This is a genomic window from Enterovibrio qingdaonensis, from assembly GCF_028683135.1.
Classification (GTDB): Bacteria; Pseudomonadota; Gammaproteobacteria; order Enterobacterales; family Vibrionaceae; genus Enterovibrio; species Enterovibrio qingdaonensis.
Genome location: NZ_JAJUBB010000002.1, coordinates 1 through 57,671, shown reverse-complemented (window position 1 = coordinate 57,671; position 57,671 = coordinate 1). Strand labels below are relative to the sequence as shown.

Here is a 57,671-nt window from a genome sequence, read left to right as displayed (position 1 = left end):
TTAATTTTTTAAGTACCTAGCCTAAAAATCGCCATCTTTGATATAGGGGTGGGTCCAAAGCACCACGGACAAGATCACGGCCTTTCGCCATGCTTCGTACATAGCATCCGCCTCTTTTTGTGACACGTCGCCTTTCGCGAGAAACGGCTTTATCGTCGTTGTGATGGGGTAGATAAACGCAACCATGTACCGATAGTCGATATGATCGACAGAGTTAACATCATCAGCACGGTTTTTCCCTACTCGGTGGTGACGTTTTGCTATTTCATGCTGATAGTTCAACCATTGCTGGTCATAGTTTGCGCTTGTTAAATCAAGAATCCACTGTTCAAAACGCGCTCTTACACGTGCCAAATATTCGCCATTTGCTTCATGGGTATCTTTATTCGAAAAGTAATAAAGCAAATGAGGATTCGCACCAACATACCCATACCAAGTATCCAATATTTCGCTGATCTGAGGTTTAAGAATTTTTTGAGCCTGACGAAGTGCTTTCACATCGCCTGGACCAAAAAAAATCGTTTTTTGCAAAAGCGCAAACTCTTCCTGAGATACGGGAGACGTTTCCAACGACGTAGAATCGGCATCATAACCCGGCACTCCTTTTCCACCGCTCCCTGCACTGACTGTGGTTGTGCATCCTAACAGTATGGAAATACTAAAAATTGCATATAACGCTCTTTTCATATTCGCCTCTCATTGCTTCCATTTTAAGTTAACTGACTGTTGTTTTTATCAACACATCTCCGCCCACCCTTGTTACGAATGGAATATATTTTGGTATCGAAACGACACCTTTATTGTATCGATACGAAACTATAGATTCTATTATCCGCCAATGTCAAGGTGGGTTAGGTTGATTGAAATGTGCTCAGAAGTGATAAAAACAAAGAGAGAGCCACACGAGGCTTTCGCTCTTCAAACGTAACTTATTGAAGGGGATAGAGCACCGTCTATAGCCGTGCCCTTTGTAGAAACAAAACCTACTTTACGCTGGGTTGTCACTCACCGATTGCCTGAACTTGAGCCAATTCAAGCAATTTGGCGGCAACAAACAGATCTTGAACAGCAATACCTGAGCTATCAAAAACCGTAATATCATCGGATGACTTTCGGCCAGAAGATTGGCTCGTGATCACTTCACCTATGTCTGTAATCACTGCATGTTGAATATGCTGAAACTCTCCAATAACGAGGGATTGCGGCTTATAGTCACAAAAGAGTTTCGCATCTTGATATAGCTCGACAGGCAATTCGTGCTTGCCCACTTTGTCTGCTCCCATCGCAGAAATATGTGTCCCCGCCTTTACCCAATCAGCCCGGAATAGGGGCTCTTTCGCTGTTGTTGCCGTCACGATAATATCAGCATGCTCACAAGCAAACTGCGCAGATCCCGCTTCGGCATTCATGCCTTGATCGTTGAGTCGAACAACAAAGCTGTCGGTGTTATGTGTGCTTCTCCCGACGACAATCACTCGAGAAATGCTGCGAACCTTTGAAACTGCGAGCACGTCATATTCCGCTTGATGCCCAGTACCAAATACGGCTAGCACTGATGCCTCTTTTCTGGCCAGATAATCCACTGCTACCGCGTCCGCCGCTGCGGTGCGATAGGCATTTACCTTACTTGCCGAAACCGCAGCAACCAACTCGCCTGTGTCTGGGCTTAACAGAAAAATCGTTGTGCCGTGACAAGGCTTATTTTGGCTTTGGTTTTCTGGCCAATAGGTGCCCGTTTTCCAACCCACTAACCTTGATGTACAGGCAGACTTCAAAGAAAACATAGAGTCAGCTTGGGGGCCTGATGCATTCACAACAGGAAATAGGGTTGTTTCACTGCTTGTGGCGGCAACAAAAGCATCCTTAACAGCAAGATACGCGATTTCGTGAGAGATAAGTTTCGCAGTTTGGTTTTCGTCTAAATAGATCATCTTACCACCCCTGAATTCGCGTCCAGATTTCGTATGAATTGTTCTGTTTATCAAAGACATGATAGTGACTGTGCATTGATGCTGTTGCGCAAGCATGATTCGGCAGAACCTGTAGTCGGCTACCAATAGGAAGTGCATCAAAATCTATCGAACCACCATTAACGGCATTCACAATACCATGCTCTTGATTTACCGCCGTGACTTGTAGGTTATCGAGCAAACTGCCAGTGCTGTCAGTTAATAACCCATATCCGCAATCTTTGGGCTGTTCTGCCGTGCCTCTATCAGAGGAAAGAGCCATCCATCCTGCATCAATAAATACCCATCCTTTTTCCTTGTTGTGGCCGATCACTGTTGTGACTACTCGCGCTGCAATATCATGGAATGTGCAAACGCCAATACCCGCCATGACTAAGTCGAAAAAGCCATAGACCCCGGCTCTTACTTCCGTAATGCCATGTAAGCTTTGGTAGCTGTGCGCCGTAGGCGTGGATCCAATGCTGACAATATCGACTGGGATATTTGCGGCACGAAGACGGTTGGCTGAGTTAACCGCCGCCTTCACTTCATTCTCAGCGGCTGCGCGTAATGAGGTTTCATCAAAACAACGGTAAGATTCTCCTGCGTGGGTAAGCACCCCCTTAAATTGGACACTTCCGCCATGCAGCAACTCAGCAAGCTCAAGTAATTCAGCACTATTTGGATCAATCCCCCCTCGGTGCCCATCACAATCGATTTCTATCAGTGCAGGAATCGCGCAGCGGTTATCTTCACTGTATTGGTTAAGAACCAGGGCTTGCTCCTTGCTGTCCAGCAACACCTTCAGGTCTACCCCCATTGACAGAAGTTGATACACCCTTGGTAACTTATCGCCCGAAATACCCACCGCATAAATGATGTTGGTATATCCCTCACATGCCAGTGCTTCCGCTTCCTTCAGAGTAGAAACAGTCACAGGAGATGTTTTTTCAGGGAGAAGATACGGTGCCGCATCAAGAGATTTGAGCGTTTTAAAGTGAGGTCTTAGCTCAGCCCCCAGTCCTTCAATTTCTTTGCTAAGCCTTGCTAGGTTATTACGTAAAACAGGCTTATCTACCAATAAAAAAGGGGTATCTAAGTTTTGGTAGTCACAATTCAACTTAGGATTATTCTTCATAATCAATCACCTAATGCACCAGTGGTTAAACACCCAAGCAACGTATAATGGGACCACTGAACGTCTCAACGGATCCTCAGTATCCAAAAATCATGTTTTGCATTACATTAATATTTATTAACTTATTGATTAGGTTTATACCTAATGATCACGTCAGAAGACCTAAGATTTATCGCTACAATAGCGAGCCATCGAACATTGGCTGATGCCGCGAGAGCATTAAATATCACCCCTCCTTCCGTGACGCTTAGGCTTCAGCACATAGAAAGAAAATTGTCGTTAAAGCTCATTCAGCGACCATCGCGTATCGTGAGCCTGACAGAAGAAGGTCAGCTACTGCTTGATAAAGGGCGGGTTATTCTCAGAGGGCTAGATGAATTACAAGAACAGCTTGATGAACGGAAAGAACAGGTGTGTGGCAAGCTAAGAGTCTTGGCACCTTTAGGTTTTGGCAACGACTACATTGCGCCTTTGTTGGGGGAGTACAAAGTAAAACACCCGCAGCTAGATATTGAGCTAGAGCTCTCCGACAACCCCAATTGGTCAAATCACCACACGTGGGACATCGTTATTTACATCGGTGCGTTGAATGATTCTTCGTTAAAAATGATCACGCTCGCTTCAAATCAACGCTTCCTGTGTGCCTCACCAAAATATGTAGAGGAGATGGGATACCCGCAAGTCCCTCAAGACTTGGCGAAGCATCGTTGTATTGCGTTAAGAGAGAATAACGAGGATGTCACACTGTGGCATTTCACCCACAACGCTGATGAAAAGCATGAAGTCGCACGAATCACCCCAACGCTTGCAAGTAACGAAGGTCGAGTGATTAAAGATTGGGCCACTGCGGGATTGGGGATCATTATGCGGTCAGAATGGGATGTTCAACCACAGATCAATAGCGGTGAGCTTGTCCGCTTACTGCCAGATTACACATTACCTCACGCGAATATTGTTGCTTTGCTAGGTAATTCAGAGAATGAACGTTCAGCGCGTATCTCTGGCTTTATCTCTCTCTTAAAAGAACGATTAACGCCTGCTCCGTGGAAATAAATACGATTAAAAGCCATCTAATTTATTGAAGCTCATCGACTATCGACCAAGTTCATACTGCCTGCACGCTGGTTATCGTTGCCAGTCGTTCAAATCCAAGCTTACTGTACAGCGGTATCCCCGCCTTAGAGGCCTGTAATACCGCATAATCACATCCAAGCTCTGAGGCAAATGAAAGGCTGTGTGCCATTAACTGCGCAGCGACCCCCATTTTTCTAAACGCTCTCACTGTGCCTAATTGGTGTATACCCAGTGTCCGACCTGTTTGAAACAACAACACGGTACCGGCTATCTTACCATCCTTAAATAGCGCAAAAAGATAGCAGTTAGGATCCTTTAAGACATGCTGAATCACCGTTTCATCAAGTGAATAAGCAAAAGCCTCTGAGCAAGCAAGTGTCCACTTTCTTGCTTGGTCTGTTGTTGAAATATGTGTAATTTCATCATGCGTTTTATATTCACTGCTGGTCGGCAACGTCAGTGTCATCACTTCCAATTGCATCATTGCTTGAAGCGTAAAACCCAGATCTTTACTGCATTCATTAAGCTTGGAAGCGTCCACCTGATCAATCGTCGAGAGGCGCTCACCAACGCGAGAAAAGACGTTTGAAAAGCTAAACGTCGAATTCCACCGTTTGTTAGGCCAACTTGTGTGCTGGAATAGTTCCCCGCTTTGCTCGGCACCTAACGCCAACCAATACTGGTGCAGATTTTCAAGATTCTGTGATAACGCCTTGTTCATGATACTTCCTTGTTAATACATAAAACCCTAACAACCAATAACACGACTCCGAGCAACCTCGTTGCCGAGTTGAGTATTAATGGGTAATCAAAATGGTACGTGAAGCACTTGCTTCACCGTTTAACTGACAGCCATTTTGCGAATCAGTTAACAGGGTAATCACACTAAAACAGGAGAAGTGTCACTGAGCGTTAGAAGGTCCTTTCGAATTAAAGACCATGAAACACGATGAAGCACAAACACTGTACAGAAAGGAAAATCGAGAAGAATACTGGGATTCGAATTAAAAAAATCAGCCCTATCGGGCCGATTTTTATCTTTAAGCAATTAGAGCACCATGCCTAGGAAAGATCCGCTTTATCCGCTGCGGCAATTTGTTGTTGTGCTTTTTCAGATTCCGATTGCAGCAAATCAAACCATTTTTTACCGCCTTCTACATTCTCTTGGAACCAAATATAGACAGGTGCTGCAGCTTCCTGAAACGCCGCTTTTTCTTCTGGGGTAGGCACGTAGAGCTTACCGCCAGCCTTTTTGAACGCTTCATATGCCGCTATCGATTTGCGCTTCGGTGAGGCAAACGTTGCTTGTTGCAAGGCGCGGAATCCGTCAACCACTACTTTGCGTAGCTCTGGTGACATTTCCATAAACACCTCGTTGTTCATGTACCAAAGTGCTGACATGTACGCGTGACCATCGAGCGTGACATATTTTAAACCCGCTTCAGGAAACTTCATGCCCATGATGTCAGTAATACCGTTTTTCGAGCCTTCAACAACGCCGGTTTGGAACGAGGTGTAAAGCTCAGGCCAAGGGATCGGTGTTGGGCTTGCCCCCAGTGCTTTCACCAATTCTTGAGGAAGATCTGCCACCACGGTACGAATCTTCAACCCTTCCATATCGCCCGGATTTTTCACGGTTCGTTTAGTATTGGCAAAATTGCGCCAACCGCCCGTATTACCAATTGCCATCAAGCGAAGTTTGTCATCCGTATCGGCAAGGATGGCCTTACGCAGTTCACGCACGAAATCGCCCTGAAGCACAGCTTCTGCCGTACGGTCATCAGGAAGAACGTATGGCAAGTCCAACACCTGAATGTAGGGGAACATATTCGCTGCACCACCAGAGGTAGAAATATAGATATCGACCGAACCATCTTCTACTGCTTGAATACACTCTGTTCCGTTACCGCAAAGCTGCGTCCCGATAAACAAGTCGACCTTAATTTTCCCATTGGAATGCGCTTCTACGAAATCTTTAAACACAACCAGACCATCATAGTCTTCGTCGTTTTCGTTAGAGTTCGCCACTGCTCGCAGGTTAAAGTCAGCGGCCATTGCCGGCACAGACAGTGCTGCCGTGGTCATCATCCCTGCCAACAGCGCGAGCGCACTTCCCTTCAATGCGTTACGCATCTTGCTTACTGTTCTATTCATACTTCACCTTTCACTGCCGTGAGCGTCATCCATGTCTATAGCGACGCAATCTAAGGTGAGAACTCACGTTCTCAGTTGCTTAAAAACCGCCTTCGTCATCATGCCAATCCCAACCATTGCGGAATTGTCATCGAGAGAGACGGGAAAAACGTAATCAGGAAAATCACCGCCACTTCTACAGCGAGAAACGGCAAAATCGCGCGAGAAAGTGTTTCGACTTTTTCACCCGAAACACTTGATGCGACAAATAGTACTAAGCCCATTGGCGGCGTCGCCAAGCCCACCGTGAGGTTCACACTCATGATGATGGCAAAATGCACGGGGTCGATACCCAAGCTAATAAAGACAGGTGCGAGGATTGGGCCGAGAATAATGATGGCGGGCCCAGCATCGAGGAACATGCCCACAATGAACAAAAGAATATTGATAAGGAAAAGAAGCACTAGAGGGTTGTCGCTGATTCCTAACGTCCATTCCGCCATTGATTCAGCAGCATGGGACAATGACACCACCGTTTTGAACGCCAATGCCGCCCCTACCAGCAGCAAAATGACCGCCGAAGATTTAGCACTGCTGGTAAAAATGTCAGGGATGTCTTTCAGTTTGACGGTTTTCAGCACAAACATACCCACCACTAAGGTGTAGAGCACTGCCACGGCCGATGCTTCTGTCGGTGTAAAGATGCCGCCAAGAATCCCACCTAAAATGATAACGGGAGTCAGTATTGGCCAAAATGCCTTTTTGGTGGCTGAGCCTCGTTCTCGCCAAGTTGCTCTTTCACTGGCGATAGGAAGGTTCTGGCTTTTAGCCATTAAAGCGATAAGCAACATTAAACCGCCGCCAATCAATAACCCTGGCACCACACCCGCAGCAAATAAGGCCGCCACGGAAATCTCCATGGTGTAAGCGTAAATAATCATGATGCCTGAAGGCGGAATAATTGGCCCAATAACGGATGATGCGGCGGTTATGGCTGCGGCGAATTTTCTGGAATAACCGTTCTTTTCCATCGCCGGAATCATCATAGAACCAATGGCAGAGGTGTCCGCTACGGCAGAGCCCGACAACCCAGCAAACAACATACTCGACATTACATTTACATGGGCTAACCCGCCGCGAACGTGTCCAATTAAAGATTGTGAAAAGCTCACCAAACTCAATGTAATGCCGCTTCGGTTCATCACTTCACCAGCAAGCATAAAGAAGGGAATCGCCATCAAAGGGAAGGAATCAATCCCGTTATAGATATTGCGAAACAACAAGGGGATATCTCGGTCCATGCCTTCTGCATACAACATCAGGCCAGGGGCTGTAAGCAGGGCAAAAAAGACTGGCATGCCGAGCATCAAGAAAACTAAAAATAGTGGTAAAAACAGTATCAACATCTACGACAACATCCTTGTTTTTCGATGGGTTATCCCTCACCCGAGGTCGCCGCTACGGCTGCGTCCTTTTCGGGTAACACGGATTTAAGCAGCATTTCCAGATTCGCTAGCAACATGGTGCCAAAGCAAACGGGCATCGCGAGGTATATCCATGCGCGTTTTAGAGGGAAAGACGCGGCGCGAGTCCGAAAACCACGGTCGAAAAGTTCCAGTGCGATAACGAACAATTGCACCAGTACGGCAAACGCGAGAAGCAACAAAAGCACCTTGATGACGCGGCCGATGGTGCTTGGCAGGTAGTTGTATATCATGTCGATTGATACAAACATCCCTTTGCGATAGGCCGAGCCTGCCACCAATGCCATCATCCAAATCATGAGAGCTCGAGCAACTTCTTCTGGCCAAGGCAAGGCAGCATTGAATACGTAACGGCATACCACTTGGAGCAGAATACTGGCCACCATCAAGGCCACCAGCACCCAAGCGATAGAGGCACCAACCCGCCCCAGCCAACTGTTCAGCGTTTCCAGATAATTCAAGCTGGTTCTCAGCAACGCCATCAAGCAACCTCTCCAAACCGGCCAAACCGACTGCGCGCAAACACCAAACCATCACTGTTTTGTTGCGAGCTGAACTCTGTCACCTTGCCTAACAAAATGTCGTGATCACCTGCTGCAATGACGCCATTTAAATCACAGTCAAACCACGCTACTGCCCCGTCAATAACCGCGCGGCCACTGGGGGCACGACTGATCGCAACATCTCTAAAGCGTTCTTCATGGCTATTGTTACAAAACTTCATGGCAAGTTCGGAATGCTCTGCAGCCAATACACTGACGGTGTATCCGCCTGACTCAAGGATCGGGGCTTTACTCGAAGATGTACTGTTGATGCTCCAAAGCACAATCGCCGGCTCTAGCGATACAGAGTTGAACGACGAGCAAGTGAGCCCGTAGTCTTGTCCCTGATGTCGAGTGGTAATCACGGTTACACCCGTTGCAAAGCATGACAGTGCATTGCGAAGCTCTCTGCTCATGCGACTTCCTCCCCTGCTGCTGCAGTTAACAGCTCAAACCATGTTTCTCTATCAAGAGTGACGTTTAACGCATTGCTGGCGGCACGAATACGTTCAAGGTTGTTGGTACCAAGTACAGGCAAAATGCCCGCAGGATGCGCCAACAACCATGCAACTGCGATCGCGTCTATTCCTACACCAAACTTTTCAGCTTCACGGTGCAGAAGCGGTTTAACCCGCTCAGCGACAACACTGTTACCAAACAGTTCGCCGCCTGCCAATGGCGACCACGCCATAGGTTTAACGCCGTATTGCTGAATAAACTGCAATGTACCGTCAGAAAAACAGTCTCTTGCCATCAAGCTCATTTCGATTTGGTTGGTGACTAACGGATGCTTCATGGCGGATTGCAACAAGTCCCAATCCCAGCGTTTGAAATTGGAAACACCAATCGCTTTGACGAGCCCCTCATCTACCAGAGCGTCTAACGCACTACCTGTTTCAATGTGGTTCATAAACGGGTCTGGGCGGTGTATCAGAAGTAGGTCTAGATGATCAGTGTGCAAATGGCTCAAGGACTGCTGCACCGAGTGGCGGATATGACGGGCAGACGTGTCATAGTACTTCACTCGTCTGCTAGGAAAACGGTCAGACAGCAACATAATGTCGCATTTGCTAACGAGTTGAATTTGATCTCGCAGCGAAGGTGCCGCGGCTAACGACTGACCAAACACAGCCTCACAACGGTAATCACCATATATATCGGCATGGTCAAAGGTCGTCATTCCCTGTTCTAAACACGCATCGATTTTGGCACGGACATGCGCTTCAGAGGTGTTCGCATCATCGGCTAATCGCCATGCCCCGTAAACTAAGCGACTGAAGGCGGGTAAACTTGCATCTAATTCGGTGTATTTCATTTACGCTTTCCTATTTTCTGCGCTTATTTTCTATTTACGTTCGCCAACACCCAAAGGCGTTGCAGGGGTTGATGCAGGCACACGCCCATATTCCTGAGGCAAGGAGCAGGTTTTGAGCTCTGGCAGGATTTTCTGACCCACAATTTCGCATTCGCTCTTGTGCGGATACCCAGAGAAAATGAATGCTCGGATCCCCATTTTTCGGTATTGCTCAATTTTGCTCAGCACTTGATCCACACTCCCAACCAACGCAGCACCGCAACCAGAACGTGCTCGCCCTACTCCGGTCCAAAGATTAGGTTCTGTGTAGCCAAATTGATCGGCACTCTCTCGTTGCTGTGATTGCAGCGCGACCCCAAGACTTTTTGAATCCAAGGCACGATTTCGAATCGACTGACCAAAATCGTCGTCCAGTTTTGATACCAATGATTCCGCGTATTCCTTTGCTTCCGCTTCGGTATCACGCACCACCATGTGAACCCGAAGGCCGTAGTCCAAGGTTCGCCCGTGACGGGCCGCTACCTCATTCACTGCCTTCATTCGGGACGCAAGCATGTCCTCTGTTTCAGGCCACATCAGGTACACATCACACTCAGAACCGCACAATTCCAACGCATCAGGAGAATAACCACCGAAATAGAGCAAAGGTCCGCCATTCTGTTGATAAGGTCTAACGGGATCCGCCGAAAGCTCACTCAGTTTGTAGACTTCCCCGTCGTAGCGAATTTCATCCTGCGTCCACGCTTGCCTTAAAATCTCAACCACCTCTTTAGAGCGACGGTAGCGGAACGCACTGTCTGCTTTCTCACCGGGGAAGTCTGACGAAATAACATTCAGCGTCAGACGCCCTTTCATAATGTGATCTAACGTCGCAACAGAGCGAGCCAGCATGGCCGGGTGGACCTCGCCGCAACGAATTGCCGCGAGTAAATTGATTCGTTCAGTTAGCGGCCCCATGGCTGACGCGAACGTCAATGTGTCTTGCCCCACCTGATAAGACGAAGGGCATAAAATGTTCCTAAATCCCTGTTTTTCCGCCGTTAACACAATATCTCTCGTGTTTTCCCAACTGCTTCTTAATCGCCCTTCTGGCACACCAAGAAAGCGATAATCATCACTGCATAATGGCGCAAACCAGGATACCTCCGAGGCTTCCAGCCCTTCACTGGTAATGGGCACAACGCTCATGCTCACTCTCCTTATTGTTTTTGTTTCATCCTGTTGACGATGACGTCTTTTCTCACCCTCGAATGAAAATCATTAGTGAATGAATTGTTAATAAATGCTATAAGATAAACAAGAAAAGTAAATCAATGATGAATGAATTTAAGCCGAATTTACGCGAACCAAAACGAAAGTGAGTCTTAACTTACTCAAATAAAAGCCATTATCTTTTTTGAGAATTTAGAGCAATGAGTGAATCAACCCGTTTACCCATGTTTGTACAGATAAGTGAGTTGTTGCGCAGGGAAATTGCAGCAGGCTATTGGTTGCCCGGCGAACGACTGCCCACGGAAGCGGAGCTGGCAAAAAAGCTTGGCGTTGCGGTCGGGACGCTAAGAAAAGCATTGGCCGATTTAGAAGAGAGTGGGCTGCTGGAGCGCAAACAAGGTTCTGGCACCTACGTGAAAAATGGGCAAGAACAGAATGCTGTATACCATTTTTTCCGACTCGAATTACAAACCGGCGGTGGCTTACCAAACGCTGACGTTATCAGTATCGAACAACATACCAATACCTATGTCGCTTCTTTGCTCGGACTTTCATCCAACGCCCCTTTATGCCGTTTTCGGCGGCTGCGTAAACTCGACCAGCAACCTGCGGCCATTGAAGAGATATGGATAGACGGTGCGCATTTTGATGCTATTTGCGCAAAAGACGTCGTGGAATCTCTCTATGTCTACTACCAAGAAAAACTGGGATTCTGGATTTCAAAAGTACAAGACAGCATTACGGTCGATAAGGTGCCAGATTGGAAACACCGCGATTTTGCACCTGAGGTTGGTTCAGCCGCAGGCTATATCGAGCGCTTAAGCTGGTCTAACCGAGACAAAATTGAAGAAGTTTCTTTCACTTGGTACGACCCAGAAACGGTGCGCTACGCAGCGCGTTGGACCTAAACTTTCATTCACAATGAACAAGGAAACGCCATGGCAGTTCACGGCTTAGTTCGATACGGGATCCTCGGTTGCGGCATGATGGGCCAAGAGCACATTCGTAACATTCAGTTATTGGACAATGCCGAGGTCACCGTGCTCGCAGATCCCAATATTCAGATGAGAACCCTTGCCCATCAACTCGTGCCGACAGCGCGCATTGTTGATGGCATAGATGCATTGCTAAATTCAGACGATATTGATGCATTGGTGATTGCGACCCCTAACTATCAGCATGTTGAGCAACTTCTGACATTGATAGAATGCCTGTCTTCTGCTGGCCAACCTTTACCTATCCTCATTGAAAAACCTATTTGCACGCGTTTAGAGGAGGTGAGTCTTCTGCTTGATGCGGCAAACAATTATGACGCGCCAATTTGGGTTGCCATGGAATACAGATACATGCCTCCTGTCAGCCAATTATTGTCGCTAATACGTCAAGGAGAGATAGGAAGAGGTCACCTGTTTTCAATACGGGAACATCGCTTTCCTTTTCTTGAAAAGGTCAATGACTGGAACAGATTCAACCGAAAAACCGGCGGAACACTTGTGGAAAAATGCTGCCACTTTTTTGATTTAATGCGTTTAATGACCGAAGCCAATGCGGTTCGTGTTTACGCGTCTGGCAGCCAAGCTGTCAACCACCTCGACGAAACCTATGATGGAGAAACCCCTGACATTCTCGACAATGCTTTCGTCACCGTCGAGTTTGATAACGGTGCCCGCGCCAATCTGGAGTTATGTATGTTCGCTGAAGGTGCAACCTATCAAGAAGAAATCTCAGCGATCGGCGATCAGGGCAAGGTTGAATGTTTGGTGCCAGGACCGGACAGGTTTTGGCCGAAAGAAACTCTTGGTAACGCCCCTGTCGCCAAAGTTATTTCCAGCCCCCGCTTCCCCAAAGGACCACGTTCTGTCGAGGTCCCTGTTGATCCAACCTTGCTTGAAGCTGGCGATCACAACGGTTCAACCTTCTACCAGCATCAGAAATTCCAATGCGCGATTTGGGGTGAGCAGACAGTGGAAGTTTCCTTAGTCGATGGCTTAAAAGCCGTGGTCATTGGCCTTGCTGCACAAGCGTCCATCAAGGAAAAGAGAGTCATTGCGCTCAAGGAAAACGGCCTTTTGTTCTAACCGACACCCAGCAAATTTCTGCCCTATTACGAAACGTAAAGTTACGCAAATGATAACCATTATCATTGAAAACAACAAAACAGGGCAGTATGCTAGCAACAGGTTAAGCGACAAAAGGTCAGCATAAATAATGAAGAAACCAAGCCCTATAAAACTGGTCGTTCAGTCTTCGATTCAACTGACACCAAACATGCAGCGAATTGTCATGCAAGGTGACGGACTGTCTCGCTTCCCGACTGACTGCGAAGGCGGATATATCAAATTGATGTTCGCGCCAGATGGCAGCACTGACCTTCGCAAGCTTGGCGAGAATCAACGGCCAATTTTGCGCACCTATACGATTCGCGAGCTTAATTTTGATACGCTGACACTCACCGTTGACTTCGTTCGTCACGTTACACAAGACGCTGGATGTGGGCATGCCGCGCGCTGGGCTTTAACAGCCAAAGCAGGGGACGAAATCAATATCGCCGGACCCGGCACAATTCAGGAAATAAACCAAGAAGCTGATTGGTTTTTCCTCGCAGCCGACATGACCTCGCTACCAGCCCTGTCAGTAAAAATTGCTGGCTTACCTAAAAATGCAAAAGGCTATGCGGTCATAGAAGTTCTGTCTGAGTCGGATATTCAACCGCTTGATGCACCAAAAGACATGAATATCGAATGGGTGGTCAAAAGCCAGAAAACCTCGTTAGCTGACAGTGTAAAATCAAAGCACTGGCTAGATGGGACGGCAGCGATCTGGAGTGCGTCAGAGTTTGATTCGATGCGTGCGCTTCGGCAGTATTTTCGCAATGAAAAAAACGTCGACCGAGACAATATCTATATCAGCAGCTATTGGAAAAACGGCGTGACGGAAGAGGGGCATAAGGTCATTAAACGTGAAGACGCCGAGGCCGACGTCTAATCATCATTTTCGATAAGCCCGTATTGCACTCTAAAAACGATGCGGGCACCTACTTTTACCTAAACATATCCCCATGTTTTATAGGCACTTTTACACTCCATCGCAATCTCTCGCCACAAACAGTCACGTTACATTCCTTAATGTGAGTCATCTCAAATATAAGACACGTAACTCAATGCTATATTGTTGAGCAATTGTAACTAAATCATGGCAACCCGCACGACTCTGTAAGAGCAATTGCGGCTAAGGATTTGTGTTTAGCGGAGTGTTTTTAAAGATTTCTCCTAAGTAGTGCGAACGCAATAACACCGTTTTTACGTCGCAGTGGCTTATTAAAAACTGCGCGGCTTAAACAACAATATTTCGACTGAATGGAGTTTCTTTACATGGATGGAATGGCGTTAGACAAAATCTTCAGCAACTTTTCCAACGTTAGAAAGATTAGTGGTGTTAACTCGTACTTCTTAAACAAACCTTCAACCCCCATCAAAAACAAACTCGTCGACGTGACTGAACAGCAGCACGTGGTTTCTATCAGTCATGATTCGGAAACAGGTGCTTTTACTATTGCACCGGATGAAAACGGAAGTGGCTTATGGATCCCTTACTTGGGAAATGGCCCAGGTCATGATGGCGCAAAAGGCAACGGAACGTACACAGGCAAAGTAGCTGACAAAGAGTGGGTAGCGACAGGACCCTTCTCAGGTTGTTTGGCAGGGGCTTTTTTTGCAAAAGGTTTGCCGCATTTTGCTCACATCATTACGCCAGCTCATAACCACCCATGCGCAACAACCGGCGAACAAATTTCCGGCATTATTCAGGCGACGGGTGCCACCAAATATGAAACGTGGAAGGTAGATGGCACGGGTGCTGGCATCGCCTTCTTCATGAAGTACGACGGATATTGGAAGCGTCGTTTCGTCTATATCCACCCCGATGGCAGCGTCTGTCAAATGAACATGGACTCAAAGATCATTACCTATCCGCAGACGGTTTAAGTCAGAAATCTAAAACGCAAAAAGGATGTCTATTAGACATCCTTTTTCTATTTCAACGCAATTATCTAACACGCAGGTATCGGTTTTTGACGATATAGTCAGCCAATCGCTCTGCCTCAACATGTTTAAACTTTAACGGCTGAGCCACCTCACCGAACAAGGAAACACCCCCGCCCAACAACACAGGAATAGTGGTAATGATCATTTCGTCGATCAAATCTTCTTTGAGGAAGCTTTGAACAGTCAATCCACCATCAACGTAAAGGTTTTCAAACCCTTTCGCGTTCAAGTCTTCCACAATGCTTCTCAACTCGCCTTTAACCAAAAACACTTTGTCTTCGTAGCCATTAGGCACAGAAGTAAGGGTATTGCTCAACACGAAAACAGGCTTGGAATACGGCCAGTCACAGTCAAAACTTAGTACCATCTCCAATGTATTGCGACCCATGACTAGCGCATCGACTCTATCCATAAACGCAGCAAACCCGAAGTCCGACCCTTCTGGATTCGGAATGTCATGCAGCCAATCCAGTTTGTTGTCTTTGTCAGCAATGTAACCATCAAGGCTGGTTGCGATATATACAATATTCGCCATGTTAACGTTCTCTACTTGTCATGAAATACAACGCGCGATAGAATTATTTCTACAACGTAGAATTAATTGTATGAAGCAAGCACAATGACTGTCAAGAGTAAAAAAAGAGGACGCCCAACAGGCAGTGTTGGCAACCTTAGCAGCGAAACAATAATCGACACGGCCAAAGCTTTGATGCGTCAAGAAGGCAAGGTGCCTAGCATTCGCGCATTAGCAGGCTCACTAACGGTTGATGCCATGGCTATCTACCATTATTTCGAAAATAAAAATGCGCTACTGGAAGCCATTACAACGTCTCTAATCGATGACATCTATCAACCGACGGCATCTGATGATTGGGAAAATGAGTTGAGTTCGCTTTGTAAAAGCTACCTTGAACTGCTTGAACAATATTCGGGATTGCTGGAAACACTACTGTCGATGAAATCCCATGGACCGGTGGAAAAGTTTCGCGAACGCTTCCTAACTGTTATAGAACCGCTAAACCTAAATCAAGACAAGCAGCACAATGCAGAGAGTCTACTTATCGACTATTTGCACGGCTTTGCCCTCGCGATGAGATGCAATCAAACAGGCTGCGCCTTAACGCCCACCTTTATCAATGGACCGCTAACGCTTTATTGCAACGCGTTAACTGCGTAGGTGTGCCGCATCCAACTGGGCACCGTTCACCAAATCTTTCACAAGGAAATGTAGCTTTGTAGATGTGGGATAGTCATCTAACGTCCATTGACATACATAACCTTGTATTTCGTAAAACGGACGAGCCTGAAAACTGAATGTATCCACGAGTGCCTTTGTGCAACCTCTGGATACAGCAAATGCTTCCAACTGGGTTAATAACGTTTTCCCCAACGCCTCAGCGCGATGGGCTTCGCTCACCCACAGCAGCTTTACAATCAGCCATTGTCCCCATAGCTCAGCCGTAATACCCGCGATTTTATTGCCATCGTCCCCAGTGACAAAGATGGCAACAGGCTCTTCTTTTTCGCCGTTAAGATTTGCATCGTTGTACTTAATAAGATGCCCTCGAATTTCCTCTATGTCGTCTTTTGCGGGATCGATAACCAGTGAAAAGTTCATCCAATAGATACTCCGTTACAATTACACGTCTATAAATGGTGCATTATTCCGTTGTTCGCGTCGCGCCTTGTTCTTTACTATGCAACAAAGAGCAAACCTGCGATAGTGAAGGGTCAAATTGCAGCCATTAAATAAAGGATTATTGATGACTAACACCGAGACCACTGCGCACTATTTTGAGATGCTGGAAACTATCGGGTCTGACGCTAAATCCGCGTCCAAGTTGCTTGCTCAAGCAGAACCCGAAGTGGTCAATGCCACGTTGCGGTCTATAGCCTCGGGGATCAGAAGCAGAGTTGATGAAATTATTACTGCAAACCAAGCAGACATGGACGCTGCGAAGGCGAGTGGAATGTCCTCTGCGATACTTGACCGTCTTTTCCTTGACCAGGCACGACTTAATGCTCTTGCAGACAGTGTTGAGGCCATCGTGGAAATCGAATCGCCCATTGGCAAAACACTTTGGCAAAACGAAAGACCAAACGGGTTAAATATACTGCGCGTAGCCTGCCCTATCGGTGTGCTTGGGATGATCTATGAATCTCGGCCAAACGTGACTGTTGACGCCGCCGCTCTGTGTTTAAAATCTCACAACGCCGTTGTCTTGCGATGCGGCTCCGACTGCTTCAACAGTTCACTGATGCTTAGCAAGGTAATACAAGATGCCTTGGTCTCAAATGGATTACCTGCGGCCTGTGTCACTGTTATTCCGACTAAAAGCAGAGATGCCGTCACTGCCATGTTGTCGATGGATAAATATATCGACATCATTATCCCTCGTGGAGGGTACCGCCTCATCGAAAAAGTGGCCAACGAGGCAAAAATGCCGGTGCTTAGTCACTTAGACGGTATCTGTCATACCTATATTGACAGTGATTGCGATACGAAAATGGCTCTCGATATCGTTCTCAATGCAAAACTCCGCAGGACAGGAATTTGTGGTGCTATGGAGACGCTGTTGTTTGACAAGTCATGCGATAACACTCTCGTTCAGACCATTTTATCTGCGCTGATTGAGAATGGTTGCGAACTGGTTGGTGATGAGGACCTCGTTAAACTGAATCCTTCGCTTGGCGCAGCTACCGTTGCCGATTGGACGACAGAATATCTCGACAAAAAGCTATCCTGTAAGTTTGTTGATGGTGTCCATGGAGCCATTGACCACATCAACAAATTTGGGTCTGGTCATACTGATTGTATCGTGACAAACGACGCTGACGTCGCAACTTGTTTCTTAAACCAAGTAGATAGCAGCATCGTTATGCACAACACATCTTCACAGTTTGCAGACGGTGGCGAGTTTGGAATGGGCGCAGAAATTGGCATCTCTACGGGGAAAATCCATGCGCGAGGCCCTGTTGGCGTTGACCAGTTGTGTACTTACAAATATCACGTCATTGGGTCGGGACAAGTCAGACCCTAACGCTAAAAGCCAGATTCACTTTTTCGCACAAATCGCGAACAAACAGGGGGTCATATGACCCCCTGTTTTATCAAAGTAACTGACACAGTCTGCCACCGTTTTCTGAGCGATCAGAACATCAGAGCATTACTTCTTGCCATACTCCAAGGCCAATTGGCTTGCCGCTTGCTCCGCGATGTTATTCAGTTCGCCCTCGCCAACCGCATCAATCAAGCTTTCTTTCATATCACGAGACCAAAACCGTCGTATGTGGGATGCCACCTCATCGATAGATTCATCGTCGCTGCGGCCGTGCTCCAGATTGTCCGCTATCTGATTCGCCATTTCATAAAGGCGTTGTGTGCGGTGAGTTTCTCCGTCCATTTATCCTCCTTAAATGGTTAATCGTTATTTTGCGTTGCAGCAGAGAGATGCGCTTGTTGTTGCTCATCAAATTCTTTAAAACGGGTTTGCCAGTTGGCTTCTTCTACCGCCACTTTTACTTGCACCGCAGTCACTTTGTATTCGGGACAGTTTGTCGCCCAATCCGAATTTTCGGTAGTCACCACATTTACACCCGAAACAGGGTGATGGAACGTGGTATACACGACACCCGGCTGCATGCGATTACTGATTTTGGCGGGTAAAGAAATCTCCCCCGCACGGCTCGCCACCGTTATCAGTCCGCCGTCTTTTATCCCTCTGTCTTCAGCATCTAGCGGATGAATTTCCAACACATCTTCTTTATGCCAATGTGAATTGTCCGTGCGGCGGGTCTGTGCACCAACGTTGTACTGAGACAAAATCCGTCCGGTAGTAAGTAACAATGGGAAGCGTTTGTTTACCCTTTCCTCTGTCGCAACATATTCAGTGACAACAAAGCTGCCTTTTCCTTTTACGAATTGACCGATGTGCATGGTCGGTGTGCCTTCTGGTGCCTCATCGTTGCAAGGCCATTGTATAGACCCCAGCTCATCGATTTTTTCATAGCTCACCCCATGGAAGGTTGGTGTGAGCTTAGCGATTTCATCCATAATTTCTGATGGATGGCTGTAATTCATTTGATAGCCCAGTGCATTGGACAACGCGACGGTCGCTTCCCAATCTGCTTTGCCCGAAAGCGGAGCCATGATTTTCCTAACCGGTGAAATACGGCGTTCGGCGTTAGTGAAGGTACCATCCTTCTCAAGGAAGGTCGCACCCGGCAAGAATACATGCGCAAACTTGGCCGTTTCGTTTAGAAATATATCCTGAACGATCAAGCACTCAAGTGCAGACAATGCAGCTTCTACATGTTGAATGTTTGGGTCAGACTGCGCGATATCCTCACCTTGTACATACATACCTTTAAAGCGACCCGCAATCGCCGCATCAAACATGTTGGGGATTCGAAGGCCTGGTTCATCGTCAATAGTGACTCCCCATGCGCCGCCAAACAAGGCTCGGACTGCGGGATCAGAGACGTGACGGTAACCCGGTAATTCATGCGGGAAGGACCCCATGTCGCAACTACCTTGAACGTTATTCTGACCACGTAGCGGGTTCACCCCTACGCCCTCTCGACCGACATTGCCCGTTGCCATAGCGAGATTGGCAATCGCCATCACCGATGAACTACCTTGGCTATGCTCAGTAACCCCAAGTCCATAGTAAATCGCGCCGTTTTTCGCCTTTGCGAACATACGCGCCGCATCTCTGATCAACATGGCGGGAACACCCGTAGCATCTTCCATTGCTTCTGGAGAATGCTCCTCTTGCGCGATGAAAGTACGCCACTTGTTATACGCAACCATATCGCAACGGTCGGCAATGTAATCGCTGTCTTCCAGCCCTTCCGTGATAATCACGTGCGCTAACGCATTCAACACCGCGACGTTGGTACCCGGCCTGAGTTGAATATGGTACTGAGCCCGTACGTGCGGCGCGTTCACAATATCAATTTGGCGTGGGTCAATCACAATCAGCTTTGCACCCTCGCGTAAACGACGCTTGAGCTGAGAGGCAAAAACGGGGTGACCATCGGTCGGGTTCGCACCAATAACAATGACACAATCCGCTTTTTGTACAGAGTCGAAGGTTTGCGTACCTGCCGATTCACCGAGCGTGGTTTTTAATCCGTAACCTGTTGGCGAATGACAGACTCGCGCACAAGTATCAACGTTGTTTGTTCCAAAGCCAGCGCGAACCAATTTCTGTACCAAATAAGTTTCTTCATTGGTGCAACGCGAAGAGGTAATTCCACCCAACGCATTGGAGCCGTGTTTTTCACGAATACCTTTCATTCTTTCGGCTGCAAAAGAAATGGCGTCTTCCCAACTTACCTTACGCCAAGGCTGATCGATGGATTCTCTAATCATCGGATCAAGAACGCGGTCTTTATGTGTCGCATACCCAAATGCAAATCGTCCTTTTACGCAAGAATGACCCTGATTGGCTTTACCCTCTTTATCCGGCACCATTCTGACAAGTTGATCGCCTTGCATTTCAGCGCGGAAAGAGCAGCCCACACCACAGTAGGCACAAGTGGTTATGCGGTAATGACTAGGTGTACCCTGCTCTATCACACTGTTCTCAGTTAACGCTGCCGTCGGACAGGCCTGAACACACGCACCACACGACACACATTCAGAGTCCATGAAGTTGTTAGAGCCGGCCGCTATGCGCGAGTCGAAGCCGCGTCCTTCAACAGTGAGAGCGTGTTGCCCCTGAATTTCCTCACAAGCGCGAACACAGCGAGAACACACGATGCACTTTGACGTATCAAAGGTGAAATAGGGATTGGAGGTGTCCTTTTCCATATTCAGGTGGTTTTCACCGTCAAAGCCATACCTGACTTCACGCAATCCCACCGCCCCTGCCATGTCCTGTAATTCACAATCACCGTTCACGGCACAGGTTAAACAATCCAAAGGATGGTCAGAGATATACATCTCCATAACGTTACGTCGTAACTTTTGAATAACTTCACTCTGCGTCGTCACCACCATGCCTTCTGCAACTGGTGTAGTGCACGCTGCAGGCTTTCCACGCATCCCTTCAATTTCCACGACACAGAGTCGACACGATCCGAACGCATCGAGACTGTCCGTCGCACACAATTTGGGGATCTGGATATTCAGCATGGATGACGCACGCATCACAGACGTGCCTTCGGGCACAGATATTGGCCAACCGTCAATAGTTAGCGACACCATGACTGCATCGTCACTTATTATTTCGGGTGTTCCAAAGTCCTTTCGTCCTTCTTCAATGGGAATGTAATACTCAACCATTGTTTACCTCCTTGATGTGCCTATTACACATCGTCACTGACCTGACGAGTCAGGCCAAAATCTTCAGGGAAATACTTGAGTGCACTTTTTACAGGGTAGGGTGTCATCCCTCCCATCGCGCACAACGAACCCAATTCCATGGTTTCGCATAAATCAGTAAGAAGTGTTTCAGCTTCTGCTTTCTGGCTCGATTCCGACGCCATCAGCTTGTCGATCACTTCAACGCCGCGAACAGCCCCCACTCGGCAAGGTGTACATTTACCGCACGACTCTTCCGCACAGAATTCCATTGCAAAACGCGCCATGAGGCTCATATCCGTTTGATCATCAAACGCCACCATTCCTCCATGCCCAAGCATGGCTCCACGCGCCGCTAGAGCTTCATAGTCCATATCCGTGGACCATTCAGATTCCGGTAGATACGCCCCTAAAGGACCACCAAGCTGCACGGCTTTAAGCGGTCTACCCGTCTTACTCCCGCCACCGAAGTCATAGAGTAATTCGTTGATTGAAACCCCAAATGCCAACTCAAACATGCCCGCTTGTTTAATGTTCCCTGCCAGTTGAATTGGCATGGTTCCTAATGAGCGACCTTGACCAAAGTCTTTGTAATAACTGCCTCCTTTCGCCAAGATGGTGGGCACTGACGCAAGAGAAATAACGTTATTAATCACGGTTGGTTTACCAAACAACCCACAGATAGCAGGTAAAGGAGGCTTGGTCCGAACCAAACCGCGCTTGCCTTCTAAGCTTTCCATCAGCGAGGTTTCCTCCCCGCAAATATAGGCCCCTGCCCCCATGCGCAATTCGAGGTTAAAACGATGGCCCGAACCGCAAATGTTGTCACCCAAATAACCCGCCTTCTCTGCAAGGGCGATTGCCTTGGTGAAGATCTCACAAGCTCTTGGGTACTCGGAACGGGTATAGACATAACCCTGTGTCGCACCAACAGCCAGCGCACAGATAATCATGCCTTCGATAAGGGTAAATGGGTCGCCTTCCATCAACATACGGTCTGCGAATGTGCCTGAATCCCCTTCATCCGCATTGCAAATGACATACTTTTCACCGTCCGGCTGATCTGACACGGTTTGCCATTTAATGCCTGTCGGGAATGCCGCGCCGCCGCGGCCACGTAGGCCACTTTCTTTCACTTCATCGAGGATGGCTTGGTTATCCATCTTGATGGCGTTATCCAGACCAAGAAAGCCACCATGAGCACGATAATCTTCAATGCTAAGCGGATCGATAATTCCTACACGAGTAAACGTTAGCCGCTGTTGCTTCTTCAGATACGAAATGTCTTCTGTTACACCTAAACACAGCGGGTGTGCCAAACCCGATTCTCCACTTCCATCTGGGTCATAAAATCTAAGTGCCAGAAGAGCATCAACATCATCAGGTGTAACGGGGCCAAACGCGATACGGCCTTGTTCCGACTCGACCTCCACCATCGGCTCAAGCCAAAAAAGCCCGCGCGAGCCCGTTCTGACTATCTCAATAGATTCGCCCAAATTAGCAGCACTATGGGCAATATGATCCGCCACAATATCTGCCCCTTTTGATACGGCCGACGTATCGAGCGGGATAAAGATTCGATAACTCATGGGGCTTTTACCTCGATAACCTGAGTGAGCAACTGATCAATGACGTCATCAAATTTTTCATCCGTCATGTCCCCGTAGATTTCATCGTCCACACGTATCGCAGGCGAGTTCATACAGTTACCCAAGCAATAGACAGGCTCTAGAGTAAAGTTGTTGTCTCTCGTGGTTTGATGAAAATCGACCCCTAGACGCGAACAGGCATGCTTGGCCAATGCATTCGCCCCAAGGGACTGACATGACTCCGCCCTACACACTTGGATAACATGTGCTCCGGGGGGGGAGAGCTTAAAATCATGATAAAAAGAAATCACACCATGAACATCCGCTTCCGATAGGTTTAGCTCTTGTGCAATTAGCGTTACCGACGAGGGAGGGACATATCCAATCAGTGCCTGAATGCCATGCAAAACAGGCAATAACGCACCTTGCCGATGGCGGTGTGTATTGAGCGCATTCACAACGGCCTCAGCTTCTTCATTGCTCATTGAGCTATTAAGTACTTTGCTATCCATTTCAATCACCTGACTTCCATTACTTTTGAGTGTAGCGGTAAAGCACTACGTCAATGTCGATGAAATGAGACCTAAAAGTGCCGATTTAAGACCTATACCAAGCTAAAGGCCTCATCACGAAGAAGCGCAAATGATCGCTTCACATTGAAACTAAACTGGTTTTATAACGAGAGCATTTATGGGTGAGTTTCTTTCATTTATGTCATGCTTGGCCATAAAAAAAGCGGCAATTTATATTTTCCAGACTGGCGGCAATTTGCCAATTGACACTGCATTTTGCAACATTTTATTTACAACCCTAAGCATTTTGGATTTAGAGAAAGTCTCTACATCTTGTCCCAATTTCGATACTTTTCCTCAGCAATGAAGGATTTGATAAAAAATACCGTAGTGATCCTATGGTTTTTAATTTCTGCATTTTACTTTTTCCCTCAACTGGCCTACGCAGAAAAGAGAAGACGCATTTGGACTTGCTGAAATCTCTACGAACTGTAATGAATTTGCACTAGGGAAAGGGGATCCACTATGGGGTCAGTATCCTCGCTACGCCAGCCAGTCAGAATAGGTTTTTACCTATGCAACCGTTTTACCATGATAGCCATGGCCTCAGCCATTGAGGTTCTCCGCATGGCGAATCAACTCTCCGGCGAAACACTCTACAAATGGTACACGCTCAGTGACGATGGTAATCCGGTGACTGCCAGTGACTGCATTTCCATCAATGCTGATGACAAAATACCGAGCCAACACGAACTTGATATCGTCATCATTTGTGGTGGGTTGGATATTCAGAAAAACTGCTCGCCAAAAGTGATTAGTTGGATTGCACAACAAGATCGCAAGCATAAAACCATTGGCGCAATTTGTACGGGCAGTTATCTGCTGGCGAAATCAGGCGTGATGCACGACAAGTCTTGCTCTATACACTGGGAGAATCTTGCGGGTTTCCAAGAAGCCTTTCCTACCATTCGCGTCAGTAACAAGCTTTTCTCTTTTTGCGAGAAGCGCATGACAAGTGCCGGCGGTACTGCACCGATGGATATGATGCTGACTATGGTGTCACATGAACATGGAGGGCGTTTAAGTGCTGCTATTTCTGAAATGTTTATGTGTGAAAGAGTCAGAAGCAGTGAAGACGTACAGAAGGTGCCACTTCGTAACTTGATTGGAACTTCACAGCCCAAGCTCCTTGAAACAGTGTCACTCATGGAGGCGAATTTAGAGGAACCCTTTGCTATTGATGAGCTAGCAAGTTTGGTTCAACTCTCAAGACGTCAACTCGAGCGGTTGTTCCAAAAACATATTCAGTGCTCCCCTTCGCGATACTACCTGCACCTTCGTTTGACCCGTGCTCGTCAACTGCTGACGCAGACAAATTTGTCAGTCATCGAAATCTCAATTGCTTGTGGCTTTGTTTCAACGCCACACTTTAGTAAGTGCTACAGAGATTACTTCGGCCTTCCTCCTCGCGAAGAGAGACAAGGTCTTAAGCAAGCCCCCACGGCTCCTTCTGCCCCCCTTTCTGCGCCCGCAACAGAGCTATCAAACTCTGCAAACGACGAACAAATCGCTATCTAGCGTAAAACTCCCCATTTGCTCAAATGGGGAGTGCTCTTATCTTGTTTCGCAACTCGCTTATTATTGCCCCCTCTCGATGTGGTTGTTTTTTGACCAGTGCAATTAATGAGAAGTAGCTATCATTTGATGCCAACATTTCCAGACTAATTGTCTAACCGATATTCTCCATCACTCATATCGTAACAGGCTTGAATTCGGCGAGATTTCGCGTTGTGAATTAAGTATGCACTGTCTAAACAATATCTGGATTGTCCCGAGTAATAGTGGCCTGAGCACAGCTATTTTGGATCCTTTTTGTATTAATCCAATGTTACCCAAAGAGTTATCCACCGTTTCTGTGGGTAACTTTCTTTTCGTCTCGTAATATATTGAACGTCAATGGTTAAATGATGCTCAACCATGCATTCTGGATCGCCTTCCAAAATTGCCGGCAGTAAAACAACCGATATATCAAAAACATGTAACATGTCCAAAACAAAAGGCATTAGAAGGACCTTGGTATGAATCATGTTTTAGTGACGGGTGCAGGACGTGGAATCGGACTGGAAATGGTCAAACAATTGCTAAAACGGGGCGATTTCGTACTTGCTACCTTTCGGGGAACCGAACCACCGCCTTCTCTTCTCTCTTTAGCCTGCGCAAACCTTGAATTTCATCCTCTGCGTGTCACTCACGCAAAGGACATCGAAACGCTTGCAGAAACACTGGAAGGCCGCACTATAGACCTACTCATTAACAATGCAGGGATCATTGGACCCAAACACCAAGCCTACAACGATATGGATGTCAGCGGCTGGCTTGAAACGTTCGAAATCAACACCATCGCACCATTGATGATCACCACGGCACTTATCCCCAATCTTACTTTGAGCTCAAACCCAAGAGTCATCACGATTTCAAGTCAGATGGGGGCGTTAAATCGCGACGCAAAAGGCATGCTTGCATATCGCAGTTCAAAAGCGGCAGTAAACAAGGTCATGCAGGTGCTCTCACTTGAACTCAAGGAACAGGGAATTACAGTTTGCCCAGTCCATCCAGGTTGGGTAAAAACTGACATGGGAGGCGATAAGGCAGATATTACGACGCAAGAAAGTGCAGACGGCATTCTCGCACTCGCTGACAGGCTTTCTATTGAAAACTCTGGAACGTTTTTTACTTGGGAGGGAAACTTCCATGAGTGGTAATGTAATAAAGAACAAGGCCAGCTAAAAGCTGGCCTCACCCTTCGAATATAGCAAACCGCTTCGCTATACTCTAACGCAACATACCGATAATTTAATTAAACTGCCATTATCTAGCAGGGATGAAATAACTTAAGCGAATGACTCATCTTTCAATTCAACGTGAGATTTACTACGACCGTTGATAGAAATAGACTTAGCTTTCATTGCTTCTGGAATATGCTTTAGAAGTTTAACGGTCAATAAACCATTTTCTAAATCAGCCCCTGTTACTTCAATATAATCAGCAAGATTAAATTTGCGTTCGAAGGTTCGGTTAGCAATACCTTGGTACAGATAGTTCTTACCTTCAACCTTGGCCTTTTCGCCACGTACTGTTAACACACCACGCTCAACGTTAATGTCGAGTTCATCATCAGAGAAACCCGCTACGGCCAGCGTGATGGCATAATTATTCTCTTCAAGAGCTTCGATGTTATATGGGGGGTAACCCGCTGCTGCGCTTTCTGCACGGAAAGCACTGTCCAACAAAGAAGCAACTCGGTCAAACCCAATACTGTTACGATACAGTGGGCTCAAATCGATAGTTTTCATCATATATCCTCCAAAGAAGCGATAATTAAAACATCTGGATTCAAATTCCTATTTAGGCCATTCGAAACACAGATTTTGATTTCAAAATATATAAGGCTATACGCAATTGGTCATAACCTCTTCACCACTATATTTGGAGTTTCACACGAAATCTTTCAACCCTTATGTGGAAAGTTTTTTAAAAGAAAATCGCAAGTGAATGATAGATAATAAAATTTACTTTTTTGGTGTTAACCTGGTGTTCTTTGGAAGAACAACGATGTGTCACCAAGCAAACTTTTTATATATTGGGGTTCATGAATTCATTTACAAGGTGCCGATGAAAAATCTTTAAATATAGTAGGAGTAGACCTTTTACTTTTTGCAATGTGATTGGAAACACTTACCTTAACTGGGGCGTCATCTTGAAGGCAGAATCTTTGAACGCACGCCTTCAAGCACAAGTTTTGTACTGCCTGTTTGGACTCCATATTCAGACAGTTAAGCTTTGCAGCACATAACTTCCCTTCAAGGAACAGGGCTTCTAAGGTTTCAACACTCATTTCCACCTGCACCTTCTGATGCCGATTAATTTCCTGCGCAGTCGCCTTGTCGCTCGATTCCCAATCCACGAGGTGATCTTCCTTTTTCTTTGTGTATTAGAAATCAAACATAGATGAGAATGGTTATCATTACAATAAATAATGCAATCCAAACGTAAATTACACTGTAAATTGACAGTCAGCTATAGGTAACGTCCGGGAGTGTGCCCTGTCATCTTCCTGAAAAAGCTGATAAATGCGCTGTCACTTGAGAATCCCAGAAACATAGCAACATCGGATACGCTCGTTCCTTTAGATAAATACTCAATCGAGGCTTGAAGACGCCATTGTTGCCGCCAAGCTTGGTATGGCATGCCGGTCTCTCGAGAGAAAATGCGACTCACTGTTTTTGCACTGGCTCCTATATTTTGTGCCATATCCGCTAACAATTCCGGCACCAACTCGCCTCCCATCACTTTTCCTAACCACTGGGTCAAACGGCGGTCCGTTGGTAACTTTAGGGAAAAATGCTCTTCTTCGGACAGCATCAGCTCTTCGCAAAAGAGTGCAAAGGTTGACCTTTGCTCTTCTATCGGCTTTTCCCACTCCCAGTATGCCATTCGCTCGATCAGTTCTCTCAGAAGGAGATTCACCGAAATAATCTTTATTTCCGTAGGGAAAAGGGGCGATTCATCGACATCAAAGTAGAGCGAACGGTAATCCACAACATTCCTCATTACCGCGCAATGTTTGGTTCCCGCAGGGATCCACACTGCTCTTGCTGGCGGAAGTACACACCAAATCCCATCCAGATTAATACTCATGCTGCCTGACGCTGCACAAAGTAGTTGGTGCTTTTTGTGATAATGCATACCCGAGTCATGTCGCCCTATTCGTGTGGCGACACCAATGACCAAATTGTCGAGTGCATCTGCGTTGAACCGCATGTTCTCTGTGATAACTGCCATATGTCCGAATATTGATATTTAAGGTTCTAATGTCGATATTACGCCTTTCATATTACACCGTAGACTGCCCCCTGCTTAACAATTTTGTTTCGGAGTGAATATGAAAAAACAAACCCCATCACTTTGGCTGCTTAGTGCCTTGATGATGTTTCCGCAAGTTGCTGAAACAATCTACATCCCTGCATTACCCAATCTTGCTAATGCCTTCGGCGTGTCTTCTGATACGGCATCACTAACGTTATCGGTTTACTTTTCATCATTTGCCATAGGCGTGTTTATTTGGGGAAGGCTTTGCGACGTGATTGGAAGACGAAAGGCAATGCTTGTTGGGTTGCTGACTTACAGTGTAGGGTGCGCGCTAGCTATTGTTGCTAAAGACTTCTCAATAATATTGCTTGCCCGGGTCATCGCGGCGATCGGTGCTGCTGTTGGATCAGTCATTGGTCAAACTATCCTAAGAGACGCGTTTGAAGGCCACGCACTGGCCAAGGTATTCTCAATCATGGGCATGGCAGTCGCTATAAGCCCAGTCGTTGGTTTACTTGTTGGAGGCGTACTCACCACACACTGGGGCTACCTTGGGGTGTTTCTCGCATTGATGATCAGTGCTGGCATACTTTTGGGGTCTACCTTTATGAGACTGCCTGAAACAAAGCCTGCAAGCACACAGCATGTCCCTCTGTTCCAATTGGCAATCCGAATGACGAAAGATATCGGTGTCTGGCGCAATGCCATCCTCATTGCCATGTTCAATTTGCTGCTTTTTGGTTTCTATGCCATCGCGCCATTTTCATTTGAACGTATGGGATACTCTTCAATCGAGTTCAGCTACAGCGGGTTTGCGTTGGCCGCTGGCTCATTTGCCGGTGGTTTATTGAACAAGTTATTGCTTCAACGACATCAAAACCTCAACCGTTTAGTCACTGTCGCATGCGCAGTGATGTTGATTGGAAGCATAGGTGTTTGGATTCTGTCAGACAGTATTTGGCTTCTTGCCCCGATGATGTTAGTGGTCATGGCTAATGGCATTGCGATCCCAAACGTACTAGGACGAGCACTTGCAAACTATCGCGACGTCGCTGGCTCTGCGGGAGCCCTGTTGGGTTTGATGTACTATTTGATGCTTGGCGCAGCACTCGGTATCGCGGGTGAATTTCAACACTTGGGAGGTACGCTGATTGGTGCGTCATTGGTCGCTATGGTTTGCAGCCTACATACGACAAAACTTAAGTACAACGTACTTTCACTGGCGAAATAGTTGAGGTTCCCAGCATTGCAGATGCAATTTGATTCACCGATCAATCTGCAGGGCCTTGAAAAAGCCAACAAATCCAAGGCTTGTCGCGTGTTTCCTCGTAAAACACCGATTCTTCGAGAGCGCGGTCACCAATTCCGTCGATGCTCATTTGCAAGCACATGCGTTGCGATATAGTGAGCCCAACACGTTGTAAGTAGTGATTTTAAATGAGTTTTGAGCAACATCTAGACAAAGCACACAAGGTGCTTATCGAACATGGCTTTTTAGCCTCTTCAATCAACCCTGTCATTTATCGCCTAGCGAGAAAACTGGGATTAAAAGTACCACCACCTCAGTTTGCCACCTTTAGTGCAAATATCCTGCTAGGTACCATTTGGTTTGGCACCTTGTGGGGCATCATCATGTGGTTTATGCAGTGGAATAACTTAGGTGTCTCATTGCTTTACGCATTTAATGCATCAATGACGACTGGTCTCATCTTTGGATTGATGATGGCGAGTTGGTACAAGCTTTCGGCCAAACGCAAAAAACTACCAAATTGGTCTGAACTCTAACAAGCTTGGTTTGCCAGTTGTCTTCATTTGGGGGAATGGACAACTGGCAGGCCAACTTATTCTTCAATACCTCTCATCTTCGCACTACGTCTTCTCAAGAACTCCAGCGTTGTTAGCAGTGCAATGGACAATGCAACCAGCAAGGTAGCCGCAGCCAAGATCGTAGGACTTATTTCCTCTCGAATCCCTGCCCACATTTGGATGGGCAATGTGGTTTGCTCGGGCCCAGCGATAAACAACACCACAACTACTTCATCAAACGAAGTAATAAACGCAAACAGCGCGCCGGAAATCACACCCGGTGTAACCAAAGGTAAAACAACCTTAAAAAACGTCTGTACCGGATTTGCCCCTAAACTCGCTGAAGCTCGCGTCAACGAATGGTCAAAGCCACTTAGCGTCGCCGTTACCGTAATCACTACAAACGGAATACCCAACGCCGTATGCGCCAAAATGACGCCAATATACGTTTGTGTCAGTTGAAAGCGCGAGAAGAAGAAAAACATCGCCGCTGCTGAGATAATCAAAGGCACAATCATGGGCGAAATCAATATCGCCATGATCACATCTTTATACGGCATGTATCGACTCGATAATCCCAACGCGGCGATTGTGCCCAGCACCGTTGCCAGAATGGTCGATGCGATGGCCACGATGACACTGTTTTTAACCGCGGTTTGCCAAGCATCTGACGTGAAGAAATCGTCATACCATCGGAGTGAAAAACCCGCAGGATCAAAACTCAACATTTCAGGTGTGAAGGTAAAGTAAGGTTCCGCATTAAAACTCAGTGGGATAATCACTAAAAGGGGACCCACCAAAAATAAAAAAATTGCCGCACAGATTAGGCGGAAAACCACATACCACACTTTTTCGCCTGTGGTCGCGCATTCAGGCATTGCCATGGTATTTCTCCTATCCCAACTTCACGTTATCTACACCAATCAATCGGTTGTAGAGCCAATACATAACGATAACGACCACCAGCAAGATTGAAGCAATTGCGGCTGCAAGACCCCAGTTCAAAGAGGTTTGCATGTGGTAGGCAATGAAGTTAGTGATGAACGTCCCGTTCTGTCCGCCGACTAACGCAGGTGTGATGTAGTAACCGATAGCGAGTATGAAAACCAATATTGAACCTGCGCCAATCCCAGGTAGGGTTTGTGGAAAATACACTCGCCTGAAAGCCATAAACTGCGTGGCACCCATTGAACGCGCTGCTCTCACGTAACTGGGCGAGATGGTCTTCATGACCGAATAGAGCGGCAGAATCATGAACGGCAGCAAGATGTGGGTCATCGCAATCAATGTCCCTGTTTGGTTGTAGATCATCTGTATGCGATTTTGATCGTCCAAAAATCCCATACCCACCATCATGTCATTTAATACGCCTTGCTGCTGTAGGATGGCTATCCAAGTAGCCGTTCTTACTAACAAGGATGTCCAAAATGGCAAAAGCACGAAAATCATCAGGACATTGGCATGTTTCAACGGAAGGTTTGCAAGTAAATACGCAACTGGATAGCCGAGAAGCAGGCAAAGAAACGTTATCGCAACACTCATGTAGAGCGTTCGCCAGAACAGGCCGTTGTAGATTTGTAAATGTTCCGGTTGGGCGACGATGTTGCCGTCATCATCAAAACGATGGTCGACAGCATTTAGGTAATAAGAAAGTGTATAGGGTGACGATTCGCGCTTAATCAACTTCCAGACGCTGATGTCTTTCCATCGCTTATCCATTTTTTCAATTTGGGCTTTGTATGGCCCCTCTTCTATGCGCTTCGACTTACGTGCGGATTTCATCACCAAGGAGCGCATACCCGACTTCTCGTAATTCAGACGGGACGCAACTTTACCGATATTACGTGCTTTGGCACCGACTTGAAGGTCTTCTACCAATGCTGCGTAAACCGCTTCATCAGGTAGCTGTTGACCGTCCCAGTCTTCTAAAGCCGCTGCAGTTTTGGGGAGATACGTTGAGACTTCAGGGTTTTCGACGCTTCGCTGTAACATGTCCACGATGGGCAGAACAAATGCTACAAGCAGAAAAGCTAAAAGAGGCGCAACAAGAAGAAAGGCTTTTATCTTGTTTCTACGAATTGAGCGCTGTTGGCTAACTCGAAGAGAGACACCATCTGCGGTCTTAATATCATTGGCTGGACTTCCCTGCACCAGACCTCCCACTTCTTACAAGAACGAAAAATGACGGGCATCTACTGCCCGTCACTACTACTCGCAATTATTGCGCTAACCAAGCATTAAAACGCTGCGCCAATTCATCACCGTTATCCGCCCAAAACTCATCGTCTTTTGGAATAGCAGTCACGAAGTTAGGCCCATAAGTTGGCATGTGCGGCTTCATATCGATACCGGTTACTGCATGCTTACTGACCATGCCCGCTGAAGAGTTACGCGCAGGACCATACGAAATGTACTTCGCTTGATCTGCAAGGCGTTGAGAGTCGGTAGCAAATCGCAGGTATTCTTTAACCTTGTCCAATTTACCTTTTGGTACCACCCAACCATCAAGTTCGAATACCTGTCCGTCCCAAATGATGTCAAATGGCTGATTCTCGTTCACCGCAGCATTAAAAATACGGCCGTTATATGCTGACGCAAACGCGACTTCTTTGTCGGCTAGAAGTTGCGGCGGCTGAGCACCTTCTTCCCACCAAATCACAGAATCCTTGATGGTATCGAGCTTTTTAAATGCACGTGTTACACCTTCTTCAGTTGAAAGCACTTCGTACACTTCTTCCGCTGGAACACCGTCAGCAACCAATGCCCACTCAAGGTTATTGATCGGTTTTTTCTGCAGTGCACGTTTGCCTGGGAAGTTTTTCAGATCAAACACATCATCAATTTTCGTCGGCTTCTTACCGCCAAATAACTCTGTGTTGTACGCAATGATGTTGGAATAAACGATGGAAGGTACAAAACACTCGGTCAAAGAGCCGGCCAAAAAGTCTTTTGTTGCTGGCGTACCATCAGGAGCCGCAGCAAGCAACAGGTCATGGTCAAGTGGCTCAGCCAACCCTTCGTCACATGCAACTATCGCGTCAGACGGTAAAATATCAACCAAATCCCACGTGACATTGTCTGACTCAACCTGTGCACGAAGACCAGACAGCGCATTTGAAGATTTGTCGATGTTGACGACCTTCACACCCGTTTTTTCAGTCCAAGGTTCATGATAAGCCTTGGTTTGGCTTTCCGTGTATGCGCCGCCCCAAGACACGACATTCAACGTTTCGTCAGCAACAGCATTGGTCGCCAAGCCTGCGCATCCTGCTAGGATTGCTGCATGTAACGCTAGTTTCTTCATTGTATTCTCCTCAAGTCTTTCGCTTGTTCAGCCTGAGCAGGACAGGAATCCACTTCTGCACGATACGTCGGCACAGAACTACTGCGTTCATCGCAATCCATATTCAGTACTTTTACTGACAGTACGCAACTTCCAATGCGACACTCAGCCAATGGGTTATGGTCGATGCTTATGAGGCATCTAATGCTCGGCAATCTTCTTCTGACCAGCCGATCCGAATCATGTCGCCACGACGTAAATTTGGATGCCCTTCAGCATTCGGCGTTTTTATTATGAACTCATCGCTTTCACACACTTTTACACGTGTTCTTAAGTGATCACCAAGATAGATTACCTCTTCTACTTTAGCGTCAAATATATTGGGCAGCGTACCGTTAGACGGATTGATGATGATTCGCTCGGGGCGCAAAGAAAGTGTTGATATTTCGCCCTCTTTTCCGACCGCGATGGGTTTTGCTGTAATGACGTCGCCATTTGGAACTTTGACCTGACAGCGGTGACTATCCAGAGAAATGACATCGCCTTTAAGACGGTTGTTCTCACCAATAAATTGGGCGACGAATGCGTTCACAGGACGCTCATAAAGCTCCTCTGGTGTCGCCAGTTGCTGAACAATGCCGTCGTTAAACACCGCAATACGATCTGACATGGTGAGTGCTTCTGATTGGTCATGCGTTACGTAAATCATAGTAACACCGAGATCTTCCTGTATATGCTTGATCTCATACTGCATTTCTTCTCGCAGATTTTTGTCTAGTGCACCTAACGGCTCATCCATTAACACCAGTTCGGGCTCGAATACCAAGGCACGAGCTACAGCAACACGCTGTTGTTGACCACCAGAAAGGTGAGCAGGACGTCGATGCCCGAAATCAGACAAACGCACCATATCAAGCGCACGTTTTACTTTATCTTCGACTTCAGACTTGGATAGGTTACGAACGTGTAACGGGAATGCGAGATTTTCTTCAACCGTCATATGCGGGAAAAGTGCATAGTTTTGGAAAACCAATCCAATACCACGCTTGTGTGGAGGCAGCGTTTTTATGGGATTTCCGTTGAGATAGATATCCCCGTGGGTGGGCTGCTCAAACCCAGCCATCATCATGAGTACTGTCGACTTACCCGATCCTGACGGTCCTAAAAGAGTGATGAACTCCCCTTGGTCAATGTCCATTTCAAATCCTTTGACCACCAAAGATCTGCCATCATAACTTTTCTGAACATTGTCGAATCGAACAAAAGGAAACCCTGAGTTATTTGCGCCATTACCAGATTGCATAATTAGTGAATTCCCTTACACCTCTAAACAAACTAAGCCTATAACATGGCATTAACATTAAGCAAAGCGCATGATCTCTAGTGAGAGACGGATCAATACGCCATGTCGTCAATAAGTAAGCAACATACTAATAAGTACGGATTTCCCGTAATTTTCATCACATTTAGCAGCAAATGCGCAACAATTCTTACATCGGGTTTGTTACATTAGACACTTGCTATCGCAAATAACAAAAAATGTCCCTTGTCCAAACTGGAGACTTACATCATGCATGTTCGCTATTTCTCGCTGCCTTTAATCGCCCTCTCTCCTTTCTTCGCTTCTGCCAATGAATGTGGCGATGTAACAATCGCTGATATGAACTGGAATTCGGCAACGTTAATGGCTCACGTTGATCAGTTCATCCTTGAAAACGGATATGGCTGCAATGCTGAGCTCGTGCCAGGAGATACCATGCCCACGGGTATTTCTATGTCAGAAAAAGGCGAGCCCGACATTGCACCTGAATTTTGGAGTAACTCTCATAAAGAGATGCTTGAAAAAGGCGTGAATGAAGGCAAGCTGCGTTTTGCGGGGAAAGCCTTCAGTGAAGGCGGCGAAGAAGGGTTTTGGGTTCCTAAATACATGGTGGAACAATACCCTCAGTTGGCAACGATTGAAGGCATAAAGGCTAACGCAAACCTATTTCCTCATCCAGAAGATGACACTAAATCCGGCTTTATGAGTTGTCCGGCTGGGTGGACATGTCAGATCACCGCAGGGCATCTTTTTGATGCATTAGCACTAGAGAGCGCAGGCTTTGAACAAATAGATCCCGGTTCAGGTGCCGCTTTAGCGGGTTCAATTGCACGCGCTTATGACCGCAAACAACCTTGGTTTGGGTATTATTGGTCTCCGACACCGGTCTTAGGCCGCTATGAAATGGTGAAAGTCGATTTTGGCGTAAAAGCCGATCCTACTCACTATGAACAATGTATTACGCAGCCCGACTGTACAAATCCGAAGATCACCGCCTATCCACCCTCTGCGGTGAATACCATTACAACTGAAACCTTCGCCAAGGAATCGCCAGAGGCCTATGCCTTCATTAGTAATCGTTCGTATTCCAATGCAGATATGAGTGCCATGATGGCATGGATGGAAGAAAATCAGGCTGACGGCGAATTTGCTGCCTTCGAGTTTTTAGAATCCTACCCCCATGTTTGGACAAAATGGGTGCCCGCAGAGGTTGCAGATAAAGTCAAACAGGCACTCTAACGTTTACAACCTGTCTTAAGGAGGCGATTTGCCTCCTTTTTTGGTATCTGTGTTCAAGATCCTACCCGATAAAACAACACCTTATTTTGTACTTTCTTCAGATCGTCCCAAGTTGGAAACACAACGCGCTGAACCCTTGCTTATACTTCTTGGTGAACAAAAGGCATAAAGCGAGTGAATATGAAACACGTTTATTATTTGCGAATCTTGCTGTCGCATCTCAATCATCACTCACATGCCACGCGCTTTACTCCGCGATCTTCCAACGTTCAAAGTTTAAAACGTTTACCAAATACAGCACTTGGAGTAACACCAAATGAATAGATGGGTATTAGGGATGATAGTGGTCGCCGTGCTCGCTTTTGGCACTGTGATTGGCTTTAACCTCTTCGTTAACAACAAAATCGAAAATGCATTGGCTAACCTCCCAGAACCAGTTTATCCCGTATCCGTTGAAAAGCTCGCTCCGACAGTCTGGCCTAGGGGCATTAAAGCGATCGGATTTATCGAGCCGAATCAAGGGGTCGACGTTTCAAATGAGGTTTCTGGCATCGTCACTGCCATCAATTTTGATAACGGCGCGTCCGTCGAATCAGGCACCGTGCTTATCAGCCTTGATTCTTCTGTCCAGCAAGCCGATCTCAAAGCACAGCAAGTGCAATTACCCTCTGTTCGCGATGACTATTTGAGGCTTCAAAAGCTTTACAAAGAACGCTCGGTGTCAGAGCAAAGCCTTGAAACCGCACAATCAAAATATCAATCGCTACAAGCCAATATTGAAAGCCTACAAGCGACTATCGCGTTGCGGGAAATTAAGGCACCGTTCAATGGTCAGTTGGGTATTCGAAACGTAAACCTTGGGCAGTATGTCTCGGCGGGTACAGATATTGTTCGTCTTGACGACCTATCTTCAATGCGTGTTCGTTTTAGCGTTCCGCAAGCAGAAATTGGCAACATATCCATTAATCAGCCGATTTCGCTGACCGTCGAGGCATATCCTGGTCGCGAATACAAAGGCACGATCAACGCCATTGAGCCCGTCGTTAATAACCAAACCGGGTTGGTGACGGTACAGGCCGAACTGCCCAACGATGATGGCTCCTTACGCGGAGGCATGTTTGCAGACGTAAACATTGCGCTCACGAATTTAGACAAACAGTTTGTCGTACCTCAAACAGCGATTGTTTTTGCCCTCTACGGCAACTCCATCTTCGTCGTTCAGAAAGATGGGGATGACTCTCGTGTCAAGCAAGTCACGATTGATGTACTAGAAAGAAACGGTAATAACGCGCTGATCTCCGGCGAACTGAAATTTGATGAAGAGGTCGTGACGACTGGGATCTTAAACTTGGGCAACAACACCAAGGTCGACATTGTTCCCAATCCAATTTCCGTGCCTGACAAAATGCCGCAACTGTAAGGAGCACGGGAATGAAATTTACCGATATTTTCATATACCGCCCCGTGATGGCGGCTTCACTCAGCATATTGCTTTTGCTGCTAGGACTTAACGCGTTAAAAGACCTTCAGGTCCGTCAGTATCCCGATATGACTAACACGGTCATTACTGTCGGGACAGCTTACCCAGGTGCCGATGCAGAATTGGTCGAGGGGTTTATTACTCAGCCTTTGGAGCAAGCACTCTCTCAGGTCGACAACCTCGACTTTATGACGTCCTCCAGCCAATTGGGCGCATCCAGTATTGTGCTCAACATGCTGCTAAACACCAACCCTGAAGAAGCACTGGCAAATGTACTATCGCAGATAAACTCCGTTGCTAACCAGCTCCCGAAAGAAGCCTATGATCCGTCCGTGACGTCTTCAACGGGTTCGACCACTTCCATCATGTACATTTCGTTTTTCAGTGGTGAGTTGAATTCCAGTCAGATAGCCGACTATCTGGAACGTGTTGTGAATCCACAACTATCAACGGTCAATGGCGTATCGAATATCGTCATGATGGGCGGTGCTCCTTTCGCATTGCGGATCTGGCCAGACCCAGAGAAGTTAGGGCAATACAACCTCTCCACTAGCCAGCTCATCAATATACTTCAACAAAACAACTACCAATCTGCAGTCGGTCAGTTCAATAGTTATCTCACCATTTTGAACAGTACCATCGACAGTCAAGTTGATACCGTTGAAGGGTTAAAAAATCTCGTCATCAAAAGCCAAGGTGGTCAGGTTGTTCATTTGCGTGATGTTGCGGAAGTCAACATGAGCAAAAGTTCTGACAGTACTCGCGCGTTGGCGAATGGGCGTGAAGCCGTTATTGTTGGTATTAACGCCACACCAACTGCGAACCCTCTAGACGTTGCCGCTGGCATTCGCGTCCAATTTGATTCTATTCATCGAAATCTGCCCTCTAACATCGAAGCCTCTGTCCTTTATGACTCTACCGAAGCCATTACAGACTCTATCGATGAGGTTATAAAAACGATTGTGGAAGCAGCCGTGATCGTTATTGTGGTTATCCTGCTTTTCCTCGGTTCATTCCGTGCCGTCGTTATCCCCATCGTCACCATTCCGCTCTCGTTAATCGGCGTTATGTTCGTCATGCAGGGGTTTGGCTTTACGCTCAACCTGATGACGCTACTTGCCATGGTTCTTGCTATCGGGCTTGTGGTAGATGACGCAATCGTGGTGGTGGAGAATGTCGACCGACACATTAAAATGGGGGTAAAACCTTTCAAGGCCGCGATTGATGCCACCCGAGAAATTGCCGTGCCGGTGATCTCGATGACCATTACACTCGCCGCTGTTTACGCACCAATTGCACTGATGGGCGGGATAACAGGTTCACTGTTTAAGGAGTTTGCACTCACATTAGCTGGCTCGGTATTTATTTCGGGTTTCGTGGCCCTCACCTTGTCACCCATGATGTGTTCGAAAATGCTCAAGCCCCACACCAAACCTGACAAGTTTGAAGAAACGGTTGAACGTACACTTTCTGGATTGACCAACAAATATGAACGCGCCCTCCATGCCGTTCTGGACCACAAAAAAACCGTGGTGTTATTTGCACTGATTGTGCTCGTTTCTCTCCCCGTCCTTTTCAGTTTCATCCCGTCACAATTGGCACCGGATGAAGATCAGGGCGTGGTGGTGGTGATCGGCAACACGCCTTCCACCTCTAACAATGACTACATTCAGGCAAACATGGAGTTAATCTCTAAAATACTTGGCGAGCAGCCTCAAGCAGAAGCCTCGTTAGCACTCATTGGCGTGCCAACGAGCAGTCAGGGGATTGCTATTGGTCCGCTCATCCCTTGGAGTGACCGTACGGAAAGCCAAAAACAAATCTCCGATACCGTCAACAAAGCCGCGAAAAAACTCCCTGGCATTAACGCAACGGCGTATCAAATGCCTTCGCTGCCTGGTGCATCTGGGGGGCTGCCTATCCAGTTCATCATTACCAGTCCCGCAGATTTTGAGACCATCTATAACATCGGCAGCAAAATCCTAGATAAAGCAAAAGCGAGCCCATTGTTTGTGTACTCAGATGTGGACTTGAAGTACGACTCAGGCTTAGTGCAGCTATCCATAGACCGTGATGCGGCAGGTGCATATGGTGTGACGATGCAAGCCATTGGGCAGACATTGGGAAGCATGATGAGTGGTGGTTACATCAACCGGGTTAATATTGATGGCCGTTCCTATGAAGTTATCCCTGAGTTGATACGTGAAGATAGGGCAAACCCTCACCTTATCAGCAAGTACTATGTCACTGCGCAAAATGGTGAAGCCATTCCGCTTTCAAGTTTGGTCAGCTTCTCTGTAAAAGGGCAGGCAAAAACCTTGCCTCACTTTAACCAAATGAACTCCATCAGCATCTCAGCGGTTCCCGCACCTAACGTTGCAATGAGTGATGCGATTAGTTTCTTTGAGGGCTTAGCAACCACCGACCTCCCTCAAGGCTACACCTATTCATTTGGCGGAGAATCACGACAGTTTGTAGAGGAAGGCAGTTCGCTTTACGTCACCTTTGCGTTGGCACTTGCCATTATCTTCCTCGTACTGGCGAGTCAGTTCGAAAGTTGGCGTGATCCGCTCGTGATTATGTGTACCGTCCCTCTCGCAATAAGTGGAGCACTGATTGCCCTCGGCTGGACGCATATCTCTGGTGAAACATCGCTGAATATCTACTCGCAAGTTGGGTTGATCACGCTTGTCGGACTTATCACCAAACACGGTATCTTGATGTGTGAGGTGGCAAAAGAAGAGCAAATCCATAAAGGGGCATCAAAACAAGAAGCGATTGTAGAAGCAGCCACGGTCCGCTTACGCCCAATCTTGATGACAACGTCAGCGATGATCGCTGGTTTGATTCCACTTCTGTTTGCATCGGGTGCAGGTGCGGCTTCGCGCTACAACATTGGCTTGGTAATTGTCGCAGGCCTTGCCGTGGGCACCTTGTTTACACTGTTTGTCTTACCGGTTCTCTATACCTTTATTGCAGGTGCTCACCGCTTGCATGAAGGGGATATGGATGAGGAAGAAGAAGAGGTCTTGCATGGCGACTTGGATGAGCAACCCAAACCGCAGGCTTGATAGTAAATAGCCGTGATGAGTGAATAGCAAAAAGGCAGGGTTACCCCTGCCTTTTTCTTTGTGCGCTTCACCCGTTAGTTGGGTGCTTTTGAGAAGGTTCGATGACTCCAGGTGGCCTGTGTAGGCTGTTTCCCACAACACAACGCCATGATAATGCCGAAGCACGCGCCTTGGGTGATCATCGCCGTTCCCCCATAACTGATAAACGGGAGCGGGCTTCCCATCACGGGCAGCAAGCCACTGACCATGCCCAAATTAATAAAGGCATACAGGAAGAAGCTCATTGCCAACGCGCCACTCACTAATCGAGAGAAAGGTGCAGGCGCGTTTGCGGCAAGCCAAAGTGAGCGTCCCGCAATAAACAAGTACAGCAAAACGATCACGCTACTTCCCAAGAACCCCCACTCTTCAGCAAAGGTAGAGAAGATAAAGTCCGTGTGGCTCTCTGGAATAAAGCCTAACTGGCCTTGGGTGGCATGCATAAAGCCTTTGCCTTTAAACCCACCAGAACCGATAGCAATCAGGGATTGAATGATCTGATAGCCTGCGCCAAGTGGGTCAGATTCAGGGTTTAAGAACTGAGTGACCCGTTTCTTCTGGTACTCCTCCATAAAGAAGAACCACATTAACGGCACTGAAGAAGCCACCGTTATCAGTACCGACCCAATGATTTTCCAGCTCATGCCTGCAAGAAACAGAACAAACAAAGCATACATGACTGTAAAAATGGAACCGTCAAGGTCAGGCTGAATAACAATCAACGCCGCTGGTACTGCTGTCACGAGCGCACACAGCATGATTTTCTGAAAGTTTGGCCTGCCAGGGTCTTTTACAATCAACCAAGCAACCATCATGGGAACGGCGACTTTCACAAGCTCTGAAGGCTGAAAGCGTATCGGCCCAAGAGCCAGCCAGCGTTTGGCACCATTGGTGGTGTCGCCAGCAACAATAACGCCAACCAAAAGAATGACAGCCAGCCCGAACAAATGCGGTGCGCTGTCTTTAAACTTCTTGGCTGGGACAGTAGAAAGTGCGAGCAAGGCAAAAATCGCCATACATGCTCGCGCCAAATGACGCTCAATAATTGGAACGCTGTAACCGCTAGCACTCCACACACTCATTGAACCTAAAGCAATCAGCGCGCAAATAGCAACGAACAACGGATAATCGAGCCGAGGGCGAATCATCGACACGGAAAGGGTTCTCTTACAACAACAATGCGAGGCACTAGTATATGTAGTTCTCGGAAAAAGTAACGGTTCTTTTCGAAATAGCAGAAGTATTGCCTGTCATTTGTACACACACTTTTTTCAATCACAATGTCATTTTTGCGGAATTATTCGCCTTTTAAGTGTTAATTCAAAGAGTAAGATAAAACTGTGTTTCTTACTTCTGGAATTTGCTATGTCTGGTATTTTTCGAGCCACGTCCAACAACATCCTTCAAGGTAGACGTATAGCGTTGCTTACTTTGTGCACACTCGCTCTGTCCGGCTGCTTTGGCACCAAAGAGCACCACGCACTTGGGCTCATCGAAAAAGATCGATATCTTGCCAAAAGCCCCGTTTCAGAGACCATCAAAGACCTTCTAGTGAAAGAGGGTCAATCAATCAAACGTGGCGACATCATCGCCCAACTAGACAGTACACAGGCACAACTCGACGTAGACGAAGCACTCGCACAACGCGCACTTGCCCAAGCTAAACACGCAGAGCTCGTTGCTGGCCCACGCCCAGAAGAAATAGCCAAAGCGCGCGCGAGCGTCGATGGTGCAACAGCAGCTCTGACCGAAGCGAGAAAAGCATTCCAACGAACGAAATCACTGGTATCGAAGGGAATGCAAGGCAAAGCCGATTTAGACAGTGCGAGGTCCTCAAAAGAACGCTGTGAGTCGGCATTGGAGGAGGCAGAACAGTATTTGGCGTTGCTGTTAGCGGGCACGAGAGAAGAACAATTGCGCCAAGCAGATGCTTCCGTTGCACAAGCTAATGCTCGTGTCGAAAAAACACAGAACACATTAGAAGACTACGCCATTACATCCCCCATCGACGGCGTCGTAGACGCCCTAGTTTGGCACCTCGGAGAACGTGTAAAAGCGGGAGATCCCATTGCGGTCATTCTCAGCCACGACAATGCGTATGCCAGAGTCTACGTGCCCGAACCCAAGAGACTTGCACTCCAAGTGGGTAATGATGTGGATGTCCGCGTTGATGGTGCTAATGACATTTTTAGAGGACAAATACGCTGGATAGCGTCTGAGCCCGCGTTCACGCCCTACTTTGCGCTGACAGAAAACGACCGCACACGATTGATGTACGAAATGGAAGTCTCGTTGCCAAATGCACAACCCTTACCCGTTGGCTTGCCTGCACAGGTCATACTGCCATGAGTGACTATGCCATTCAGACAGAAGGGATGACCAAAGTCTTCGGCAATATCGCAGCGGTTGATAACCTCAGCCTTCGCATACCCAAAGGTACAATCTATGGTTTTCTTGGCCCTAATGGGTGTGGGAAATCCACCTCAATTCGCATGCTAACAGGGTTACTCTCACCGTCTCATGGTGAAGTGACTGTCTTAGGAGAATCGTTGCCTAAACACGCCGAATCACTGCGCCGTCGTGTCGGCTACATGACCCAAAAACTCTCCTTGTATGACAATCTTACTGTCGAAGAAAACCTGCATTTTGTTCGCCGTATCTATGGGCTGGGGAAACAAGGAAAAGTGCGGGTAGCATCGCTGCTTGATCTCTACGGGCTGACTGAGTGCCGTCATCAAATGGCAGGGTCGATGAGCGGCGGCCAAAAACAGCGTTTAGCATTAGCCGCTGCGACCATCCACGAGCCAGAGTTGCTGTTTCTTGATGAGCCCACCTCAGCCGTAGATCCTGAGAATCGCCGTGACTTTTGGGAACGTCTTTTTGATTTGTGCAGTGTAGGGACCACCATACTGGTATCCACACACTACATGGACGAAGCTGAACGTTGCCATGGGTTAGCCATATTGGAACGCGGTCAAATGCGGGCAGACGGTTCGCCTGAAGAACTCATGAGTAAGATGGGAGCAATAGTTTTTGAAGTTGAAGGGCCTGATTTAAGAGCCGTAAAAAAACACCTAACGGCGTTGCCAGAGGTACTGTCCGCCGCGCAACTTGGCGTTCGTTTACGCGTGCTCGTCAGTCACAACGTCGGCCACCCCAACCTCTGGCTATCGTCATGCCTAGGTGCAAAGTTTCGTGTCGATGAAGTTCGTCCCAGCTTAGAAGATGTCTTTGTGACCTGCACAGGGAGAAACGCCTATGCGCTTGGCTAGGATCCTTGCTGTCATAGCGAAAGAGCTCAGACAGCTATCTCGTGACCGCATGACATTTGGCATGGTGGTGATGATACCTATCGTTCAGCTCATGCTATTTGGCTATGCCATAAACACTGATGTCCGCCATATTCCGGCAGGGCTGGTTGATCATGACCGAAGTAGCTACAGCCAAGAGTTCATTGCAGAAATTGCAGCCACACAAGTGGTAGATTTCGTCGAAATATATGCCACCCCACAAGAAGCGGAACACGCCATCACACGGGGGGAGATAAAAGCGGTTTTGTATCTTCCTTCTGATTTCACGCAGCGACTTTGGCGTCACCCGAAGTTTCAGCCTGATGCGCCCAATGAAACGGCGCGCCCTGTGGGGCAATGGTTAGTGGACGGGTCAGATACCATGATCGCGGCATCCATTCTGTCACTGCGCTCCATGCCACTTTCTGGCTTAGCAAATCTACCACCTAACGAACCGCCGCCTTCATTGGAAGTGGTTAATTACTTTAATCCTGAACAACGTGTTACCGTCAATATTGTTCCTGGCCTGTTGGCCGTGATTTTAACCATGACCATGGTGCTGTTCACCTCGGCTGCCATTGTGAGAGAACGCGAACACGGGAACATGGAATTTCTGATCAATACGCCAATAAAGCCCTTGGAATTAATGATTGGAAAAGTCTCGCCGTATATTTTGGTGGGGCTGTTTCAGACAGCCATTATTCTCACCGCAGGCAATGTCGTCTTTGATGTGCCAATTCGAGGTGGACTCGATACCCTATTGACTGCCTCATTGTTGTTTATCTCAGCCAGTTTGACATTGGGCTTGATGATTTCCACCGTCGCTAAAACTCAACTTCAAGCAATGCAAATGACCGTATTCATTTTGCTGCCTTCAATCTTGCTCTCTGGTTTTATGTTTCCCTATGACGCCATGCCAGAACCCGCACAATGGATTGCAGAAGCACTCCCAGCGACACACTTCATGCGATTAGTGCGTGGGATAGTGTTGCGGGATGCGGAAATCTCGGACCTGTTACCCGATGTGATTTGGCTGGCCGTTTTTACCGTCGTTGGGCTCATTGTCGCGGCTTTGCGGTTCAGAAAGAAACTGGACTGAGGTGACTAGAAACAGAAAAAGCAGGGAGGACCCTGCTTTTTGTTTATCTCAGAATTTATTATGCGCTTGTCGTTGGCGGCTGTTTCATTGTCTGAATCGCCTTTTTTACACGCCATACAATCGCTGTTGATACAGCAACACAAAGCGTAATGACTGGCGCAGCCATCAAGCCCATTGTCACTGCTCGGCTTAACGGCTCAGGCAATTCTGGCAACAGGAAACCCAATCCTGCCAGCAAGAACACCCACAAGGTCGCACTCAGCCAAGAGAAATATTGGAACTTCGGAGCTTCTCCGACACGCATCCCCATCATCATCGGTAATACCGAGCGTACAGCCGGAATAAAACGTGCGCAGAATAAGGCAACCAGACCATGGCGGCAAAGCAACTTGTCGACAGTCTGCATGTTCTTCTCAGGCACTTTTGATAGCCACTTTTGCACCAGCGGTAAACGATTGAGCCAACGTCCCTGCAAATACGCCATCCAACTTCCCATCGCAGCGGCAAAGATTAGGAGCGGAAATGCGATGTACGGACTTAATACTCCCACTGCCGATAAGGTGCCCACTAACACAACAACACTGTCACACGGGAATGGTGCCGCAGGCAGAAAGCCACTTTCGAGGGCAATGAGCAACGCGACAATCACATAGATAAGCGTTGCACTACCTGGGGTAAGCAAGGCATTGAAATCTTGGTACCACAAGGCAACCAAAACTTCCTGAATAGCTTCAAACATGGGGGCTCCAATAAACTTAGGTCACAACGGCGAACACAATAGAACAAGCAAGCGAGAGACAGAGACTAAGTAAAAGCACTCACCGTTGCCGCTCGATATAAGAAGGCAAAATCAAAGGAGGTGTCGCTTTTCCTTTTATGTCACCTTGGTTTCATGACCTAAAAAATAAATCAGCCAATATTTACTGCGAAAAACCAGAAAAAACAACAAGTTTGTCAGGGTTAAAATGGTGATTAATTCCACAAAAAACCACTACCCCTCGGCTTACAAAGAGATTTTGTACGCAAATTAACCAGTACCAATGAATTAAAGCGGTTAATTTCAGCCAGTTAGCAATCGCTTGCGCTTTCAGCGCGAAATTCATCCACTCGTCACTCGCAACACTTCTTTACAATTCCAGTCATAGAAAACCAGATAAATGGCGGCTTCACGGAACGATTAGAACGCCGCCAACAACGAGTAACTGGGCTTCCCCTGTGAAATCGACACTTCGACACGATCGTTAGTCACACTCTCCTCGTTCACAAGTAACGCTGACGCGCCTGCTCCAACCACCTGCAATCGATTTGGGGAAATGTCCGCGTATTTAACCAACAAGTTCGCTACCGATACCGCACGAAGGGAAGAAAGTTCCCAGTTGTCTCTGTACAATTCGGAGGTTGGTGGCGACAAATTCGTATGACCTGATACGGTGATCATCCCCGGTATATCTTGAATGGATAACGCTATCTTTTTTACCAATGGTCGAAAACTCGGTTGGAGAAATTGCGAATCCCTAGGAAAGGCTAAGGGCGCGGCAATTCGGATAACCAACTGTTGCCCGAACTGCTCTGTCTCGATGTCTCCGGAATCAATCTCCGATTGCAGGGCAAGACGCACAGACTCAAACGCCGTGACAGAAGAAGGATCGGATTTAAAATCTGTGTCGCTATATTGAAATACATCACTCGTTGAATCTTCTCGAGAATACAAGTCTTCCGTGTGCTTCTCCCCAACAATGAGAACCGAAGAATCTGTCGTAGAGGCACTACCGGTAATGCCTATGCCGCCATCAAACAGTGCCGAGCCCGGCACACTGGATATCATCCCCTCTTGTCGTAAGGATTCCATTAAGTTTTCTACCATGTTTTCTGCTTCGCCCTTTTCATTTTGTGCAAAGGCATACAGCACGACAAAAAGCGCGAACAGCAGCGTCATATAGTCTGCGAAAGAAATCAGCCACCGTTCGTGGTTTTCATGCACATCTTCTTGATGCCGACGCTTTCCTCTTCTCATGATGCTCCCTTCACGAACATGGGATGCGCCACATATCCACCCAGTCGACTTTGAAGTTCAATCGCATTACTTCCGGTAGCGATACAGCTAACTCCTTCCAATACCATCTGTCGGTAGTTGGTTAACTCGTACGAAAATGCTTTGTATCGATTTCCGAATGGCAAGAACACAATATTTGCGAACGCAACGCCGTAGATAGTTGCCACAAATGCAACCGCAATTCCGGCCCCTAACTGGTCTGGTTTATCCAGCAATCCCATTGCATGAATTAATCCAAGGACAGCACCCAAAATACCCATGGTCGGACTATATCCTCCCATGGCTTCATAAATTTTGGCCACCTGACCAATGCGCTGTTCCTCTGCGGCTATTTTGTTTTCCATTACGTCCAGAATGGCATCTTTTTCAAGGCCATCAACGAGCATCTGCAACGCCTCCAACAAGAAGGGGTCTTGTACTTTTTCCAACTCAATCTCTAGTGCTAAGAGGCCGTCTCGACGTGCGATAACGGCAAGGTCCACCATCTGCTTTGCTGTGCCAAAACTGTCCCGCAGTGGCGGCATCCATAGCCATGAAAAGTAAGTAAAAACCAACTTCACGGAAGAAAATGAAAACTGCACCAAAATAGCCCCGATTGTCCCTCCAATGACGATCAAAAACGCAGGCGCATTGATTAACCCACTGATATGCCCACCTTCTAAAAGGTTCGCAACCAAAATAAACATGACCGCGACGATGACGCCGATAAAGCTCATGAATGACATCCTTTTATTGATACCCAAGCTCCAATCGAAGCTTGGGTATACATCACGAACAATTTTCTAGGCTGATTTTTCCAACCCTATTTCGAAGGCTACTCCGCGTTTTTAATTGATGACGCGTCTTTTTTCTCAGAGACATGAGTATTCTCATCGTGAAGCGCGCGTTTAAAATCTCGGATCGCAACACCAAGATCTCCGCCCAAATGCGCCAACTTTTTTGTCCCAAATAACATAACGATTATGAAGGCGATAATCAGAAGCTCACCCATGCTAACCCCACCCATCTACACCTCCCTCAACACAAAGGAATTGCTTGAAACTACGGCATCTCATCGATCAAATCCTGTTTTGGCTGGTAATGGCAGGCACTTAAGCCCAAAAACTCCTGAACAGTAGAAGCGATAGTTACAGAAGACCATGTGCCCGTCACGATGCCGGCAAACAAGGTGATTGAGAAACCATACAAGGCTTCGCCGCCAAGGATCAGCAAGCAACCTATGGTAAACAGCGTGGTTCCCGCCGTGATCAGGGTGCGCGAAAACGTCGCTTTCACAGCAAGATCGGTACTTGAATAGATATCGGCATCAGGTCGTGCCTTCAGTACGTCACGAAGCCTGTCGGCAATAACAATGGAATCATTCAGCGAATAGCCAATAACGGCAAGAAGGCCAGCGACCACGTTGAGGTCCATTTTTATCCCAAGAAAAGCCAGCAGCCCTAAGGTGATCACCGCGTCATGCACCAAAGACGCGATGGCTGCCAATGCCAACCGCCATTCAAATCGCATGGCCAAATAGATCATGATAGAAAGCGAGGCTGCAATCAGGGCCAAGCCGCCTTGGTTGTACAACTCCTCTCCCACTTGTGGACCTATAACAGTGGCCTGATTCAAGGTCACTGGCAGACCCACTTGTTCACTGAATAAAGCGACAATCACTTGCGGGTCATTTATCGGCGAGCCCACTGGCAGTAACAATTGCCATAGGCCCGCAGCGTTTCCTGCCTCAACCGTGGCCCACTCAGCCAACTGGCCGGTTAGCATTGCCTGTAATTCAGGTGCAGTTGCCAACGTTTGAATCGATACGTCAATCACACTGCCGCCAGTAAAGTCGATACTCATGGCGATACCATAGTAAAAAATGGCGAGGCAACTGGCTGCGACAAGCAATAGCGAGCAGGCAAGTCCTGCGTATCGTACGTCGGTTAATGTTCTCATTTTCATCATCCTTCTCCCTAGATCCTTACCGCTCGTCGATTGTCTCTGCCCCAAATTGGGTTAATGATGGCGCGTGTTCCCCAAATGCCGCAGACCATGCTGGAAATCAATCCGAGGATCAGTGTTGTCGCGAACCCCTGAAGAGGGCCTGAGCCTATCCCGTAAAGACAAAGCGCGGAGATGAGGGTGGTGATATTGGCATCGAAGATAGTGGTAAACGCAGAGCGATACCCAAAATCTATCGACGTTGCCAGCGAGGCCCCTTCACGAAGTCGATCGCGAATGCGTTCGAATATCAATACATTGGTATCGACGGCCATACCGACAGTAAGCACTAACCCCGCAATGCCGGGTAGCGTCAATACGGCACCTGGTAATAAGACCAATAAGCCAACTTGCATGATGAGGTTGGCGCAAAGACCAACAATGGCAACCCAACCAAAACGTCGGTACCAGAGCGTCATAAATATCGCCATTCCGACCATGCCGAGAGCTAACGCACTGAAGCCCGCCTGAATGTTTTGCGCACCCAATGTTGGGCCAATAGCACGTTCTTCCACGATTTGAATCGGTGCAGTAAGTGCTCCGGAACGAAGCAAAAGAGCAAGCTCTTGCGCTTCAGAGGCACTGTCCAAACCCGTAATACGGAACGTGTTTCCTAGTGCACTTTGGATGGTCGCCATATTAATCACTTGATCATGGGGCTCTAGAGAGCCGGCATCACTGAGTTTGTACTCCGTATAGACTGTCGCCATCGCCTGTCCAATATGGTGACGACTGAACTGCATCATTTGGTTGCCGCCCGTACTGTCCAAACGAATATCGACTTGTGGCAAACCCATTTCATCCATGCTGCTTCGAGCATCGACAATATGATCTCCAGAAAGAACGGGCTGACGAGACATGCGAATCAACGCACCATTCCGATCAGCAATCACAATTGGGCCGGCTGCACTCGCTTCGTAAAATGCCAATGATGCAGTGGCTCCAATCACTGATTTAGCCTGTTTCGGGTCATGCACGCCTGGCAGTTCGATACGAATATGGTCTCTTCCCTGCCGCTGGACACTCGCTTCTACAATGCCTAGCTCACCAATCCGGTTTCGAAGTATGGAGATATTCTGCACCATGGCAGATTGTGTCTGCTGCAACATTTCTTCTGGTGTAAGCGTCAAGACAACACCCTTATCTTCGGGCACAGCCTCCCACTGCCCCGAGTACGTCAGCATATAGTCTCGCAAAAAAGCCTCGTACAACGCCGTTTGGCCAGAGACCACGATTTCCGTTGCAGAACGCGCCCTCACTGTTATTCCGCGAATCCTTTCTTCTCGCAATGCGCGGCGCATGTCATTAACCATGGCATCGGTTTGCTTGGTATAAACAGCGTCCAGATCGACGAACAATAACAACTGCACACCACCGCGAAGATCCAGCCCCAGCTTAACGGGCTCCGCACCCAGCTTGCTGAACCATGCAGGTGCTGCAGATTGGTATTGAACCGTGATATCCGCATACTCGGACAATTCGTGACTCAGTTGCTGCTTGGCCTGTTGCTGCGCACTAATATCATCAAACGTTGCAATGACCTCACCACCTTCAACCACAAGGTTGTTAACCGAGATCCCATTGTCTTGTAACGTGTTTTGAATGACGGATAGCGAAATATCATCGCCCCGCTTGGCGTGAAATCCCAACGCAGGAACATCGCCGTAGAAAGTAGGAATGGCCTGAAGCAAAAGCATAAATAGCATTAAGATCAGCAGCGCATACTTCCACTTACTCATCCTATTCATTGCACCTTCCGCAAGGTTACGTGAACGTCTCATCTCAAATTTCTCCTGACGTAATAGGTGCTGAACTTGGCTGTTTTTTTAATCGCAATTTAAGCAGCACAAGAATTGGAAGAAGCAGGCTGACGATAGGAGCCAGCATTAAGCCCGAGGTCGCGGTTCGACTGAGTGGCTCTGGCAATGAAGGCAGTAGAAAACCGATGCCCACCAGCAGGCAGACCCACAATGTGGCACTGAACCAAGAGAAATAATGGAAGCGTGTTACGTTGTTGACTCTCGCACCCATCATCATCGGGGTGATAGAACGTGCGCCCGGTACAAACCGTGCGCAAAAAAGTGCGATAACACCATGGCGACAAAGCAATCTATCGACCGTTTTCATCGTGTGAGGTGGGACACGCGATAGCCAACGATTAACCCGAGGCAAACGGTTCAGCCACCGACCTTGCAAAAATGCCAACCAGCTTCCAACTGACGCTGCGGCAATGAGTAGGGTTACGACGGCTAACGGGTTTAAAACACCCACCGCTGCGAGAGAACCCGCCAGCACAACGACGCTGTCACAAGGCAGTGGAGCCGCGGGTAAAAATGCGCTTTCTAGACCAATAAATGTCACGATTATTAGGTATATGAATACCGCACTGCCCGGTGCGAGCAGCGCATTGAAGTCCTGACGCCACAAGGCCGCCAGCACTTCCTGAATACTTTCCAACATGGAAACTCCATCTTATCGACAAACAAATTGTGTAATGTGATTAAGCGATGGAGTGCGATCAGCGGGTATGAATAAACCGAAACTGCAGATTGGTATCTTGCCAACCGGCAAGACGATGGTTGTCTGTGAGAAGGTAACTACGAGGAAGAGATTGTGATACGCGAAACAACAACAGTAGCATCGCGACAGTTTGTAAAACTATCGGCCAAGGTACCGTATCGTTGTCTGACGGTTCAGTGTCAGGTTCATTGATTCGAGATGCGGTATAACGCAGCAGGAATCTATCCAGTGACGCATCAGGCTGCGAGTCCTGATGCGCCGCCAAGGTAGTCGGAGCCAGAAGCAGATCTTGGCTGACAACAGCAACAGAATTGCCGATCAGCAATGCCATTAGCAACGTTATCAAAAATGGCAGTCTTTGAATAAACTGTCTCAAACCAAAATCCCTGTTATTAGCTGCACAAAGAAATACTGCTAACTCGTTTAAAACACAAATAATTTTTTATGAATTATTGGTTACAGCGTCGTTTCATCCATTCGACGCTTAAGCATGCGGTTTAGGCGGTTTGCACTCGCGTAGACAGCACTGCAAATGATGGCGGCGAAACCTATCGATGCGAACACATCAATCGACCAGTGCATGCCAAGCCACATTCGACTTGCAGCAACAATGCCTGACCACCCAACAACCAACCATCCCAATACGCGATAACCTTCAACCATGAGTATCGCGCCCCAGAATATTGCAGCAGCCGCAGCAAATATGGTGTGGCCAGAAGGAAATGAATAGTTTGTCTCACCCTTCCAGTGCATCATTCGCCAGGGGCTGATGTCATGCGAAGCGGTGCTCAAAATCTCGTCACGCGAAGCCGGAGTACCTTGATAAAACGCCTCAGCAGAAGGTACTTTTCCTAGTTCAGCCAACGTTTGAGTATAAGGGCGCGGCTCTTGAGTGAGGCGTTTAACCACCGTTTTAGTAACAAAACTGGCACCGAGTACAACGCCAAAGCACATCAGCATTGTCAGCACTTTCTTTCTTGGCCACTTCAATACGAACGGGATCAGACAAAACAGTGCAGTCGTTATCAGGAAGCCCTGCTTACCTGCCGACCAAGACGCGTAGGTAAACACCCTTCCTAGCGTTTCTGAAACACCACCCGTTAACCTAACCCCACTGAAAAACGCTGAAGAGATGATAGCGAAAGTGAAAAGTGACGCTGAGCAGATCAGCCCCCACTTTTTATAGTTGTTCATCAAATGCACACCTTTACTTGTCGGCGATGTTCACTTGAAAACGCCGAAACTAAACATGGGAAAACAAAAGCTGTACAAAGGTGCAGGTGATGAATAATTCACTAAGCAGCATCTAAAGGAAAGTCATTAGATATTTATTTAGATTTCCAAGTCGCAGTCCACTGAGCACGATCCTTATCATTCAAGAACGTCCAAGCAACAATGCGCGTTACTTTCTGCCCTTGTGCCATTTCAATGGTTTTTACGTCTTTTGCGCCAACTTGCTTCAACTGCTGATAAATCTCACGCAGGTTTTCTTTTTTCGAAACCATCGTAGTGAACCATAAGCACTGAGAGCGAACGTCAGCACTTTGCAAAATCATGCGCTTAATAAATGCGGCTTCACCACCTGGACACCATAGCTCCGCCTTTTGTCCGCCAAAGTTGAGGACTGGCTTACCCTTAGCGACATCAGATTTCAACGGGGCTTTCGTGAACTTATCGGTGCCTTTTTTACGCGCATTGGCCGCAAGGTTTCGCACTTTACGCTCAGAGCCTTTGGTGGCCTCTGCAAGCGATGTATGAAATGGCGGGTTGCACATGGTGAAGTCGAAACGCTCTTTCTCACCAATCATGCCAATGAAAATGTTATCGGCGTTTTGTTGGAAACGGCATTGAATACCTGCTTTAAGCGTGGTGTTAGCCTCCACCATCAATGTCGCGCTTTTCACGGAAACCAGATCGATATCAGCACCAACAAACTGCCAACCATACACGCGGTGGCCGATCATCGGGTAAACACAGTTTGCCCCCATGCCAATATCTAGGCCTTTGATTTGCTTGCCTATCGGGATTTCGCCATTCGCGCTTTCTGCAAGTAAATCGGCAATGTAGTGAAGGTAGTCCGCGCGACCGGGAATAGGTGGGCACAGGTAACCTTCAGGAATATCCCATACCTTGATCTGATAAAAATGGCTCAGCAGTGCCTTGTTGAGCACCTTCACGGCAACAGGGTTGGAAAAATCCACGGACAAATCGCCAAACGGATTGGTTGTCACAAAAGATTTCAATTCCGGCGTGCTTTTTATTAATGCCGAAAAATCATATCGCTCGCGATGGGGATTACGAGGATGCAGACCTTTCTTTTGTTGAGGTGATTTGTTGTTAGATTTTGTCATGGTGAAGTCCAGCCTGTGTGTCTGGGAAAAACGCAGTGGCGCATTTTACGCATTTAGGGGGTAAGCAGATAGCAGAAATTTAGCCTTGAGCGTTTATCTTCGTTGGCAAGATGTGCAACCACGGCATGCCGAACGCGTATGGCGATCCAGCCGACTCCGCTGCACATAGCAATACGCATTTTTCAACGCACGGCGGGCTGAGAACCAGTCATCCGGCTTGGTGATCAATAAGTAGCCATTGAATCGCTTAACCAAGGGAACACGAAATTCTTCTATAAACTGGCTATCAAAACCAATATCGAAGTACTCCAATGCTTCTTCTATGCAGGTAAAACTTTCAATTTTTTTCTGAATATCAATCTGGCTCATATGTTCAAAAACGTCGATATTGCCTCGCGTGTCAGAGCGTTAAAATCTCACGACACTCACGAGAGTCCTGACAAGGTTAGGACATAATAAAAATGAATGAATCACTCCGTCGACACAGCGATAAAATGCAGCATTTTTAACACCTTACAATTAAAGAAACACCCCTTTCTATCGACCTAGTGTTAACGCTTTCACTACAAGGCCGATCTTACTCAAAATTCAGCGAAAAACTAACAGTATTTGGTATCCAGCCGGCACCTTTTCCATTATTAATGACGAAATTTTTTGCGACGCAGTCGTGGTTTATCAGCGCGTTATGATACCAATGACCGCAACGGAACCATTTCTAATAATAAAAAGGTTTTACCTGTGCTTTCTTTCCGATTAAAAGACCTCAGTTTCAGAGCGTCAGTGCTTTCCCCCATCATGATCATGGGTGTACTCATTTCCAGTTTGGCGTGGTGGCTGTATAGCGACAGAACAGAAGAAGAACACTCTTATCAGCAAGAGCGCGCCATCCGCGTCGAAAACTTGCAGGTAGCCAATGACATTGGTATCGAAATGTGGCGTGCACGTTTAGCCGTCGCGCTAACATGGGGCAACCCGCGCGATATGCAGCGCATTCGAGAGACCGAGCAGACACTGAATCAACTGCTTGATGAATTCGATAACTATCATCCTGATAATGAACCAGGCAGAAAACTGAAACAACTGGTGCCTGAGTACGTCGCTGAAGCTCGATCTACATTCAACTACTTCCACACCGTCGATAAAGCCGTGAAACATGGCGTGTCTGGCTCAGGTAAGATATTCGACCAATACGCTCTCCATATCTCAGAAGGCGCATACACGGGGGAGTGGCAGCGTAAGGCACTAACTGCATTTAACCATTTGAGAACCGCTGCCGTTTATTACAATGGGTTTGTGTCAGGCATGCGCGAGAGCTACCTCGATACTGCAATTAAGAACATCAATGCCGCTGTTTCCATTCTCGAACAAAACCTTGCAGACACTGTGACAGCAAATACGTATCGTGTCGCGAAGCGTTACCAAGAAGCCATGATGATGCTCGACAAGGATCTGAAGGCCTACCATCAAGCACACCGCGCTTCTCTGGATGCAGGTGCAAAGGTTAACGATGCGTTGATTGATTTGCAAAACCTATTGGGAGAGCAAGGTTTCATCTTCGCCGATGAAGGCTTGCGCCAGCGAGAACTCAGCAACCAAATTACCATCGCACTGCTGTTTGGCGCACTGGCAACTGCTGTTGGTTTCTCACTGATATTAGTGCGAGGCATGCAAGCTCAGTTGCAGCTACCTTTAAACGCCGCAGAAGCCATTGGCAACCAAGATCTCAGCCAAAGCTACGTTGATGACGGGAAAAATGAGTTTGGCGAACTCTCACGCTCACTCGATAAAATGCGTCTCAATATTCGTGAAGTATTGGGCCAAATTGTCGAATCCAGTGCACAGCTAAGCTCAGCGTCAGAAGAAGTCAGCGCGATTTCAATTCAATCTTCGGCCAATATGCATTCACAGCAAGAGCAGCTAGATTCCTTGTCAGCGGCGATGGAAGAGATGCGTACTACCTCTGCAGACATTGCGAGCAATGCAGAATCTTCTGCGCACGCCACCAGCAATGCCGCGAAAAGTGCTCACGTGGGTGGTGAGGCCATTGAACAAACCGTACGAGCCATTCGTTCCGTTGAGCAGGAAATGAGCGTCACGACTGACAACATCCGTCAGTTAGTAGAAGAAAGCCAACGTATTGGCTCTATCGTTGACGTGATAAATGGCATCGCCGATCAGACGAATTTGCTAGCTCTCAATGCCGCTATCGAAGCGGCGCGTGCAGGTGAACAAGGTCGCGGCTTTGCAGTGGTCGCTGATGAGGTTCGCTCTCTGGCAACTCGCACACAATCATCAACCGAAGAAATCGGCAACATTATTAAGCGTCTTCAAGAACAAGCGATCGCCGCTGAAACCACCATGACAGAAAGCGTTGCGAAAATGGCGCAAGGTGTTGATGCGGTTAACCGAAGCGGTGAAGTGATTCAAGACATGAACCTGTCTGTCAGTAACATCTTCGACATGAGCAGCCAAATAGCCAGTGCGACCGAGCAACAAACGGCGGTATCAGAAGAGCTAGGTGGAAACGTTCTGCGCATCACGCAGGCGTCGAGTGAAGTGACGGAAGGTGCCCAGCAAACGACACGTGCGTGTGAAGAGCTTTCCTCGCTGGCAAACCAACTGCATGGCATGACGTCTAAGTTTAAGCTGTGATAACCCTGTGACGCTCAGTTAGGTATCTACAAACCACGCAACACTATTAAAAACGGCCATTTTACATGGCCGTTTTTAGATTGAAGCAGCGATAAACTGGCGTCAGCACCAACCCTTCATCCTCAAATAGATTGTTCTACTTATACGAACAGTAATTTTGCATTAACACCATTTTTCAATCTAATAAATACCCGTAATCTGAGCCTCATCGTAACGAGATCAGCTAGGACATATACATGGTAGAACGCGATATTTTAGCCGCTTGCAAACAAGGCATTGAACACTGGAAAACGGCATTCAATGCAAAAGATGCCAAAGGATGTGCCGCACAATACAGTGAAGGCTGCATCATGCATGCAAGACCTTTTGGTACGTTTGAAGGTCGAACGGCGATTCAAGGGTTTTGGCAAGACATCATGGACAAGGGCTTTACCGACGTCGCCTATACCGATGTCACTTGGGAGCCGATGGGTGAAGACGGCTATATCTTGAAGGCAAGCTGGACAATGAACAAAGCGTTTGGCGTGGTTCATCGTGAACATTGGATTGTAGAAAGTGATGGCAACGCCCGATTGGTGCACGACGATTTCGAAGTACAGGGCGAACGTTAATTCACATCCATAGGAACTAAATTAGGTTTTCGCTGGAACACTAGCTCAGTCACTCTTCCCCTTAAACCACTTCAACTTGCAAGTGCATAACGAGAAGAGTCGCGTTTTCAGCGAAAACTCTATTTACAATCGAGCGGTGATTTTAATATACGCGTCAATAATGACTAAATAGGGTTTAGCCACAAAAGAAATATTTGGTGTAATGGTTATACCTAGAGCACGACCTTTCTATCACCCGCTTTGCCCCACACCAGCACCTCATACTCCCTCAACTCAGGAACATAGTAAGGGTCGTTTTGGACCAACTCTTCTGCTCTTTCAAACGAGTCCACCTCTAAGATCCAAAGGCTACCCACAAACTCGGCACCTGGCGCATTTCTTAAGCCGCCACCAATGAGTATTTCTGAATGATGCTTATCGAGATACGCAAAGTGACGATCTTGATATTTTTCCCGATGTAGCATCATCTCGGGCTGGTCTTTAAAAATGACGGCCAAACGCATTGAATACACCCCTTATAGCAAACCTCGTATGTCATGCTTCACTCAAAGTGTAAACTGCAATCCAAGGACGATCCGCACGCTTGTTGAGAATGGAGCGACAACGTTGAAAAGCCAGCTCGGTGCTAAGAGCCCTACTTAACAACGCTCTAGGAAGAAAAAGAAATAGAGAAAAAGAAATAGGGACAAAGAAATAGGGACAG

55 protein-coding genes are annotated in these 57,671 nt (G+C 47.3%); 19 read left to right on the top strand and 36 right to left on the bottom strand.

From position 1 onward, the window contains the following. Window positions 1–21: 21 nt before the first annotated feature. From LRP49_RS03210 to LRP49_RS03200, 3 genes are all read right to left on the bottom strand, one after another. Window positions 22–687: a protoglobin domain-containing protein gene (locus LRP49_RS03210; RefSeq protein ID WP_274140167.1), complete on the bottom strand. Its 666-nt coding sequence runs from the start codon at window positions 685–687 to the stop codon at window positions 22–24. A 314-nt stretch (window positions 688–1,001) separates the two neighbouring features. Then, window positions 1,002–1,931 carry an ornithine cyclodeaminase family protein gene (locus LRP49_RS03205; protein WP_274140165.1) on the bottom strand — a complete coding sequence of 310 codons (930 nt, stop codon included), beginning with the start codon at window positions 1,929–1,931 and terminating at the stop codon, window positions 1,002–1,004. A 1-nt stretch (window position 1,932) separates the two neighbouring features. Then, on the bottom strand, window positions 1,933–3,087 hold the full coding sequence (locus tag LRP49_RS03200; protein ID WP_274140164.1) for a DSD1 family PLP-dependent enzyme: 1,155 nt from the start codon (window positions 3,085–3,087) through the stop codon (window positions 1,933–1,935). Window positions 3,088–3,231: 144 nt separating this feature from the next. On the opposite strand from LRP49_RS03200, the gene LRP49_RS03195 reads away from it, so the two are divergent. Continuing rightward, window positions 3,232–4,140, top strand: a complete 909-nt coding sequence (locus LRP49_RS03195; RefSeq protein ID WP_274140163.1) for a LysR substrate-binding domain-containing protein — start codon at window positions 3,232–3,234, stop codon at window positions 4,138–4,140. Window positions 4,141–4,192: 52 nt separating this feature from the next. Here LRP49_RS03195 and LRP49_RS03190 read toward each other — a convergent pair whose 3' ends face one another. From LRP49_RS03190 to LRP49_RS03160, 7 genes are all read right to left on the bottom strand, one after another. Then, the gene (locus LRP49_RS03190; protein WP_274140162.1) at window positions 4,193–4,882 is read right to left on the bottom strand and encodes a GNAT family N-acetyltransferase; all 690 of its coding nucleotides are present in this window, start codon (window positions 4,880–4,882) and stop codon (window positions 4,193–4,195) included. A gap of 341 nt (window positions 4,883–5,223) precedes the next feature. Next, window positions 5,224–6,315 (bottom strand): TRAP transporter substrate-binding protein, encoded by a 1,092-nt coding sequence (locus tag LRP49_RS03185; RefSeq protein WP_274140160.1) that lies wholly within the window; start codon window positions 6,313–6,315, stop codon window positions 5,224–5,226. 98 nt (window positions 6,316–6,413) lie between these two features. Next, window positions 6,414–7,700 (bottom strand): TRAP transporter large permease, encoded by a 1,287-nt coding sequence (locus tag LRP49_RS03180; RefSeq protein WP_274140159.1) that lies wholly within the window; start codon window positions 7,698–7,700, stop codon window positions 6,414–6,416. 29 nt (window positions 7,701–7,729) lie between these two features. Then, on the bottom strand, window positions 7,730–8,260 hold the full coding sequence (locus LRP49_RS03175; protein ID WP_274140158.1) for a TRAP transporter small permease: 531 nt from the start codon (window positions 8,258–8,260) through the stop codon (window positions 7,730–7,732). Beyond that, complete coding sequence (locus tag LRP49_RS03170; protein ID WP_274140156.1) at window positions 8,260–8,736, bottom strand: flavin reductase family protein; 477 nt, start codon at window positions 8,734–8,736, stop codon at window positions 8,260–8,262. Before LRP49_RS03170 ends, LRP49_RS03175 begins: the two co-directional genes overlap by 1 nt. Next, window positions 8,733–9,635 (bottom strand): aldo/keto reductase, encoded by a 903-nt coding sequence (locus LRP49_RS03165; protein ID WP_274140155.1) that lies wholly within the window; start codon window positions 9,633–9,635, stop codon window positions 8,733–8,735. Before LRP49_RS03165 ends, LRP49_RS03170 begins: the two co-directional genes overlap by 4 nt. Before the next feature lie 30 nt (window positions 9,636–9,665). Next, a complete protein-coding gene (locus tag LRP49_RS03160; protein WP_274140154.1) occupies window positions 9,666–10,823 on the bottom strand; it encodes an LLM class flavin-dependent oxidoreductase in 1,158 nt (385 codons plus the stop codon). Between the two features lie 224 nt (window positions 10,824–11,047). Here LRP49_RS03160 and LRP49_RS03155 point away from each other — a divergent pair, with 224 nt between their 5' ends. From LRP49_RS03155 to LRP49_RS03140, 4 genes are all read left to right on the top strand, one after another. Next, a complete protein-coding gene (locus LRP49_RS03155; protein WP_274140153.1) occupies window positions 11,048–11,755 on the top strand; it encodes a GntR family transcriptional regulator in 708 nt (235 codons plus the stop codon). Between the two features lie 30 nt (window positions 11,756–11,785). Continuing rightward, entirely contained in the window at window positions 11,786–12,925 is a 1,140-nt protein-coding gene (locus LRP49_RS03150) for a Gfo/Idh/MocA family protein (protein ID WP_274140152.1), read from the top strand. Window positions 12,926–13,055: 130 nt separating this feature from the next. Continuing rightward, window positions 13,056–13,832 carry a siderophore-interacting protein gene (locus LRP49_RS03145; protein ID WP_274140151.1) on the top strand — a complete coding sequence of 259 codons (777 nt, stop codon included), beginning with the start codon at window positions 13,056–13,058 and terminating at the stop codon, window positions 13,830–13,832. A gap of 386 nt (window positions 13,833–14,218) precedes the next feature. Beyond that, entirely contained in the window at window positions 14,219–14,830 is a 612-nt protein-coding gene (locus LRP49_RS03140) for a hypothetical protein (protein ID WP_274140150.1), read from the top strand. Window positions 14,831–14,891: 61 nt separating this feature from the next. Here the strand turns inward: LRP49_RS03140 and LRP49_RS03135 are convergent, their stop codons facing one another. Further along, window positions 14,892–15,425: a dihydrofolate reductase family protein gene (locus LRP49_RS03135; RefSeq protein WP_274140148.1), complete on the bottom strand. Its 534-nt coding sequence runs from the start codon at window positions 15,423–15,425 to the stop codon at window positions 14,892–14,894. A gap of 84 nt (window positions 15,426–15,509) precedes the next feature. On the opposite strand from LRP49_RS03135, the gene LRP49_RS03130 reads away from it, so the two are divergent. Further along, window positions 15,510–16,067 (top strand): TetR/AcrR family transcriptional regulator, encoded by a 558-nt coding sequence (locus LRP49_RS03130; protein WP_274140147.1) that lies wholly within the window; start codon window positions 15,510–15,512, stop codon window positions 16,065–16,067. Here the strand turns inward: LRP49_RS03130 and LRP49_RS03125 are convergent. Next, window positions 16,056–16,508: a GNAT family N-acetyltransferase gene (locus LRP49_RS03125; protein ID WP_274140146.1), complete on the bottom strand. Its 453-nt coding sequence runs from the start codon at window positions 16,506–16,508 to the stop codon at window positions 16,056–16,058. The genes LRP49_RS03130 and LRP49_RS03125 overlap by 12 nt on opposite strands. 145 nt (window positions 16,509–16,653) lie before the next feature. Between LRP49_RS03125 and LRP49_RS03120 the strand changes: the two genes are divergently transcribed. Continuing rightward, on the top strand, window positions 16,654–17,931 hold the full coding sequence (locus LRP49_RS03120) for a glutamate-5-semialdehyde dehydrogenase (protein WP_274140144.1): 1,278 nt from the start codon (window positions 16,654–16,656) through the stop codon (window positions 17,929–17,931). 126 nt (window positions 17,932–18,057) lie between these two features. On the opposite strand, the gene LRP49_RS03115 is transcribed toward LRP49_RS03120, so the two are convergent. The 4 genes from LRP49_RS03115 to LRP49_RS03100 are packed head-to-tail and all read right to left on the bottom strand — an operon-like array spanning window position 18,058 to window position 23,301. After that, the gene (locus LRP49_RS03115; protein ID WP_274140143.1) at window positions 18,058–18,294 is read right to left on the bottom strand and encodes a formate dehydrogenase subunit delta; all 237 of its coding nucleotides are present in this window, start codon (window positions 18,292–18,294) and stop codon (window positions 18,058–18,060) included. A gap of 17 nt (window positions 18,295–18,311) precedes the next feature. Next, window positions 18,312–21,182 (bottom strand): formate dehydrogenase subunit alpha, encoded by a 2,871-nt coding sequence (fdhF, locus tag LRP49_RS03110; protein WP_274140142.1) that lies wholly within the window; start codon window positions 21,180–21,182, stop codon window positions 18,312–18,314. Between the two features lie 23 nt (window positions 21,183–21,205). After that, the gene (locus tag LRP49_RS03105) at window positions 21,206–22,789 is read right to left on the bottom strand and encodes a formate dehydrogenase beta subunit (RefSeq protein ID WP_274140141.1); all 1,584 of its coding nucleotides are present in this window, start codon (window positions 22,787–22,789) and stop codon (window positions 21,206–21,208) included. Continuing rightward, window positions 22,786–23,301, bottom strand: coding sequence for a formate dehydrogenase subunit gamma (locus tag LRP49_RS03100; protein ID WP_274140140.1), 516 nt, complete (start codon window positions 23,299–23,301; stop codon window positions 22,786–22,788). The genes LRP49_RS03105 and LRP49_RS03100 overlap by 4 nt, the downstream gene beginning before the upstream one ends. Window positions 23,302–23,826: 525 nt before the next feature. Here LRP49_RS03100 and gbdR point away from each other — a divergent pair. Next, window positions 23,827–24,879 carry a choline metabolism transcriptional regulator GbdR gene (gene gbdR / locus LRP49_RS03095; RefSeq protein ID WP_274140139.1) on the top strand — a complete coding sequence of 351 codons (1,053 nt, stop codon included), beginning with the start codon at window positions 23,827–23,829 and terminating at the stop codon, window positions 24,877–24,879. A 500-nt stretch (window positions 24,880–25,379) separates the two neighbouring features. After that, window positions 25,380–26,063 carry an SDR family oxidoreductase gene (locus tag LRP49_RS03090; protein ID WP_274140138.1) on the top strand — a complete coding sequence of 228 codons (684 nt, stop codon included), beginning with the start codon at window positions 25,380–25,382 and terminating at the stop codon, window positions 26,061–26,063. Window positions 26,064–26,192: 129 nt separating this feature from the next. On the opposite strand, the gene LRP49_RS03085 is transcribed toward LRP49_RS03090, so the two are convergent. The 3 genes from LRP49_RS03085 to LRP49_RS03075 form a co-directional block, all read right to left on the bottom strand. Continuing rightward, entirely contained in the window at window positions 26,193–26,654 is a 462-nt protein-coding gene (locus tag LRP49_RS03085; RefSeq protein ID WP_274140611.1) for an Hsp20 family protein, read from the bottom strand. A gap of 302 nt (window positions 26,655–26,956) precedes the next feature. Further along, window positions 26,957–27,265 (bottom strand): hypothetical protein, encoded by a 309-nt coding sequence (locus tag LRP49_RS03080; protein WP_274140137.1) that lies wholly within the window; start codon window positions 27,263–27,265, stop codon window positions 26,957–26,959. 113 nt (window positions 27,266–27,378) lie between these two features. Beyond that, on the bottom strand, window positions 27,379–28,143 hold the full coding sequence (locus tag LRP49_RS03075) for an AraC family transcriptional regulator (RefSeq protein WP_274140136.1): 765 nt from the start codon (window positions 28,141–28,143) through the stop codon (window positions 27,379–27,381). Between the two features lie 100 nt (window positions 28,144–28,243). On the opposite strand from LRP49_RS03075, the gene LRP49_RS03070 reads away from it, so the two are divergent. Both LRP49_RS03070 and LRP49_RS03065 read left to right on the top strand, forming a co-directional pair. After that, a complete protein-coding gene (locus LRP49_RS03070) occupies window positions 28,244–29,401 on the top strand; it encodes a Bcr/CflA family efflux MFS transporter (protein ID WP_274140135.1) in 1,158 nt (385 codons plus the stop codon). Window positions 29,402–29,607: 206 nt separating this feature from the next. Further along, entirely contained in the window at window positions 29,608–29,955 is a 348-nt protein-coding gene (locus tag LRP49_RS03065; protein ID WP_274140134.1) for a DUF6404 family protein, read from the top strand. A gap of 56 nt (window positions 29,956–30,011) precedes the next feature. Here LRP49_RS03065 and LRP49_RS03060 read toward each other — a convergent pair whose 3' ends face one another. The 4 genes from LRP49_RS03060 to LRP49_RS03045 form a co-directional block, all read right to left on the bottom strand. After that, window positions 30,012–30,860 carry an ABC transporter permease gene (locus LRP49_RS03060; RefSeq protein ID WP_274140133.1) on the bottom strand — a complete coding sequence of 283 codons (849 nt, stop codon included), beginning with the start codon at window positions 30,858–30,860 and terminating at the stop codon, window positions 30,012–30,014. A gap of 10 nt (window positions 30,861–30,870) precedes the next feature. Further along, entirely contained in the window at window positions 30,871–32,127 is a 1,257-nt protein-coding gene (locus LRP49_RS03055; RefSeq protein ID WP_274140132.1) for an ABC transporter permease, read from the bottom strand. 67 nt (window positions 32,128–32,194) lie between these two features. Further along, a complete protein-coding gene (locus LRP49_RS03050) occupies window positions 32,195–33,280 on the bottom strand; it encodes an ABC transporter substrate-binding protein (RefSeq protein ID WP_274140131.1) in 1,086 nt (361 codons plus the stop codon). A gap of 169 nt (window positions 33,281–33,449) precedes the next feature. After that, window positions 33,450–34,562, bottom strand: coding sequence for an ABC transporter ATP-binding protein (locus LRP49_RS03045; RefSeq protein ID WP_274140130.1), 1,113 nt, complete (start codon window positions 34,560–34,562; stop codon window positions 33,450–33,452). 267 nt (window positions 34,563–34,829) lie between these two features. Between LRP49_RS03045 and LRP49_RS03040 the strand changes: the two genes are divergently transcribed. The 3 genes from LRP49_RS03040 (at window position 34,830) to LRP49_RS03030 (ending at window position 40,370) form a co-directional block, all read left to right on the top strand. Beyond that, the gene (locus LRP49_RS03040) at window positions 34,830–35,819 is read left to right on the top strand and encodes an ABC transporter substrate-binding protein (protein WP_274140129.1); all 990 of its coding nucleotides are present in this window, start codon (window positions 34,830–34,832) and stop codon (window positions 35,817–35,819) included. A 316-nt stretch (window positions 35,820–36,135) separates the two neighbouring features. Next, window positions 36,136–37,239: an efflux RND transporter periplasmic adaptor subunit gene (locus tag LRP49_RS03035; protein WP_274140128.1), complete on the top strand. Its 1,104-nt coding sequence runs from the start codon at window positions 36,136–36,138 to the stop codon at window positions 37,237–37,239. Between the two features lie 11 nt (window positions 37,240–37,250). Next, the gene (locus LRP49_RS03030) at window positions 37,251–40,370 is read left to right on the top strand and encodes an efflux RND transporter permease subunit (protein WP_274140126.1); all 3,120 of its coding nucleotides are present in this window, start codon (window positions 37,251–37,253) and stop codon (window positions 40,368–40,370) included. 74 nt (window positions 40,371–40,444) lie between these two features. Here LRP49_RS03030 and rodA read toward each other — a convergent pair whose 3' ends face one another. Continuing rightward, a complete protein-coding gene (gene rodA / locus LRP49_RS03025) occupies window positions 40,445–41,557 on the bottom strand; it encodes a rod shape-determining protein RodA (protein ID WP_420791521.1) in 1,113 nt (370 codons plus the stop codon). A gap of 217 nt (window positions 41,558–41,774) precedes the next feature. On the opposite strand from rodA, the gene LRP49_RS03020 reads away from it, so the two are divergent. Genes LRP49_RS03020 through LRP49_RS03010 form a run of 3 tightly spaced genes read left to right on the top strand, consistent with a single transcriptional unit; the run spans window position 41,775 to window position 44,798 of the window. After that, window positions 41,775–42,758, top strand: coding sequence for an HlyD family secretion protein (locus LRP49_RS03020; protein ID WP_274140124.1), 984 nt, complete (start codon window positions 41,775–41,777; stop codon window positions 42,756–42,758). Next, window positions 42,755–43,681, top strand: coding sequence for an ABC transporter ATP-binding protein (locus LRP49_RS03015; RefSeq protein WP_274140123.1), 927 nt, complete (start codon window positions 42,755–42,757; stop codon window positions 43,679–43,681). Before LRP49_RS03020 ends, LRP49_RS03015 begins: the two co-directional genes overlap by 4 nt. Next, window positions 43,668–44,798, top strand: coding sequence for an ABC transporter permease (locus LRP49_RS03010; RefSeq protein ID WP_274140122.1), 1,131 nt, complete (start codon window positions 43,668–43,670; stop codon window positions 44,796–44,798). Before LRP49_RS03015 ends, LRP49_RS03010 begins: the two co-directional genes overlap by 14 nt. Before the next feature lie 58 nt (window positions 44,799–44,856). On the opposite strand, the gene LRP49_RS03005 is transcribed toward LRP49_RS03010, so the two are convergent. The 11 genes from LRP49_RS03005 to LRP49_RS02955 all read right to left on the bottom strand — a co-directional run bounded on the left by LRP49_RS03005 (window position 44,857) and on the right by LRP49_RS02955 (window position 54,074). Next, a complete protein-coding gene (locus tag LRP49_RS03005; RefSeq protein ID WP_274140121.1) occupies window positions 44,857–45,537 on the bottom strand; it encodes a DedA family protein in 681 nt (226 codons plus the stop codon). Window positions 45,538–45,975: 438 nt separating this feature from the next. After that, on the bottom strand, window positions 45,976–46,812 hold the full coding sequence (locus LRP49_RS03000; RefSeq protein WP_274140120.1) for a flagellar motor protein MotB: 837 nt from the start codon (window positions 46,810–46,812) through the stop codon (window positions 45,976–45,978). Then, window positions 46,809–47,567 (bottom strand): flagellar motor protein, encoded by a 759-nt coding sequence (locus LRP49_RS02995; protein ID WP_274140119.1) that lies wholly within the window; start codon window positions 47,565–47,567, stop codon window positions 46,809–46,811. Before LRP49_RS02995 ends, LRP49_RS03000 begins: the two co-directional genes overlap by 4 nt. Window positions 47,568–47,665: 98 nt before the next feature. Then, a complete protein-coding gene (gene tatA, locus LRP49_RS02990; protein WP_274140118.1) occupies window positions 47,666–47,857 on the bottom strand; it encodes a twin-arginine translocase TatA/TatE family subunit in 192 nt (63 codons plus the stop codon). A gap of 35 nt (window positions 47,858–47,892) precedes the next feature. Next, window positions 47,893–48,789 carry a protein translocase subunit SecF gene (gene secF, locus LRP49_RS02985; RefSeq protein WP_274140117.1) on the bottom strand — a complete coding sequence of 299 codons (897 nt, stop codon included), beginning with the start codon at window positions 48,787–48,789 and terminating at the stop codon, window positions 47,893–47,895. 17 nt (window positions 48,790–48,806) lie between these two features. Beyond that, window positions 48,807–50,615: a protein translocase subunit SecD gene (secD, locus tag LRP49_RS02980; protein ID WP_274140116.1), complete on the bottom strand. Its 1,809-nt coding sequence runs from the start codon at window positions 50,613–50,615 to the stop codon at window positions 48,807–48,809. Window position 50,616: 1 nt separating this feature from the next. Beyond that, on the bottom strand, window positions 50,617–51,294 hold the full coding sequence (locus LRP49_RS02975) for a DedA family protein (protein WP_274140115.1): 678 nt from the start codon (window positions 51,292–51,294) through the stop codon (window positions 50,617–50,619). A gap of 58 nt (window positions 51,295–51,352) precedes the next feature. Next, complete coding sequence (locus tag LRP49_RS02970) at window positions 51,353–51,730, bottom strand: hypothetical protein (protein WP_274140113.1); 378 nt, start codon at window positions 51,728–51,730, stop codon at window positions 51,353–51,355. Window positions 51,731–51,810: 80 nt separating this feature from the next. Then, window positions 51,811–52,548, bottom strand: coding sequence for a phosphatase PAP2 family protein (locus LRP49_RS02965; protein ID WP_274140111.1), 738 nt, complete (start codon window positions 52,546–52,548; stop codon window positions 51,811–51,813). A 134-nt stretch (window positions 52,549–52,682) separates the two neighbouring features. Beyond that, entirely contained in the window at window positions 52,683–53,705 is a 1,023-nt protein-coding gene (gene rlmF / locus LRP49_RS02960; protein WP_274140109.1) for a 23S rRNA (adenine(1618)-N(6))-methyltransferase RlmF, read from the bottom strand. A gap of 93 nt (window positions 53,706–53,798) precedes the next feature. Continuing rightward, a complete protein-coding gene (locus LRP49_RS02955) occupies window positions 53,799–54,074 on the bottom strand; it encodes a nitrogenase-stabilizing/protective protein NifW (protein ID WP_274140107.1) in 276 nt (91 codons plus the stop codon). Between the two features lie 285 nt (window positions 54,075–54,359). On the opposite strand from LRP49_RS02955, the gene LRP49_RS02950 reads away from it, so the two are divergent. Together LRP49_RS02950 and LRP49_RS02945 are read left to right on the top strand one after the other, a co-directional pair. Beyond that, window positions 54,360–56,357, top strand: a complete 1,998-nt coding sequence (locus LRP49_RS02950; protein ID WP_274140106.1) for a methyl-accepting chemotaxis protein — start codon at window positions 54,360–54,362, stop codon at window positions 56,355–56,357. A gap of 236 nt (window positions 56,358–56,593) precedes the next feature. Further along, on the top strand, window positions 56,594–56,968 hold the full coding sequence (locus LRP49_RS02945; protein WP_274140105.1) for a nuclear transport factor 2 family protein: 375 nt from the start codon (window positions 56,594–56,596) through the stop codon (window positions 56,966–56,968). Window positions 56,969–57,180: 212 nt separating this feature from the next. On the opposite strand, the gene LRP49_RS02940 is transcribed toward LRP49_RS02945, so the two are convergent. Beyond that, window positions 57,181–57,471: a YciI family protein gene (locus LRP49_RS02940; RefSeq protein WP_274140104.1), complete on the bottom strand. Its 291-nt coding sequence runs from the start codon at window positions 57,469–57,471 to the stop codon at window positions 57,181–57,183. Window positions 57,472–57,671: the final 200 nt, after the last annotated feature.

Coding starts and splice junctions, on each gene's coding strand:
- LRP49_RS03090 (WP_274140138.1), top strand. CDS start 25,380: ATGAATCATGTTTTAGTGACGGGTGCAGGACGTGGAATCGGACTGGAA.
- gbdR (WP_274140139.1), top strand. CDS start 23,827: ATGGGGTCAGTATCCTCGCTACGCCAGCCAGTCAGAATAGGTTTTTAC.
- LRP49_RS03070 (WP_274140135.1), top strand. CDS start 28,244: ATGAAAAAACAAACCCCATCACTTTGGCTGCTTAGTGCCTTGATGATG.
- LRP49_RS03130 (WP_274140147.1), top strand. CDS start 15,510: ATGACTGTCAAGAGTAAAAAAAGAGGACGCCCAACAGGCAGTGTTGGC.
- LRP49_RS03135 (WP_274140148.1), bottom strand. CDS start 15,425: ATGGCGAATATTGTATATATCGCAACCAGCCTTGATGGTTACATTGCT.
- LRP49_RS03015 (WP_274140123.1), top strand. CDS start 42,755: ATGAGTGACTATGCCATTCAGACAGAAGGGATGACCAAAGTCTTCGGC.
- LRP49_RS03105 (WP_274140141.1), bottom strand. CDS start 22,789: ATGAGTTATCGAATCTTTATCCCGCTCGATACGTCGGCCGTATCAAAA.
- LRP49_RS02945 (WP_274140105.1), top strand. CDS start 56,594: ATGGTAGAACGCGATATTTTAGCCGCTTGCAAACAAGGCATTGAACAC.
- LRP49_RS03155 (WP_274140153.1), top strand. CDS start 11,048: ATGAGTGAATCAACCCGTTTACCCATGTTTGTACAGATAAGTGAGTTG.
- rodA (WP_420791521.1), bottom strand. CDS start 41,557: ATGATTCGCCCTCGGCTCGATTATCCGTTGTTCGTTGCTATTTGCGCG.
- LRP49_RS03185 (WP_274140160.1), bottom strand. CDS start 6,315: ATGAATAGAACAGTAAGCAAGATGCGTAACGCATTGAAGGGAAGTGCG.
- LRP49_RS03165 (WP_274140155.1), bottom strand. CDS start 9,635: ATGAAATACACCGAATTAGATGCAAGTTTACCCGCCTTCAGTCGCTTA.
- LRP49_RS03085 (WP_274140611.1), bottom strand. CDS start 26,654: ATGAAAACTATCGATTTGAGCCCACTGTATCGTAACAGTATTGGGTTT.
- LRP49_RS03150 (WP_274140152.1), top strand. CDS start 11,786: ATGGCAGTTCACGGCTTAGTTCGATACGGGATCCTCGGTTGCGGCATG.
- LRP49_RS02975 (WP_274140115.1), bottom strand. CDS start 51,294: ATGTTGGAAAGTATTCAGGAAGTGCTGGCGGCCTTGTGGCGTCAGGAC.
- LRP49_RS03100 (WP_274140140.1), bottom strand. CDS start 23,301: ATGGATAGCAAAGTACTTAATAGCTCAATGAGCAATGAAGAAGCTGAG.
- LRP49_RS03050 (WP_274140131.1), bottom strand. CDS start 33,280: ATGAAGAAACTAGCGTTACATGCAGCAATCCTAGCAGGATGCGCAGGC.
- LRP49_RS03170 (WP_274140156.1), bottom strand. CDS start 8,736: ATGAGCAGAGAGCTTCGCAATGCACTGTCATGCTTTGCAACGGGTGTA.
- LRP49_RS02940 (WP_274140104.1), bottom strand. CDS start 57,471: ATGCGTTTGGCCGTCATTTTTAAAGACCAGCCCGAGATGATGCTACAT.
- fdhF (WP_274140142.1), bottom strand. CDS start 21,182: ATGGTTGAGTATTACATTCCCATTGAAGAAGGACGAAAGGACTTTGGA.
- LRP49_RS03010 (WP_274140122.1), top strand. CDS start 43,668: ATGCGCTTGGCTAGGATCCTTGCTGTCATAGCGAAAGAGCTCAGACAG.
- LRP49_RS03020 (WP_274140124.1), top strand. CDS start 41,775: ATGTCTGGTATTTTTCGAGCCACGTCCAACAACATCCTTCAAGGTAGA.
- LRP49_RS03175 (WP_274140158.1), bottom strand. CDS start 8,260: ATGGCGTTGCTGAGAACCAGCTTGAATTATCTGGAAACGCTGAACAGT.
- LRP49_RS02965 (WP_274140111.1), bottom strand. CDS start 52,548: ATGAACAACTATAAAAAGTGGGGGCTGATCTGCTCAGCGTCACTTTTC.
- LRP49_RS03075 (WP_274140136.1), bottom strand. CDS start 28,143: ATGGCAGTTATCACAGAGAACATGCGGTTCAACGCAGATGCACTCGAC.
- LRP49_RS03040 (WP_274140129.1), top strand. CDS start 34,830: ATGCATGTTCGCTATTTCTCGCTGCCTTTAATCGCCCTCTCTCCTTTC.
- LRP49_RS03180 (WP_274140159.1), bottom strand. CDS start 7,700: ATGTTGATACTGTTTTTACCACTATTTTTAGTTTTCTTGATGCTCGGC.
- LRP49_RS03000 (WP_274140120.1), bottom strand. CDS start 46,812: ATGAGAAGAGGAAAGCGTCGGCATCAAGAAGATGTGCATGAAAACCAC.
- LRP49_RS03200 (WP_274140164.1), bottom strand. CDS start 3,087: ATGAAGAATAATCCTAAGTTGAATTGTGACTACCAAAACTTAGATACC.
- LRP49_RS03030 (WP_274140126.1), top strand. CDS start 37,251: ATGAAATTTACCGATATTTTCATATACCGCCCCGTGATGGCGGCTTCA.
- LRP49_RS03195 (WP_274140163.1), top strand. CDS start 3,232: ATGATCACGTCAGAAGACCTAAGATTTATCGCTACAATAGCGAGCCAT.
- LRP49_RS03035 (WP_274140128.1), top strand. CDS start 36,136: ATGAATAGATGGGTATTAGGGATGATAGTGGTCGCCGTGCTCGCTTTT.
- LRP49_RS03115 (WP_274140143.1), bottom strand. CDS start 18,294: ATGGACGGAGAAACTCACCGCACACAACGCCTTTATGAAATGGCGAAT.
- secF (WP_274140117.1), bottom strand. CDS start 48,789: ATGAGAACATTAACCGACGTACGATACGCAGGACTTGCCTGCTCGCTA.
- LRP49_RS02955 (WP_274140107.1), bottom strand. CDS start 54,074: ATGAGCCAGATTGATATTCAGAAAAAAATTGAAAGTTTTACCTGCATA.
- LRP49_RS03160 (WP_274140154.1), bottom strand. CDS start 10,823: ATGAGCGTTGTGCCCATTACCAGTGAAGGGCTGGAAGCCTCGGAGGTA.
- LRP49_RS03140 (WP_274140150.1), top strand. CDS start 14,219: ATGGATGGAATGGCGTTAGACAAAATCTTCAGCAACTTTTCCAACGTT.
- LRP49_RS03205 (WP_274140165.1), bottom strand. CDS start 1,931: ATGATCTATTTAGACGAAAACCAAACTGCGAAACTTATCTCTCACGAA.
- secD (WP_274140116.1), bottom strand. CDS start 50,615: ATGAGACGTTCACGTAACCTTGCGGAAGGTGCAATGAATAGGATGAGT.
- LRP49_RS03065 (WP_274140134.1), top strand. CDS start 29,608: ATGAGTTTTGAGCAACATCTAGACAAAGCACACAAGGTGCTTATCGAA.
- LRP49_RS03125 (WP_274140146.1), bottom strand. CDS start 16,508: ATGAACTTTTCACTGGTTATCGATCCCGCAAAAGACGACATAGAGGAA.
- LRP49_RS02995 (WP_274140119.1), bottom strand. CDS start 47,567: ATGAGCTTTATCGGCGTCATCGTCGCGGTCATGTTTATTTTGGTTGCG.
- LRP49_RS03005 (WP_274140121.1), bottom strand. CDS start 45,537: ATGTTTGAAGCTATTCAGGAAGTTTTGGTTGCCTTGTGGTACCAAGAT.
- LRP49_RS03060 (WP_274140133.1), bottom strand. CDS start 30,860: ATGGCAATGCCTGAATGCGCGACCACAGGCGAAAAAGTGTGGTATGTG.
- LRP49_RS03210 (WP_274140167.1), bottom strand. CDS start 687: ATGAAAAGAGCGTTATATGCAATTTTTAGTATTTCCATACTGTTAGGA.
- LRP49_RS03145 (WP_274140151.1), top strand. CDS start 13,056: ATGAAGAAACCAAGCCCTATAAAACTGGTCGTTCAGTCTTCGATTCAA.
- LRP49_RS03190 (WP_274140162.1), bottom strand. CDS start 4,882: ATGAACAAGGCGTTATCACAGAATCTTGAAAATCTGCACCAGTATTGG.
- tatA (WP_274140118.1), bottom strand. CDS start 47,857: ATGGGTGGGGTTAGCATGGGTGAGCTTCTGATTATCGCCTTCATAATC.
- LRP49_RS03120 (WP_274140144.1), top strand. CDS start 16,654: ATGACTAACACCGAGACCACTGCGCACTATTTTGAGATGCTGGAAACT.
- rlmF (WP_274140109.1), bottom strand. CDS start 53,705: ATGACAAAATCTAACAACAAATCACCTCAACAAAAGAAAGGTCTGCAT.
- LRP49_RS03045 (WP_274140130.1), bottom strand. CDS start 34,562: ATGCAATCTGGTAATGGCGCAAATAACTCAGGGTTTCCTTTTGTTCGA.